Origin of the sequence: Mesorhizobium sp. Root157 (assembly GCF_001427385.1) — a bacterium.
Lineage (GTDB): Bacteria > Pseudomonadota > Alphaproteobacteria > Rhizobiales > Rhizobiaceae > Mesorhizobium.
In genome coordinates this window covers 118,273-173,258 of sequence record NZ_LMGJ01000035.1, presented here as the reverse complement: position 1 = coordinate 173,258, position 54,986 = coordinate 118,273, and the positions used below count along the sequence as shown (strand labels likewise).

Here is a 54,986-nt window from a genome sequence, read left to right as displayed (position 1 = left end):
GGTTTCGGGCAGGATCAGGACAATGTCGTGCTGATGCCGCTCACGGCATTCCAGCGCCGCATCGCCGGCAATCGCGACATCGACAACATCTACGTCGCTGCCGATGACGCAACACCCACGACTGAGTTGCTGCCGCGCGTCGAAAATATCCTGCGCGACGTGCGCCGCATCCAGCCCGACCGCGAGGACGACTTCGCCATCCGCGACATGACCCAGATCGCGGAAACCATGACCAGCGCCACGGCCACCATGACCGGCATGCTGGGTGCTGTCGCCGGCGTCAGTCTTCTGGTCGGCGGCATCGGCATCATGAACATCATGCTGGTGTCGGTGACCGAGCGAACGCGCGAGATCGGCATCAGGCTCGCCATCGGCGCGCAGGAAAAGCACATCCTCATCCAGTTCCTGGTCGAGGCGACCGTGCTGTCGCTGCTCGGCGGAATTATTGGTATCTTGCTTGGCCTTTCCTTGGCCGGCCTGGCTTCGGCAACGCTTGCCATCCCCTTTGTCCCAAGTCCCGCCGTAATCATGCTCGCTGTCGGTTTTTCCGCCCTGATCGGCATGGTGTTCGGCTTCTTCCCGGCCTTGCGCGGCGCCCGGCTTGATCCGATCGACGCACTTCGGCACGAATAACGTCAGGCTTGCGGGTCGGAAACGGGATTGGCAAAGTGCCATTGCACCAGCGGCAGCATATGCGGCATCAGCCCCTCGGGAAGGTCGCTTGCACTGCGGATGATCACCGGCCCCGCGATCTCCGGCTCGGCCTCGGTCGCGACATGGGCTTCGATGAGCCCGGCAATCTCTGCAGCGGTCTCCGCCATCCGGTAACGGCGAAAGATCACCGTTCCGCTGTTCATCGCCAGCACATGGTAGCTGCGGTCGCGCTCGGCTTTGCCGAGGTCGAGGCCGGTTTCCTCACGGACCTCGCGGATCATGTTGTAGTCGACATCGACAAGGCCGTCGAAAAAATCGGTCGGCTCGAACGAGCCGGCGGCGAAGTAGACCCGGCCCGCATTGACTGTGTGCGCTCCCATGCGGATCGCCACCAGCGCGCCGTCGCCTGCCACCAGCATCGCATGGGCGAACGCATGCGCTGCACCCGATGCCGCACGGTTGTTACGCCAATGCAGGAACGTCGAATAGCGCACAGGATGGCAAACTCCTGAAAGCCGTCCCTCGCGAAAGCTGAGTTCCGACAGCAGCACCACCGTGCCGTCGAACAGCGCCGGGTTGCGGGCGAACTCGCGCTGCCAGTTTGCCGTGATCTCCCGCGCATGGTCGCGTTCGAAGGGATGCGGCTTGGAATCGAGCCGCACGTCGATCCGCTCGACTGGCAAGATGACATCGCGAGGCAGGTCGAAACTCACCGCAGACACTCAAATAATGTCGAACGTCACCGCCACCGGGCAGTGATCGGAGGCCTTCGGCCTGTCCCACCCCGCACGCGGGAAACGGTCGACTTCCTGCCCCGGCGGGAAAGGCGTGCGGAACGGTTGCCCGCTGCGGATAATGTCCGGGACCGACGACGCATTCTGTGCCGCCAGCCCTTTGGACAGCAGTATATAGTCGAGTTGGCACAGATGCCGCTCCTGCGGTCCGCGCGTGTGATAGAGCGTCCACCGGTCCAACTCCGGCCTGCGCTCGACGACGTTTTCGCAAAATCCCCCGGCGAGCAGCACGTTGAGACAGGATTGGCTCTCGTCCACCACGTCGAAGCGATAGCCCGTGTGCGCATCTCCATCGATGAGCGTTCGCTGCCGGTAGTCGTTCATGTCGCCGCAGATCGCCCAGTGCTTGTCGGCGGCATGATCCTTGCCGAAGCGCTCCTCGATGATGCGCCGCACCGCTTGCGCCTCGGCAATGCGAACCGGCATCGTCGCCGCCCGGCCGTCGAGGCCATTGCGTGGCGAACCCATCGACTTGAAATGAACGAGGTAGAGCGTCAGCGGCGCACCGCCGATCTTGAGATCGATCTCCAGGCAGTCGCGCCGGAAGATCCGCTCATGCGGCTCCTGGCCAAGTGCGGCCAGTTCCGGCGTGTGCAGGCCGAATTGCTCGAAGGTGACGTGCGCGTGGCTGGTCATGCGCACGAATTCGATCGGCTGGCCGTGCGCCGTCTCGTCTCGCATCATCAGTGCCACGTCGATGCCGCGCGAATCATTGCCCGCCGTGGTGTATTTCTGCCGGTAGCCCTGCCCCACCATCTTGAACAGATAGCCGTATTCGAAGGCTTTCAACGCCTCGACATTGTCGACCTCCTGCATGCAGATGATGTCGGCCCGCGTCGCCGCGATGGCAAGCGCCGTCAACTGGCGGGTGTCGTCGGAATGGGCGATGGCCCGCGCCTGCTCCAGTACCCGATACTCGGCTTCCGTCTTGATATCGAACAGGGCGAGCGTCCTGTCCTGATTGAGCTGGTTGCGGAAACCGGAGAAATCGAACCTGTTCATCAGGTTTTCGACATTGAAGGTGGCAAGGCGCAATGACATGGGTGCGAGAATTGCCTGCTGACGGCGCCAAACACAAGCCCGGCGGAACCTTTGCCGTTCATTTCCCGTTCAGGAGCAAAGCGCCATTGTGCCGCCATGCGATCCTTGTGACGGGCGTGGGGCCTTGTTCATTTGGAGTGTCCGATGAAACCGCTTCTCTCCTCCCCTATGAAAGTCGGGCTGGCCGCCTTGTGCCTTGTCGCCGGCCTCTCCGTTCCGGCAATGGCCGGCCCAGCGCCTGTATCCTCGCCCGCCCTGCCGGCAGCCGGCCAGAGCGGTATCGTGCTTGTGCGCGACGGCGACTGGCGCGAGCAGTATCAGGACCGGCGCTGGTGGCGCATGCGCCAAGGCGACTGGCGGCGCCATTATCGCGAAGACCGACGCTGGCGCAGGCCTCATTACCGCAGTTCGGGTCTGTATTTCAGTTTCGGCCTTGGAGCGCCGGCATACCGCTACTATGCCGAACCGCGGCGGTACTATCAGCCGCAGCGTATCGGCAACGCCCATGTGATCTGGTGCTATTCCCGCTATCGCTCGTACCGGGCCTACGACAACACGTTCCAGCCGTATAACGGCCCACGCCGGCAATGCTGGTCGCCATACCGATAGAGATCGCTTGGCGCCGCATCCCTTGCGGCGCCGCCATTTTGGTCAGTTGGCGATGAATTCGACACCGACACGCGCCGTGTCGCGCCACCTCACCCGGGCGGCACGCGTCATTGATCCCTTTACCACGAGATCGAACCTGCTCGGCACTGCCGACGTCTCGCCGAAATGCAACAGCGCGCCTTGCTCGGATTCGTTGCGCACCACTCCTTCCAGCGCACCATAGCCATTGTTGAAGGATAGCGTCGCACCCTTCAGCACCCGCCGGCGCACAGTGGCGCGGCGATCGGCAAAGACCTCGCCGTCCAGTTCGATCGACTTTTCCTTGATTGTATCCATCGTCCCTTTCCAGTGGCCCATCCATTGGCAAGCCAGAAACGTGCCAGCCCGCCTGTTCTGGAATGGAACATAAGAAAAGGGCCGGCAGCCTGAGACCACCAGCCCTTCGAGCTTGAAAATCCGATGGCGGCCCGGTGCGCGCTGTCAGCTGGTGATGGGCTTCGAGGAGCCGGAGCGAAGCGTACATAAAAGTACGCAAGCACCGGAAGCCGAGAAGACCGCGCCAGATGGCCAGCGCAATGGGCCGAGGCGGATTTTTTTTAGTTCTTGGCCTTGTCCACCAACTGATTCTTGGCAATCCACGGCATCATGGCGCGCAGCTTGCCACCGACCTCCTCGATCTGGTGTTCGTCGTTGTTGCGGCGGATACCCTTGAAGCGCGACATGCCGGCACGGTACTCCTGCATCCACTCCGAGGTGAACTTGCCGGTCTGGATGTCCTTCAGCACGCGCTTCATCTCGGCCTTGGTGTCGGCGGTGATGATGCGCGGGCCCGACACGTATTCGCCCCACTCGGCGGTGTTTGAGATCGAGTAGTTCATGTTGGCGATGCCGCCCTCATAGATCAGGTCGACGATCAGCTTCACTTCGTGCAGGCACTCGAAATAGGCCATTTCCGGCGCATAGCCGGCTTCCACCAGCGTCTCGAACCCGGCGCGGATCAGTTCCACCAGGCCGCCGCACAGCACCACCTGCTCGCCGAACAGGTCGGTCTCGCACTCCTCGCGGAAGTTGGTCTCGATGATTCCCGATCGTCCGCCGCCGACGCCGCAGGCATAGGACAGAGCGAGATCGAGCGCATTGCCCGAGGCATCGTGGTTGACGGCGACCAGGCATGGCACGCCGCCGCCCTTCTGGTATTCGCCGCGCACCGTATGGCCGGGGCCCTTCGGCGCGATCATGACGACGTCGACCGTGTCCTTCGGCTCGATCAGGCCGAAATGCACGTTGAGGCCGTGCGCGAAGGCGATTGCCGCGCCGTCACGGATGTTCGGCGCGATTTCGTCCTTGTAGATGTCGGCCTGCAGTTCGTCGGGCGTCGCCATCATCATCAGGTCGGCCCACTTGGCGACCTCGGCCACGCTCATCACCTTGAGGCCGTCGGCTTCAACCTTCTTGGCCGTCGCCGAACCCGCCTTCAGGCCGATGGCGATGTCCTTGACGCCCGATTCCTTCAGGTTGAGCGCATGCGCCCTGCCCTGCGAGCCGTAGCCGATGATGGCAACCTTCTTGCCCTTGATGAGATTGAGATCGGCGTCGCGATCGTAATAGACACGCATTGTAGAAGTCCTTCCCGTTTTGAATCCGAATAGCTCTATTGGTCTTTCCTTGCCCCGTAGAGAGCGAGAAACTGTTTTGTGGCGCGCGCCGCGTCTTCGGCGATCGCCGCTTCCGTCAGGCCCGGCCAGTCGCCCAGCAAAAGACGAATCTGCACGTCACGCGCGACCAGCCCGAAAAACGTCCGGAACGCCGTCTCGGCATCCTCGAAAGCCAGGTAGCCGCCGCGCTTGCCCGCATCGAGAACCGGCTTCAACCGCGTGGCCAGCGCAAAGCGCCCGTTCTCCAGCACAATGGCGCCCAGATTGTCCCTGCCCGATCCGGCATGGCTGATGGCAACGCGATTGAGCGCAATCGACGTGTCGCTGGAAATAACCTTGAGCCAATCGCGCGCATAGCCTTCCAGGCTCTCGGTGAGTGAAACGAGATCGATGTTGCCCTGGTCGACGGGCACCACCCGCACCTTGGAAGCTTGCCAGCGCACAGTCGCGTTGAGAAGTCCGTCGCGGTCGCCGAACCACTTGTACAGGCTTTCCTTGGAGCATCTTGCCCTGCGCGCCACCGCCGCCATGGTCAGGTTGTCCCCGTCCTCCACAAGCAGGCGCAAAGCAGTGTCCAGCACGTCCTTTTGACGTTCCGTCAGCCTTTCGCCATCCAGTGTTCCGCCTGTCTGCAACACACTCTTCCTGCCAGAGCCAGCTCAATTGCATTGCCGTACCGTACGTTACGGTTCTGGCTATGCCCCATTCTGATCCTGCACGCAAGAGGGCATTGCGGGGCAGTCGCGGAAAGACTTCAGGTGGCAGCCGGCGGCGACATACCCGACGCCGCCAGGCCGGCTTTGCGGGCGTTCAGATCGCCACTTGCGTGCCGATCTCGACCACCCTGCCGGTCGGGATCTGGAAATATTCCGTCGCGTCGGCGGCGGAACGCGCCAGGCCGATGAACAGCCGGTCCTGCCAGCGTGGCATGCCGGAATTCGGCGAAGCTTTCAGCGAACGGCGCGACAGGAAGAACGACGTGGTCATGATGTCGAATTTCCAGCCTTGCTTGCGGCAGGAGGCCAGCGCCCGCGGAATATTGGGCTGTTCCATATAACCGAAGGTCAGCGTCACGCGCATGAACAGGTCGTTGATGGTTTCCATCTTCACCCGCTCGCTGTCGGGCACCCTTGGCCGCGGAGCGGTCACCACCGAAAGGATCACGTTCTGCTCGTGCAGCACCTTGTAGTGCTTGAGACTGTGCATCAGCGCGGTCGGCGCGCTGAGCGGATCGCTGGTCAGGAACACAGCCGTTCCCGAAACGAGTTGCGGCTTTTTCTTGATCAGGTTGCCCGCGAGGAAATCGAGCGGAATTTCGTTCTTGCGCGTCTTGTCGAACAGGAAGCGGCTGCCCCTGATCCAGGTCACCATGATCAGTCCCATGACGCAGGCAACGCTGATGGACACCCAGCCGCCGTCCGCCACCTTGAACGCATTGGACAGGAAGAAACCGGCATCGATGATGCCGAACAACAGCGCAAGCGCCAGTGCGGCGCCAAACCGCCATTTCCACATCGAGCGCATCACGACAAACAGAAGGAAGGTCGTCATCAGCATTTCACCGGTGACCGAAATACCGTAGGCGGACGCCAGCGAACTGGAATCGCCGAAACCGACGACGAGCAGCATGACCGAAATGGCGATGACGAAATTGACGCGCGGCATGTAGATCTGGCCGAGTTGCATTTCAGAGGTGTGCTGCACCTCGATGCGCGGCAACAGGTTGAGTTGCACCGCCTGCCGGGTCAGTGAAAAAGCCCCGGAAATGACCGCCTGGCTGGCGATGACGGTTGCTGCGGTGGCCAAGGCAACCATTGGCGCAAGCCCCCATTCCGGTAACATCTCGAAGAACGGCTTGTCAGGCACGGTCCCGCGCGCCAGCACGTAGGCGCCCTGCCCGAAATAGTTGAGCAGCAGGCACGGGAACACGATCGAAAACCAGGTCAGCACGATTGGCCGGCGACCGAAGTGACCGAGATCGACATAGAGCGCTTCGGCGCCGGTCACCGCCAGGAAAACCGCGCCGACGGTGATGAAGGCCACATCCGGTTCCGCAAACAGATAAAGCAGCGCATGATAGGGGTTGATCGCAAACAGCACGCTGGGATCGTCCCATATGTGCAGCAGTCCGGCGACGCCCAGGGCCAGGAACCAGAAAGCCATGATGGGGCCGAAAACCACGGCAACGCGTCCGCTGCCGAAGCGCTGAACCGAAAAAAGCAGCGCCAGGATAACCAGCGTGATGGGCACGACGTAAGGATCGAAGGCCGGCGTCACCACCTCTAGGCCTTCCACCGCCGAAAGCACCGAGATGGCCGGCGTGATGACCGAATCGCCGAAAAACAGCGCTGCGCCGCACAGCCCGACGCCGAGAATCCATTTTGACCCCGCCGGATAGGCGCTACGGGCAAGGGCCATCAGGGAGAGCGTGCCGCCCTCGCCGTTGTTGTCGGCACGCAGCACGAATGCGACGTATTTGATCGTTACGATAATGGTCAGCGCCCATACGATGAGCGAAAGCACGCCCAGCACATCCTCGCGGATGAAGGTCGGACCCGAGGCGTGCAGCGCCTCGCGAAAGGCATAGATCGGGCTGGTGCCTATGTCGCCATAGACCACGCCGAGCGCGCCCACCATCAAAACCCCGGTGCTTTGCTTTTCAGGCTCGGGTTGAGTGGATTGTTCGACGGGTTCTGCCTCCCTACCAGTGTTGGTAAAGGCCATGGACGACACTCCGATCAGCGCGCGGTGCTCTACCCTTGCTGCAACGCAATATCAAGTACCTGGCCTGCCCGTGGTGCGGAGCGATCATCTACCAGCCGCAGGCTTTCAGGAAGCGCCGAGTCGTTCCGGCCATGCCATACTCCAGTGCATCGGCCGTCAAGCCATGGCCGATGGACACTTCCGAAAGCTGCGGAATGCGCTTGATGAGGGCGGGCAGATTGGCCACCACAAGGTCATGTCCTGCATTGACGGCAAGCCCGTATTCGAATGCGGCCTCAGCCGTTTTGCCTAATCTTTCCAGTTCTTTCGCCACCTTTGCGGAATCTGCATACGAACTTGCGTAGGGGCCTGTGTACAGTTCGATGCGGTCGGTGCCCGTATCGTGCGCCGCCCCCACCCCGGCGGGGTCGGCATCGGAGAACAGCGAGACACGAAATCCCCCCTTTTTAAGGCGCATTACAATCGGTTTCAGAAACGCTGCCTGTTCGACAAAGTTCCAGCCATGATCGGAAGTAGCTTGCGAAGGATCGTCCGGCACCAGCGTGACCTGTTCGGGTTGGTGCTTTTCGACGAGTTGGAGGAAATCCTCGGTCGGATAGCCCTCGATGTTGAACTCCGCTTCAGGGAATTCGTCATCGATAAGGGCACGGATCTCGGGCAGATCCGAATCGCGCGTGTGCCTTTGGTCGGGTCGCGGATGCACCGTCAATCCATGCGCGCCTGCGGCAAGCGCGATACGGCCAAGTCCAACGACGCTCGGCCACGGCAGGTCACGCCGGTTGCGAAGCATGGCGATGGCGTTCAGGTTGACCGACAATTTTGCAGGCATTCCCGTCTCCGGCTTGTTTGCGCAGCGCATCTATACTGCCTTTGGCGGGAACAGACAGCCATTTCATGTGTTCCAGTAAACGGGCACGGCCTCATCAAAGGGGCGGGGTCAAACAAGGATCGATCATGAGTTTCCTCGAGAGCGTTCCGGCAATTCGCCGCATCGAGACGACACGAAGCGACCTGCTTGCCGTCGATATCGTTGGTATGCTCACCCCTGCCGATGCCGAGAACCTGTTCGGCCTTCTTGAGGCTGCCTATGCGCTACACCCCAGGATTGACGTCTTTGTTCGGCTGGCGGACTACGAAGGCGTCGAGTGGACGCATATCGCTTCCGAAACCGTCGAAAAGGGCAAGGCCGAGGCGACCGAGCATGTCGGGCGCTGCGCAAGTGTCGGTGAACCGAACTGGATAGCCGATGTGCAGGGCCTCTTTACCCCCTCCCTACCCGTCGAATTGAAGCACTTTGCCGCTGCGGACGAGGCAGCCGCGTGGAAATGGCTGGGTGCGCAGCCGCTGGCGTAACGAGTGGTCCGTACTCCTTTCGGTCTATTGGCTGCCCCGGGATAATCCATATTCGGTAGGCTACCCTGGACCGAAACACTGTCGGATGGCGCACTGCAGGCATAAACTTCGCCTGCCGGTCGGTGTGGCCCAATGTCCCGCAGGCCGGATATCAAGCACGTAGCTCGGGAGGACAGCCATGAAACGGCTTTTGATGACTGTCGCCATATTGGCGGCAGGCAGCCTGTCTGCGTTGACTGGAGCAAGCGCGGATGATGCTGCCATGATTAAGAGCGCCGAGGCCGCTGCACCAGCCGCGGTCGGCGCAGGCGCCTCCATCTATGCGATGGAGGCAGACGGTACGATGCGCACGTTACGAGAGGGCAAGAACGGCTTCTGGTGCATGCCCGACAATGCCACGACACCAGGTCCCGACCCGATGTGCGGTGACGCCAACTCGATGGAATGGGCAATGGCATGGATCGGCAAGAAGGATCCGCCGAAGGGCAAGGTCGGCTTCATGTATATGCTGTCGGGTGGAACTGACGGCAGCAACACCGACCCTTATGCGATGAAGCCTGATGAGGGCAACAACTGGATCGAGACCGGCCCGCATGTCATGATCGTCAATGCCATGGATCTCATGCAGGGCTATCCGACTGAGCCCAAGCCGGACACGAAACAACCCTATGTCATGTGGCACGGCACGCCCTATGCGCACTTGATGATCCCGGTCGAATAGCCGGCGGGATTCTTTTCTGCCAGCGCCGGTCGAGCCGGCGCTGGACTATCGCACGATGGTCAGCCGCTCCGCCGCGCGCGTGATCGCCGTATAGAGCCAGCGCTGGCGCGTGTCCTTGAAGGCCCAGCTTTCGTCGAACAAGACGACATCGTTCCACTGCGAACCCTGCGCCTTGTGCACCGTCAGGGCATAGCCATAGTCGAAATCGTCGAAGCGCTTCTTCTGCTGCCACGGAATTTCGGCTTCCGTTTCCTCGAACGCGGCCTTCAGCAGCTTGATCTTGGCGACGCCCCGGTCTGGATCGTCTTCTTCGGGCGACACAAGCAGGTTGATGCCTGGCTTCACCGTTTCGCGTGACGAGGTCATCACCTTCCACAGCGAGCCATTGAGCAGGCCCTTGGCCGGATCGTTGCGCAGGCATACCAGTTTGTCGCCGGCTTGCGGATAGTCCGCCGTGAACCCTTTGAGTTCGCGCAGGCGATGGTTGTAGCGCCGCCGCGTGCGGTTGGTGCCGACCAAAACCTGGTCTGCCTTCAAGACCAGTTCCTGGGTCACGCCTTCCTTTCCGATCACCTTTGCGGTGCCGTAGTCGCCATGCATGAACTCGCGGCCCTCCCGCACGTCGAGCGCCAGCCGGATGATCGGGTTGTCGCGCGCCTGCCGGTGGATCTCGGTGAGCAGGAAGTCAGGCTCGTGGTCGGTGAAGAACCCTCCCCCGGAAATCGGCGGCAACTGTCCCGGATCGCCAAGCACCAGGATCGGCGTGCCGAAGCTCATCAGGTCGCGGCCCAGTTGCTCGTCCACCATCGAACATTCGTCGATGATGACCAGTGCCGCCTTCGAGATCGGGCTTTGCCGGTTGAGTGAAAACGTCGGCGACATCGAGGTCTTGCCGGTCGTCTCGTCCTCGACGGCCTCTTCGCCGCGTGGCCTGTAAATCAGCGAATGAATGGTACGGGCATTCAGCGCGCCCTTCGAGCGCAGCACCTGCGCAGCCTTGCCGGTGAAGGCCGCGAACTGCACCTGTCCATCGACATGCTCGGCAAAATAGCGCGCCAGCGTCGTCTTGCCGGTGCCGGCATAGCCGAACAGGCGGAAAAGCTGCGGCTTCCCGGCCTTCAGCCACTTGGCGACGGCCTTCAGCGCGTCATCCTGTTGAGGAGAGAATTCCATGCAATGGTGAGACAGGATTCGGGGCCGAAAGGCAAGTTACGTCGCGCTTAGCGTTCGGTCCGCGGCCATGCCCCTGGTTTGTGGATCGTTCTCCAGCAGGATCGGCTTGCCGTGCGGCGTCGCGTGCGCGGCGCGCTCCCAGGCTGCGGCAAAGGCGTCGACATCCTGCCTCGCCGCCAGTCCCTTGCCGGCGAGCAGCTTTTCCAGCGCCGCCAGCCAATGCTCATAATAGTCATGGCCGTCAGCGGCAGCACCCGGCTTCTTGACCTCGGACGACAGGGCCTCGGCCCATTCGCCCCAGGAAAACAGGCCACGCTCGTGCACCGCAACGGTCATGGCAAAAGCCTGCGCCTGCCAAGGCTCGCCGAAGACCTTTGCCTCAGGGGCAACGCCGCTGTCGCCGCCATCCTCACGCCGGTTCAAGATAGCTCTCCCAGGCATCGATCGAGACGGTCAGAGTCGGATCTGCCCCCTCTCCCCAGATTTCCGCACCGTCGAAAACGACGGTATAAAGCCACTGCGGATTCTCGCCCTTGTGGTGGGCGTTGCTGTCCGGAAACACATAGCCTTCTCGCACCGCCTCTATCACCCCCTGCTTTGCCCGCGCATAACGCGGCAGCCTTGTGTGCCCTGTGGGGTTGAAGTTCTTGGTGCGCACACGGTCGCCTGCCTTGAAGCGCGCCGGCGTTTCCATCGGCCGGTCGCATGGCCCGCCTCTGGCCAGCGCCGCCGCCACATCCGCTGCCATCAAAACGCGCTTCGGCTTGGCCGCCGGATCGACCGCCTTGCCCGCGGCAAGATCGGCTGAACTGACGAAGCCGTGCCGCTGCAAAAGCGTCTCCAGGCCCTTGATCCAGATCTGGTAGTAGCTCGACGTGTAGTATTCGGCAGGCGTAAGCGTCTCCCGCGCATGCCGGCTCTCGTCGATGTTCCACGCGCCGAATGCGCCGGTGGCAAGCGTGACGCCAAGCGCCCGCTTTTCCCAATCGGCATGGAAAATCGGCTCATCCTTCTCGGGCGCGACCGGCCCGAAACCCATCTGCCCGCCCAGGTCCTGCGGTCCGTTCATGCGGGTTGCCTTGCCAGCCCGGTGCCGATCATCGAATCGCGCGTGACAAGTTCGGCAAGCTGGTCCTCGCCGAGACCATCCGCACCTTCGGGCCGCATCGGCACGACGAGATAGCGCAGTTCCGCCGTGGAATCCCACACCCTTACCTTCATGTCGGCAGATAGAGTCACGCCGAATTCCGCCAGCACGCCGCGCGGATCGATGACGGCGCGGCTGCGGTAGGGTGGCGCCTTGTACCAGACAGGCGGCAGCCCAAGCACCGGCCACGGATAGCAGGAACACAATGTGCACACGACCATGTTGTGGGTGTCGGGCGTATTGAACACCGCCTGCATGTGCTCGCCTTGACGCCCGATGAAACCGAGCGAGGCGATTGCCGCCGTGGCGTCGCGCTTCAGCCAGTCGGCGTAAGCGGGATCGCTCCACGCCTTGGCCACCACCTTGGCACCGTTGCGGGGCCCGACCTTCGTTTCGTAGGTATCGACGATGGCGTCGATCGCCGCCGGATCGATCAGCCCCTTCTGCGTCAGGATCGTTTCCAGCGCCCGCACTCGCGCGGCAAAAGGATCGAGTTCATTGTCGTGATGATGGTGGTCGTGATCGTGATTATGAGACATGGGCGGAGCCTATGCCTGCGCACAGCAATCGGCAAGCGTGCCAACAGCTACCTGATCATCGGCCACAGCGTCGCCGCCAGCAGGACACCCATCGCGATATTGAACCATTTCAGGCGCCCGGGATCGGCAAGGAACCCGCGCAATGCCATGCCGAATCCCGCCCAGGTCGAAACACTGGGCAGATTGACGATGCCAAACACCAGGCTGATCACCACCATGGACCAGAGCGGCGCGGCCGGATCGGTGTAGACAGCCATCGCCGTGACCGCCATCACCCAGGCTTTCGGGTTCACCCACTGGAAGGCCGCAGCCTCCAGGAATGTCATCGGCCTCGATTTCGCCTCGCCCTTGCCCTCGATCGAACGCGACATGGCGATCTTCCAGGCGAGATGGAGCAGATAGGCGCAACCGGCGACCTTCAAAATGGTGTGCAGTGCCGGAAACGCCAACAGCACCGCACCCAGGCCCAGCCCCACCGCCAACAACAACACGACGAAGCCGATGCCTATGCCCAGCATATGCGGAACGGTGCGGGTAAACCCGAAATTCACCCCCGACGTCAAAAGCATGAGGTTGTTCGGACCTGGCGTGATCGAGGTCACGAACGCGTAGGCAAGCAGGGCAAGCAGCGTGTCGAAGGGCATGAGCGCGCCTCAATTCAGGTCAGCAATACTGTCTATTTCTTGGGGTTGCGGAGCAGCCACTTGCCGCCATTGACAGATCAAGCAAGTGAAATATCCGAGAAAATCGGAAAGCTTGGCTACTACATGCCCTGCTGGCCGCGGTTCATCGCGGCCACGCCGGTCCGGCAGATTTCGACCAGGCCGAGCGGTCGCATGATCGAGATGAACTGGTCGATCTTGGACCCCTTGCCAGTGATCTGGAAGATGAAATGCTCGGTGTTGGCATCGACCACATGGGCGTGGAAAGCGTCGGCAAGGCGCAGTGCCTCGACGCGCTCCGTGCCCGTTCCCGCAACCTTGATCAGGGCCAGTTCCCGCTCCAGCGGCCGCTCCTGGCCGAGTTCCTGCGCCCGCACGGTGAGATCGACCACGCGGTGAACCGGCACGATGCGCTCGAGTTGATGCTTGATCTGCTCCAGCACGTGCGGGGTGCCGGTCGTCACGATGGTGATGCGCGACAGCTTCTGCTCATGCTCGGTTTCCGAAACCGTCAGGCTCTCGATGTTGTAGCCGCGCCCGGAAAACAGCCCGATGACGCGGGCCAGCACGCCCGGCTCGTTGTCGACCAGCACCGAAAGCGTGTGGTTCTCCGGCTTTTCGGTTTCCTTGGCGATGAAGTAGGCCGATCCGGTCGGCTGAAGCTGCGCGTTCATATTTGAATCTCTATCTGGAGTTCTTGAGCTAAATCACTGTTTCCGCACAGCTTCCGCCGGCCACGCTTCGATGACGTTTAGACGAGTTCGCGGCCCTTTGCGTCAATAGCATTGGCCACGGCCTCGTCGGTCGCCTCGTCGGGAAGAAGCATTTCGTTGTGCGCCTTGCCGGATGGGATCATCGGGAAGCAGTTGGCCAACGTGGCCACACGGCAGTCGAAGATCACCGGCTTGTTCACCGAGATCATTTCCTTGATCGCATCGTCCAGTTCGTCCGGCTTGTCGCAGCGAATACCGTGACCGCCATAGGCTTCCGCCAGTTTGACGAAGTCGGGCATCGCCTCGGTATAGGAATGCGACAGCCGGTTGCCATGCAAAAGCTGCTGCCACTGGCGCACCATGCCCATGTACTGGTTGTTCAAGATGAATATCTTGATCGGCGCCTGGTACTGTACCGCAGCCGACATCTCCTGGATCGTCATCTGCACCGAGGCGTCGCCGGCAATGTCGATGACCAGCGCATCGCGATGCGCGATCTGGACGCCGAGTGCTGCCGGCAGGCCGTAGCCCATCGTGCCCAGGCCGCCCGAAGTCATCCAGCGGTTCGGCTTGTCGAAGTGGAAGTGCTGCGCCGCCCACATCTGGTGCTGGCCGACCTCAGTGGTGATGTAGGTGTCCATGTTCTTGGTCAGTTCATAGAGCCGCTCGATGGCGTATTGCGGCATGATCACGTCAGGATTGGGCTTGTAGGCCAGCGAATCCCGTGCCCGCCAGCGCGCGATCTGCTCCCACCACGGATAAAGCGCCTTCTTGTCGGCCTTGGCGGTCGCCCGCCACAGCCTGACCATGTCTTCCAGCACGCGTCCGCAATCGCCAAGGATGCCGATATCGACGCGCACGTTCTTGTTGATCGACGAAGGATCGACATCGATGTGAATCTTCCTGGAATTGGGCGAGAACGCGTTCAGCCGGCCGGTGATACGGTCGTCGAAACGCGCGCCGATGCACACCATCACGTCGCAGTCGTGCATGGCCATGTTGGCCTCGTAGGTGCCGTGCATGCCGAGCATGCCGAGCCAGTTCTTGCCGGAGGCCGGATAAGACCCCAGCCCCATCAGCGTCGAAGTGATGGGGAACCCGGTGAGATCGACAAGTTCGCGCAGCAGGTGGCTTGCCTCAGGCCCGGAATTGATGATGCCGCCGCCGGTATAGAGGATCGGCTTCTTCGCCCCGGCCATCAGTTCCACCGCGGCCTTGATCTTGTCGAGATCGCCCTGGAGCTTGGGTTTGTAACTGGTGCGCGGCGCCGTCTGCGGCGACACATAGATGCCCTTGGCGAACTGCACGTCCTTCGGGATATCGACAACCACCGGACCCGGACGGCCGGTCGTCGCAACATGAAAGGCCTCGTGGATCGTCCTGGCAAGGTCGTTGACGTCCTTCACCAGCCAGTTGTGCTTGGTGCAGGGCCGCGTGATGCCGACCGTATCGCACTCCTGGAAACCATCGGAGCCGATCAGCGAGGTCGGCACCTGGCCGGTGAGGCACACCAGCGGAATGGAATCCATCAGCGCGTCCTGCAGCGGCGTCACCGCGTTGGTGGCGCCGGGACCGGACGTCACCAGCATCACGCCCGCCTTGCCCGTCGAGCGTGCATAGCCTTCGGCGGCGTGCCCTGCCCCCTGTTCATGGCGCACGAGAATATGCTCGACATCGTCCTGCTGGAACAACTCGTCATAGATCGGAAGCACGGCGCCGCCCGGATAGCCGAAAATGTGCTTGACGCCATTGTCCTTCAGCGCCTGCACCACCATCTCGGCGCCTGTCATTTCGCGCCGTTCGTTCTGTCCGTTGCTCATCGGTTCCGTCCCGTCCTGTTTCGCTTCCGCGAGGCGATTTCTGGTCGTTTAGTCCTGTTTCGGATAATAAAAAAGGCCCCCGAGGGAGCCTGTGTCTTGCGCATGGGGGGATTCGCCCGGCGGTTACACCGCCTTGCCCACGCGCCTTCCTACTACGAGAATGAGTGCCGTCTTCATGGGCGCGGACATTAAGTGCGAAGTTCCCGTGCTGTCAACGTTAAATCTGCGCCTCCCCTCCAAGTCGCCCAACCCCACATTCCCGCGCATTCGATCGATTGCGTTAGGTTTGCTGCAACCATGCCGTCACACCGCGCCTTAACCGGACCCATTTAAGGTTGCGAAGCCGGAAACCGGGGGCTCCGTAAATGTTTGTCGAACGCCACAGTGCTGTTGGGGAAGCCACGTCGCAGGAGCGCCGGGAGGCGTACCAGTCGGAACTGCGCATCCTTGGCCATGTCGTTCAATGCGACGGCTCGCGTGCCGTCATCAGCGCCTTTGCGGAAGAAAGCCAGGACAACGCCCAGGAGCGCTGGACCGTCGGCAAGATGATTTCGATCAATCTCGGCACCACCCGGACCGTCGGCCTGGTCTATGCCGTCGGCAAGTCGGACCGCGCCTGGCACCCCGACGTTCTGAACCCCATCGAGGTTGAAGTCGAGCTTGTCGGCGAGGTACGCGACAGCACCGAACCGGACGTCAAGCCGATATTCGACCGGGGCATTGCCAATTATCCCTATGTCGGGGCTGCCGCGCACCGCATCCGCACGCGCGACCTGCAGGCGGTCTATGACCTGGCCGGACGTCGCTCGATCACCATCGGCTCGCTTTCGCAAGACGAGGAAATCGACGCCAACATCGCCATCGACGACACGCTGGCCCGGCATTTCGCCGTTGTCGGCACGACCGGCGTCGGCAAGTCGACGGCTGTATCCTTGCTGATGCGCAAGGCCATCGAGGCGCGCCCGGACCTGCGCATCCTCATCATGGATCCGCACAACGAGTTCGCCGCTTCATTGCCCGATCACTGCGTCACGGTCGATACCTCGACCCTCGACCTGCCTTTCTGGATGTTCACGCTGGAGGAATTCGCCGAAGTCCTGTTTCGCGGACGTAGCGCCGTTCCCGAAGAGGTCGACATGCTGCGCGACCTTATCCCGCTGGCGAAGAACCTCTACCGCAACCCGGGCTCCGGCGCTTACATCCGGCGCGGCTCGGATGCCATGACCGCCGACACGCCGGTACCGTATCGCATCGCCGACCTCATCAAGCAGATCGACGAACGCATCGGCCTCCTCGAAAGCAAGATCGACCGCCCGATCCTGAAATCGCTGAAGACCCGCATCGAATCGGCCGCCGCCGATCCGCGCTATCGCTTCATGTTCAATTCCAGGCTCATCGAGGACACCATCCACGAAACGATCGGCAACATCTTCCGCGTTCCGCATGGCGGACGCCCGGTGACCTGTTTCGAAATGGCCGGTCTGCCCTCCGAAGTCGTCAACTCGGTCTGCTCGGTGCTGGCGCGCCTTGCCTTCGACCTCGCCCTTTGGAGCGAGGGGCGGCTGAAGCTCCTGCTGATGTGCGAGGAAGCGCACCGCTACATGCCGTCGGACCCAAATCTCGGTTTTGCGCCGACCCGCCACGCTTTGTCGCGCATCGCCAAGGAAGGCCGCAAATACGGCTGTTTCCTCGGCATCGTCACCCAACGTCCGGGCGAGCTTGATCCGACCATCCTGTCGCAGTGCTCGACCGTGTTCGCCATGCGTCTGGCCAACGAGCAGGATCAGGCCATCATCCGCTCGGCCATTGCCGATTCTTCCGCCTCGACCCTGTCGTTCCTGTCGTCCATGGGCCAGCGCGAGGCGATTGCCTTCGGCGAAGGCGTGGCGACGACCATGCGGCTGAAATTCGAGAAGCTCGACCCCAAGCTTATTCCAGGCGCGGCCAAGGCCAGCGATACCGAGGCCGGTAAAGCCGATCAGGATGTCGATCTTGCCACCATCGTCGACCGGCTGCGCAATGTCGGCAAGCCGCAACAATCGATTGGATTTGCCGAGGTGGTCGATAGCGCCAGGCAGGCCGGCGATCCCGATTACCGCAAGCCGGCAACCCAGCGCGTCGAGAACAACGACGATTTCGACCTTCGCTATGGGCTGAAGCCGGCAACCTTCGGCATTCGCCCGCAAAACGATTGAGAAGTCGCGGGCGTTCTCCTACATCGAGGCGGCAGACCAAGGGCAAATCCCGCAAGGAATTCGTTAGGCCAGACGGATGGCGTGGTGTTCAAGGATCGAAGCGCAGCGGACATCTGGTCCGTGAGCACCGGAAGCCGAGAAGACCGCGTCAGTCGGCCGTCATCACGAATTCTTCTGCGGGGTTTCACGCACAGACGCGATTGCGCCCCAACCTCTTTGCCTCATAAAGTTGGCGGTCGGCCCGGCGATAGAATTCCTCTGCCGTTTCCTTCCCGTCCCATATGGCAAGGCCCACGCTGGTCGTAACCTTCAGCCGGACGTTGCCGGCCGTGATCGGCATCATCGCTACGGCGTTCAGAATGCGCTGGCCAAACTTTTCCAGCCGTGGAGCGTCCATATTGGGCGTGACGACCGCGAATTCCTCACCGCCGAGGCGCGCCACGATGTCGTGGTAGCGCGTCATGTCTTTCAGACAGTGGCCGACGGCCTTCAGCACCTCGTCGCCAACGTCGTGGCCGTGCGTATCGTTGACCTGCTTGAAGTGGTCCAGATCGAGGATCATCAGCCCGATCGGCTTTCCGATGCGACGAAATTCCTCAATATATGCGCCAAGCGCGGTATCGAAATAGCGCCGGTTGTGCGTGCCGGTCAGGCTGTCGGTGAGCGCCGCCACTTCCAGCGTCTCGGAGCGCGCGCTGAGCGAGGCCGTCATGGCGCGCAGCTTGCCTTCTTCCCGCGCCTGCCCGCGAATGAGTGGATAGATGAAGAAGGTGCCGAAAACCAACGCTATCGCCAGAAGCACGCTGGTAATGAACAGCAAATGGTTCAGGTATGTGACCTTGGCGAGCCTGTCCGGGTCGCGGACTTCCAGCGCGAATGACTGCAAAAGCCCATAGGCTTGCAGCATGACCAGGCCCGCGGCCAGGATCACGAAAATAAAGACGAAAAATGCCCACTCCGCCTTGTGGAAGCGCATGAATACCCGCCTGGAAACGCCCGCCTGATTCATGCCACAAGCAGCCTTAACAAAAGTTAACAACCACAACCATTGAGAGATTTTTCTTCCCGGTTCTGCGTCTTATGATTGTGGAGAAAAGTGGATTTCTACAACGTCAGGTCGAGATTGTCCGTAGGCTGGACCCGCCGCCATTGATCGTCGAGTTGATTTCGAAACCATGTCGCCTGGCGCTTGGCATATTGGCGCGTGGCGATCTTCGCGCGTTGAATTGCTTCGTCAAAAGTCATTTCCCCGGCCATGGCCGCCTTCAGTTCCGGCACCCCGATCGCCTTCATCGCCGGCAACGACGGGTCGAGCCCAAGGGCAGCCAGTTCATGGACCTCGTCCAGCGCGCCACGCTCGATCATGGTATCGAAGCGTGCTTCGATACGTGCAACCAAGGCCGCGCGCTCCGGTTCGATCACGAAAAAGTGCGCGCTGTCGCGGTCGATGAGAGGCAGTCCACGCTCCGCCTGCCAGGCCAGGATCGAGCGGCCGGAGGCTTCAAGCACTTCCAGCGCCCGCACGATGCGCTGTCCGTCGCCGGCCTTGAGTTTCATCGCCGCCGCCGCGTCCTCCCGCATGAGGATGCGGTGCAGCTTCGGCGCGCCCTGTTCATTCAACTCGTAGCGCCAGCGTTCCCGCACCTCTGTTGGAACGTCGGGCATCTTGGAAATGCCTTCGCTCAGCGCCCGGAAATAGAGCCCGGTGCCGCCAACGAAAATCGGGCGCGGCCCGGAAAGGGTTCCCTCGTCGATCAGTTCGCCAACGTTACGCAACCAAGCGCCAGTCGAATAGGCGGTCGAGGGGTGGACATGCCCGTAAAGATGATGCGGCACCCGCTTCGTCTCCTCCGCAGCGGGGCGGGCCGTAAGGATATCGAGGATCGAATAGCCTTGCATGGAATCGGTGTTGACGATGTCGCCGCCATGCTTCTCGGCGAGACGGAGCGCCAACGCCGACTTGCCGCTTGCGGTCGGCCCGGCTATCAGGATCGCGTTCTTCACGCGGCCCTTGCCCGCCGCCTCACCGGAATTTCCAATGCCGCTCATTGCCACGCTCGTTTCCCATCCCGCCAGCCGATCGCTCACGTCGGCGCTTGCGAATATGGCGTCGAGTGCGGTGGGCGCAAGCGCCGTCACGTGGCTGGCCGACGGCATTGCCTGCGATTTCGCCTTGCCAGCCGATGCCGAAGCCGGGCGGACCACTGGCCTGCTTCGCACGGCCCTTGTTTCCGCGCCGGTCGACATCATCGTCCAGCAGGCACAAGGCCGCCGCAAGAAGATCCTGCTTGCCGACATGGATTCGACCATGATCGATCAGGAATGCATCGACGAACTCGCCGACGAAGTCGGCCTGAAGGAACACGTCGCGGCCATCACTGCCCGCTCCATGAACGGCGAGATCGCTTTCGAGCCGGCCCTGCGCGAGCGCGTGGCGCTGCTCAAGGGCCTCGACATCGCCGTCGTCGACCGCATCATTTCCAAGCGCCTGACGCTGGCCTCGGGCGGCCGCACACTGGTCGCCACAATGCGCGCCAATGGCGCCTGGACCGCCCTTGTGTCGGGTGGCTTCGACGTTTTCACCAGCCGCATCGCGGCTCAATTAGGCTTTGACGAAAACCGCGCCAATCATCTCATCGAACGCGACGGCCGCCTGACCGGCGAGGTCAGCGAACCCATTCTGGGGCGCCCCGCCAAGGCCGAGGCGCTGACCGCTATCACGTCTCGCCTTGGCCTCACCCCCGCTGATGCCATCGCGGTCGGCGACGGCGCCAACGATCTCGACATGATCCGCCTCGCCGGCACTGGCGTCGCCCTCCATGCCAAGCCGGCAGTGGCCGCCGAGGCCAAGGTGCGCATCGACCACGGCGACCTCACCGCCCTGCTCTATCTGCAAGGTTACACCAGCCGGGAATTTGTCGATTGACCCCGATCCGCACCGAACGCCTTGTCCTGCGCAATTGGGAAGAGCGCGACCGCGATCTGTTTCATCGCATCAATTCCGATGAGCGGGTCATGGAATTCTTCCCGTTCCGGCGCAACCGCACCGAGGCCGATGCCAAGATGGATGAGTTCCGCGCCACGCTGGACCGGCAAGGCTTCGGCTGGGCGGCGGCCGAAATCGCCGCGACCGGCGACTGCATCGGCTTCGTCGGCCTCAGCCGCACCGAAGACACGCCCTTCATGCCCACCGGCACCATCGAGATCGGCTGGCGTCTCGCTCCGGAATTCTGGGGCCACGGCTATGTCGCCGAAGCCGCCAGGGCCTGGCTTGGATACGGCTTCGAGACGATGGAACTGGAGGAGATCGTTTCCTTCGCCGTGGCCGCCAACCGCCGCTCGACGGCGGTCATGGAGCGCATCGGCATGCGCGCCGACCCCACCCGCGACTTCGATCATCCCCGCGTGCCGGACAGCCACCCGCACCTGAAACGCCACAGCTTCTACTATATGACGGCCAACGATTGGGTCGGACAGAAAAAGGCGGCTGGGTAGCCGCCTTTTTGTTGTCCTGTCAGTGCTTTGTCCGCGTTTGCGGACTCAGTCCATGCGGATCGTGACGAACCGCAACTCCCCGCTCTTGGAAGCCAGCATCAACAGCGCGTTCTTGCGGCCTTGTTCCTTCAGCGCGCCGATCCGGTCCATCACGTCCTTCGGCGTCGCCACCGATTCCTGGGCGATCTCGGTGATGACTTCGCCGGCCTGCACACCGCGTTCCGCCGCAGCCGAATCCTTGGCCACCTCGGTGATGACGACGCCGCTCACATCTGCCGCTATGCCGAACTTGCCGCGCATCTCGTCGTTCATTTCGCCAATGGTCATGCCGAGCACCGAGGCCGTTGCCACGGCCTTGTCCTGCTCGCCGTCATTGCCAGTTTCCTCGCTGCCGCCTTCCGCGCCACCGCCTACCTCGCCGCTTGCCAGTTTCTCGCCGTCCTCGAGCCGCCCCAGCGTCACCTTCACCGTCTGCTCGACGCCCTTGCGCACGATGACGACGTCAACGGCCTTGCCGACCGGGCTTTCGGCAACGATGCGCGGCAGGTCGCGCATGTCGTCGATTTCCTTTCCGTCGAACTTGGTAACGACGTCGCCCGCCTGGATCGAACCGTTGTCGACCGGCCCGCCCTTGATGATGCCGGCGATCAGCGCGCCCTTGGCATTCTTCATGCCGAGGCTTTCCGCGATGTCGTCGGTTACCGGCTGGATGCGGACACCCAGCCACCCCCGGCGCGTCTCGCCGAACTCACGCAACTGGTCGACCACACTCACCGCAAGCTGGGAAGGAATGGAAAAGCCGATGCCGATCGATCCGCCCGACGGAGAGATGATGGCCGTATTGATGCCGATGACCTCGCCGTTCATGTTGAACAGCGGCCCACCGGAATTGCCGCGGTTGATGGCAGCGTCGGTCTGGATAAAATCGTCGTAGGGGCCGGAATTGATGTCGCGATTGCGCGCCGAGATAATGCCCACGGTCACCGTTCCGCCCAGCCCGAACGGATTGCCGATGGCCATAACCCAGTCGCCGATGCGCATCCTGTTGGAATCGCCGAACTTCACCGCCGTCAGCTTGTGTCCGGCCGGATCGACCTTGAGCACGGCGATATCCGTCTTGGTGTCGGTGCCGACCAGTTCGGCCTTCAGCGTCACGCCATCCGAAAAATTGACCTCGATGTCGTCGGCGTCGGCAATGACGTGATTGTTGGTGACGACAAAACCCTGCGCGGCGTCGATGACGAAGCCCGATCCCAGCGACTGCACCTTTTGCGATCCGCCGCCACCCCGTTCACCGCCGCGATCCTTGAAGAAGTCGTCGAAGAAATCCTGGAAAGGCGATCCTTCCGGCAGTTGCGGCATCGGCACCGCGCCCGGACCTTCCGTGCCCTTCACGGTTTGCGACGTCGAAATGTTGACGACCGCGCCCAACAGCCCTTCGGCAAGGTCCGCGACGGAGGCCGGGCCGTTCGGCGCCGGGCTTTGAGCCATCGCGGGGAGCGCCATGCCACCGGCAAGCGCCAGGGCCGTCGCGGCAAACAGGGATCTCCGCGCTGCTCGCAGAAGGGCTTCGGTGGTCATCGAGGGGCTCCCGGGATTTGTAACGGTTCACGTTGCTGCCGCGTTTCGCATGCTATGATGGCATTAAATAAGGCGCGGTTGCGACCTTTGTGACCGGCTCGGGATAAATCCTGCGTTATCCCGGGCCGATACGTTCCACCCGCCATATGTGCGTCCGAGAAGATGCCTGGCGACCCTGGCCGTGGCCCGATCAGCCGCGCACCAGCCAGACGATCCCGACTCCGACGGCGATTGCCGCAAGCCCCGCTGCCCGGAGCGCGCCTTCGGGCATCGCCAGCACTTCGCCGGCGAGCCGTTTGGCCAGTTTCGGAAAACCGCCATAGATCAGGCCTTCCACGACGAAGACCAGGCCTATGGCTGCCAGGAAATCCTGCAACGGCTTACTGGCCGCTGCCGGATTGTGGAACCGCGGGTGCCGCAGGTGCCGAAGCGTTGTCGTCCGGATCTCGGAAGAAGCGGAAGAACTCCGAGCTCGGCGACAGCACCATCGTCGTGCCGCTGTTCTCGAGAGCCGTGCCATAGGCACTCATCGAGCGGTAGAATTCGAAGAAACCGCTATCGCGCATATAGGCGTCGGCATAAATGGCACTGCGTTCCGCATCGCCCTCGCCGCGCAGGATTTCCGATTCCTTCTGCGCTTCCGCCACGATCTCGACAACTTCGCGGTCGGCGCGGGCGCGAATGCGCTGCGCCGCCTCGTTGCCTCGGGCGCGCAGCCGCTCCGCTTCAGCCAGCCGTTCGGCCTTCATGCGGTCGAACGTCTGCTGCGAGACTTCCTGCGTCAAGTCGGTCCGGCGGATACGCACGTCCACGATCTGAAGACCGAGCGAGGTCGCGTCGGGACGCAACTGGTCAGCCACCTCACGCATCATCACGCCGCGTTCTTCCGAGAGCGCCGCCTCGAAGTCGCGCAGACCGTAGGCACGGCGCAAGGCCGCATCGAGACGCGTCCTGAGCCGCTGCTCGGCAAATTCGATGCTGCCCGAAACCGCGGAGCGGAACACCCGCGGATCCGAGATTCTGTAGGCGATGAAGGCATCGACCTCGTAGAACTTGCCGCCCGACACCTGCACGCGGATATCGTCCAGATCAAAACGCAGAACGCGGTTCTCGATCATCTGCACGTTGTCGGCGTCGAAGAAGGAGAACGGCGCCTTGAAGTAGATGCCAGGCTCGGTCTTGACGTCGACGATCTCGCCAAAGCGCAGGATGATCGCTTGCTGACGGGCATTCACAACGAAGATCGAGGAGAAGCCAAGGAACACAAGAACGGCCAGAATGCCGAAAACGAAGGGAAGACGATTAGACATTATTGTGCCCCTCCGGTCGCCGGCTGTGCCTGCGAGCGCTTCTGGATTTCCGGCAGCGGCAGGTAGGGAACGACGCCCGGCCCGTTGCCCTGCTCCACGACCACCTTGCTCGAATCCTTCAGCACCCGCTCCATCGTCTCCAGATAGAGGCGCTTGCGAGTCACTTCAGGAGCCTTGGCATATTCGTCGTAGACGGAGATGAAGCGCTGCGCCTCGCCTTGCGCTTCCTGCACGACACGGTTCTTGTAGGCGGCCGCCTCTTCCCGAACCTGCGCCGCCTGGCCTCGTGCCTGGCCAAGTTTCTGGTTGGAGTACTGGTTCGCCTGCTCGACGAACTTGTCTTCGTCCTGTTCGGCGCGCTGCACTTCGTCAAAGGCATCGGCCACCTCGCGCGGCGGCGCGGCATCCTCGATCGAAATGGCATTCACGTTAAGGCCGGCCTTGTAGCCGTCCAGCGTCTGCTGGATGATCTGGCGCACACCCTCGGCGATGCCTTGGCGGTCGTCGCGGAAGATGTCCTGTGCCGGACGACGCCCAACCACTTCACGCATCGCGCTTTCAGCGACCTGCCTCAGCATTCCGTCCGGATCGGACACGTCGAACAGATAGGAACGTGGATCGGATACCTGGTAAGCGACCGAAAACTGCACATTGACGATGTTCTGGTCGCCCGAAAGCATCAGGCCGGAGGAATCTCCGGCACGGGCCCCGCCACCGATATTGACCAGTTGCTCGGAAATCTTGGCCGTCTCGACCGTCTCGATCGGCCACCAATGGAAATGCAGGCCCGGCTCGGACAGTTCCTGCTTCGGCTCGCCGAAGCGCAACTCGACCGCAATCTCGTCAGGCTGAACCGTATAGACCGCCTTGAACACCCACAGGGCCAGAAGAACGAGCGCAATCAGGCCGAACATGGCCGGGCTCACCCCGCCGCCGCCGGGCAACGCGCGGCGAAGCTTGTCCTGTCCGCGCCGGATGATATCCTCGAGGTCGGGCGGCGAACCTGGAGGTCCGCTCGGCCCCTTTGGTCCCTGCCCCCACGGGCCTCCATTGTTACCGCCGCCGCCCCATGGGCCGCCGCCGCCGCTTTTGTCGTTCCAGGGCATGAATGTCCTCTCGTCCGCATTCCCTCATGCGCCGTCGGCGGCGCAGCATCCTTACCACCTCTATAGGGAGGCGAAGGCTCGCTTTCAACGTGATCGCAGGTCGAAGACGTTGTTTAAGTAAAGATAGGTCATGGCGCGGCCGCTTGTCGTCGGTTTCGACGCCAAGTTCCCGCCAATTGGACGGGTCTCAGGATCTACCGACGTCTTTCATAGACGGTGTAGCGCGTTGCGTGGCTGTCCTTCTCGCCCGCCGGCGTGTCTGTCGTGTGCACCACCTGCCATTCGGCGGGATCAATCGGCGGAAACCGTGCGTCGCCTTCCACGGATGCCAGCACATGCGTCACATGCAGCCGGTCGGTCAACGGCAGCGCCTGCTCATAGATCTGGCCGCCGCCGATGATGCACACGTCCTCCACGCCACCGTCGCAGCGGGAGCGCGCTGCTGCCAGCTTGATGGCGTCTTCCAGCGAATTCGCCACTTCTCCGCCTTCGACGCGATAGGCCTTGTCGCGCGTCACGATGATGTTGAGCCGTCCCGGCAACAGCCGGCCGATGCTCTCATAGGTCTTGCGTCCCATGATGACGGGCTTGCCCATCGTGTCGGCCTTGAAGCGCTTCAGGTCGGTCGAAAGCCGCCACGGCAGCCCGCCCTCGCGCCCGATGACGCCGTTTTCGGCAATCGCCACATAGATCGCCACATTCATTGCGGGCCGCCCTCATCGCTCCAGGTGTCGAGAAACAGGATCTCGATATCCCGCTCCGGGTAAAAGTCCTTGGCTTCCATCTGGAACGTCGTCGGTCCCACCTTCTTCACGCCGGTTCCGCAGAACGAGACGATACTCTTGGCATCGCCCTTGTCGATGGTCAGGCGAAATGTGCCGATGCTGCCCAGCGCCCAGTTGCCGCCGGTGGTAAGAACATAGTCGATCCGGCTTTCCGAATATGGCGGAAAGCCGTCGCCGTTGGCCTTGGCTCCCCGACGCACCGCATTCTCGAAGCCGCTATCCAGGCAGTAGCGGCTCTTGTAGTCGTCATAATCGCCCTGAAATTTGCCGTCATAGAAGAAAGACAGGCCGGCCGTGCCGCCGACGCTCGGCTTGTATGTGTGCGAAACATGCACATCCTTGCCGGCCGGGAACGTCGCGCGCCACCAATAGGTCGAGCGCAGTTCCCACAAGGGCGTCCGCTCCTTCTTCCAACCCGTTCCGTCATCATATTCGTTCAAGGTGATGAAGCCGCGGTCGCGCCAATCGTCCGCGATGGCGTCGGGCAGTTTCTCAAGCTCGCCATAGACCTCTTGCGCGAACGGATTGAGCGAAATGCCGTGCGCCTTGAGTTGTTCGGTGATGTCGAGCCCGACCGCAAACACCTTCTGCTCCAGTTGCGGCTCGATCGCCTGCCCGTCGCTGACCACGCTGAAACCGAGGAAATTGTCGGACGCATCGCCCGGCAAGGCGACGTTCAGGTCAGGTCCGCCAGCGATCTTCGGCATGGGAAAGGCGACGATGGTGGTGATGTCGGCATCCGACCCGTTGCGGAACACATAATCCACCTTCACTTGCTCGCGCGAAATGAACAGGTCCTCGCTTTGCATGGCGATCACGTCGTTGCGCGACAGGATCAGCCCGCCGGTGCCAAGTTCGGCGGTGGAATCGTTGGCGAGCGCCGGCCAGGTGGCGAGCGCAAGCGAGGCGGTCAAGGCGGTTCGGAACATCATGGTGATTCCCCCGTCGAATAGGCCCGATCCTAGAGCGTTTCATGGTTGGATAGAAGCGTCCTGCGATCTGGTGACCGCTGGACATGCCAGCCTCGATCAGGCAGGAAATCCGCTCATGCGAACCCTTCTCGTCATTGGCATCGGCGCCGGAAACCCCGAACACCTGACCGTCCAGGCCATCGCCGGCCTGAACCGGGCCGACGTTTTGTTCATCCCAGACAAGGGCGCGAAGAAAAGCGACCTGGCCGGCCTGCGCCGCGAAATCTGCGACCGCTTCGTCACAAACCCGAATTCCCGCCGCGTCGCGTTCGACGTGCCGGTGCGCGCCGAACCGGCCCCCTCCTACCGCACCACCGTGGACGACTGGCACGACGACATCGCCGGCATCTACGAGGCGTTGATCCGCGACGAACTCGCCGCCGATGGCTGCGGCGCCTTCCTCATCTGGGGCGATCCATCGCTCTACGACAGCGCGTTGCGCATCCTCGAACGCGTCAAAATGCGCGGCAATGTCGACCTCGCCGTCGAGGTCATTCCAGGCATTACCGCCGTGCAGGCACTGGCCGCCAGCCACAAAATTGCGCTGAACAGCATCGGCGACCCGATCCTCATCACCACCGGCCGCCGGCTGTCGGAGGAAGGCATGCCGGCCAATGCCGGCTCCGTCATCGTCATGCTCGACGGCAAATGCGCCTTCCGCACCCTTGCCGACAAGGATATCGTCATCCACTGGGGTGCCTATCTGGGCACGCCGGACGAAATCATCCTTTCAGGCCGCCTCGGCGACATCGAAGACCGCATCGTCGAAGTCCGCACCGAGGCCCGCGCCCGCAAGGGCTGGATCATGGACACGTATTTGTTGCGCAAGCCCGGCCCTGATGATTCGCTCCGGTCTTGGTTTCGGGTCAGGGCGTGCCGGAATCCGAGATAGGCGCGCAGTACGTGAGCACCGGAAGCGCGGAAAGATGCCATTTGCAGGCCGCCATGGCGCGAAATCTCATCCCGCGTCGATTTCCGCCTGCAAGGCCTCCATATGCGCCGCAGCAGCGGATTCCGCGGCCCTCTCGATGGCGCGGTAGCGGCTCACCACCGCAAGCCCGACCGAAGTCAGTTGCGCCCCGCCGCCCCGCTTGCCGCCTGTCTGCGCGCTGACCAGCGGCTTGCCGAACACCCGGTTCATGTCCTCGACCAGATCCCAGGCGTGCTTGTAGGACATCTCCATGGCCCGCGCGGCAGCCGAGATCGACCCGAACGAGGCGATATGTTCGAGCAACTCGATCTTGCCCGGTCCGATGCGCCCGTCCGGGTCGAGATTGATGCGCAAGCTCAGCGAAGGCATGTCTTCCTTCCGTCTATGTTTCGGACAGGATTAAAGCGATTTGGCCGTAACCGCTATTCTAAAATAGAATAACGGTGCCACGCTTGCCTTACACATCCGCCTCGCCGCGTAAACCGGCAGCCGTATTGGCCTGGTCGAAGCTCACCGTCTTGACCACGGCAAATACCGGCAGGCCGGGCTCCAGTTTCAGCCCCTGCCGCGACTGTTCGGTAATGCGTGCCACAACCGCCGCGCCATTGCAGTCGATGCGCACTTCGGCCGTCGCACCGGCGCCCTTGTCGATCGCCGCCACCTTGCCCTGCAGAATGTTCAACGCGCTCAATCCCTTGGGCCGCTCTGTGGCAATCATCACGTCGCGTGCGCGAATGCGCACACGAACCAGCGCACCGACCGCGACATCGATCCGCGGCACGCGGATCTCCCCGGCAGCTGATCCAAGCACTGTCATGCCGAAGGCTTCGTCATGGTGCGCCACCGTGGTCTCCAGCACCGCGCCGCCCTCGCCACGCTCGTCTGCGGGAAGCAGGTCGAGTCGCTGCATGATCTCGACCGTCGGCCCGCACGCGGCAACCCTGCCGTTGTGGAGCACGACGATATCGCTGGCCAGCCGCGCCACTTCGCCGATCGAATGGCTGACATAGACGATCGGGATCCTCATCTCGTCGCGCAGCCGTTCGATATAGGGCAGGATTTCCGCCTTGCGCGCCTCGTCCAGCGACGCCAGCGGCTCGTCCATCAAAAGCAGCCTGGGACTGGCCAGAAGCGCGCGGCCTATGGCGACCCGCTGCTTTTCGCCGCCTGAAAGCTTGCCGGGCCGGCGTTCGAGCAGCGCGCCGATCCCCAACAACTCGACCACCGCGTCCAGTTCCACATAGCGCTCGCCGGCCGGCGTGAACCAGCGCCCGAAATGCAGGTTGTTCTTCACGCTCATATGCGGAAACAGCCGCGCATCCTGGAACACCATGCCGATGCGGCGCTTGTGCCGCGGCACGAACACCCCCTTGCCGGTATCCGCCAGCACCCGCCCGTCGATCTCGATGCGTCCTTGGCTGGGGCGGATCAGGCCGGCGATCAGATTGATCAGCGAGCTTTTGCCGGAGCCGGACGGCCCGAACAGCGCGGTGAGCCTGCCCTCGCTGGCAAAACCGGCATCCAGCGTGAAATCGCCCAGCCTGTGGCGAATGTCGACCGCGATCGTCATTCGATGTCCATCCGCTTGCCGACCTTTCGCGCCAGCACTTCGGAGGCGACCAGCGCCAGCATCGAAATCGCGATGCTGATCAGGGTCAGCCGCAGCGCCCCTTCATCGCCGCCCGGAACCTGCGTGAAGGTGTAGATCGCCGACGGCAGCGTCTGCGTCTCGCCGGGAATGTTGGAAACGAAGGTGATGGTCGCGCCGAACTCGCCCATGGCCTTGGCAAAGGACAGGATCGCGCCGGCAATGATTCCGGGCAGGATCAGCGGCACCGTCACGATCGTGAACACCCACAAAGGGTTGGCCCCCAGCGTGCCGGCGGCAGCCTCCAGCTTGCGATCGACCGATTCGATGGACAGCCGGATTGCCCGCACCATCAGCGGAAAGCCCATGATACCGCAGGCAAGTGCGGCACCCGTCCAGCGAAAGGAAAAGACGATACCGAAATGCTCGGCCAGGAACGCGCCCGCTGGGCCACGCCGGCCGAATGCCAGCAAAAGCAGGTAGCCCGTCACAACCGGCGGCAACACCAGCGGCAGATGAACGATCCCGTTCACCACCGTCTTGCCCCAGAAGCGCCAGCGCGCCAGCGCATAGGCGATGAAAATGGCCGGCGGGACGCTGGCCAGCATCGCCACCGTCGCCACCTTGATCGACAACCGGACCGCATTCCATTCGTCGGGAGTGAGGTCCAGCAGCCAATCCATGCCAATTCCAGGGTCTTTGATCAGGTGTCAGCGTGAGGCCGCAGATCCTCGCACGCCTCAGCCGAATTTCGGCATAGCTTAATTGGTCACCGGTGCAAGAACCGTGAACCCCTGCTGTTCGAACAGCGCCCTGGCCTTGTCGGTCTGCAGGCACTTCAGGAAAGCCGGCGTATCGTCGTCTTTCGACTCTGCCGTCTGCGCCACCGGATAGATGATCGGCGCGTGCGAATCTTCCGGGAACGTGCCGATCACCTTGACGCCGGGTTCCGCCACCGCATCCGTCGCATAGACGATGCCCGCCGCGGCCTCTCCCGTCGCCACCAGCTTCAGCGCCGCGCGCACGTTCTCGGCCTGGGCTAGCTTGCCCTCCACAGAACCCCACATTTCGAGCGATTCCAGCGCTGCCTTGCCGTATTTGCCGGCAGGCACCGCCTTGACGTCGCCCATCGCCAGCCTGCCGTCACCGATCAGGCCGGCAAGGTCGAAGCCCTTCTCAAGCTTGGCCTCGGCCGTGGAATCCTTCGGCGCGACCAGCACGATACGGTTGCCGAGCAGCCGAACCTCGGTGTCCGGCTTGGTGAACTTCTTCTCGGAGAGATATTTCATCCAGTCCAGATCGGCGGAAATGAACACGTCCGCGGGCGCGCCTTCCTCGATCTGCTTGGCCAGCGCCGAGCTGGCCGCATAGGAAATCTTCGCCGCTTCCCCGACTTCCGGCTCGCAGGCCGTGTTCACCGCGTCGAGGGCATTCTTCAGGCTCGCAGCCGCGAACACGATCACTTCGTCGTCGGCCTGCGCCGCCGGCACCACCGCCATCATCATCGCCGCCACACCACCGGCGGCCACGACTGCTTTCAAACCAAAGCCCTTGCTAATCATGTCTCTCTCCCTGAAACTTACAGCTCGGTCGCCGATCCGCTCGGCCGATACTATCCGATCGATATATCCATATGAATATAACAATAAAAGCCTTTCATGGAGAAATTATCGTATTAACCTGCAAGCGCTCTGGTTGTCTGGATGGAGCGATCACGTATTTCAATATCGAAACAGGGAGACAGGCCTATGAAGATCAGCGCACGAAACCAGCTCAAGGGCACCATTGTCGAGATCGCCAAGGGCGCCACCACAGCGCATCTGCGCATCGACATCGCCGGAGCGATCGTCACCGCCTCGATCACCAACGAAGCGGTTGACGAACTGAAGCTCAAGGTCGGCAAGGAGGCTTACGCCGTCATCAAGGCGTCCGACGTCATGGTAGCGGTCGACTGAGCATCTAATGCATGTCGCCCGAAAGTGGGAACCGGTTTCGGGATAACGACATGCATAGAAACAGGTACGTGGAGCGCGCCAGTGAATCTGAAAGATCGCGACGCGGTCTAAGCACCGCCTTCAGACCGCGATCGGCGCCCTGATCGAGGCATCCGCCACATAGTTTTCCAGTCGGAAATCCTCGAAGTGGAACGCAAACAAATCGTCCACCGCCGGATTGATCCACATGGTGGGCAGCGCTTTCGGCGTGCGGGCAAGCTGCTCGCGCGCCTGCTCGAAATGGTTGTGGTAGATGTGCGCGTCGCCCAGCGTATGGACGAAATCGCCGGGCTTCAGCCCGGTCACCTGGGCCACCATCATCGTCAGCAGCGCATAGGAGGCGATGTTGAACGGCACGCCGAGGAAAATGTCGGCCGAGCGCTGGTAAAGCTGGCACGATAGCCGCCCTTCGGAAACGTAGAACTGGAACAGGCAGTGGCACGGCGGCAGCGCCATCTCATCCACCTCGGCCGGATTCCAGGCCGACACGATCAGCCGGCGCGATTGAGGATTGCGCCGCAACTCTACGAGAAGTTTAGCGATCTGGTCGATCTCGCCGCCATTGCCATCGGGCCCAAGCGTCGGCCACGAGCGCCATTGCTTACCATAGACCGGGCCGAGGTCGCCGTTCTCATCCGCCCATTCGTCCCAGATGGAGACGCCATGGTCGTGCAGATATTTGATATTGGTGTCGCCGGCCAGGAACCACAAAAGCTCATGGATGATCGACTTCAAATGCAGCTTCTTGGTCGTGGTGACCGGAAACCCTTGCGAAAGGTCGAACCGCATCTGATGGCCGAACACCGAGCGCGTGCCCGTGCCGGTGCGGTCGCCGCGGTCGACGCCATTGTCCAGCACATGCTGCAAGAGATCGAGATACTGCCGCATCAGTCCTATCCGATTCGATGATGCCGCCAGTGTAACTGCACAATCGGCCACCGAACACAGCAAACCGCCCGGCTGCCGCCCGCGCCCACAGCTTCAAACGCGGCCCGCCGTTGAAACCGCGGCGGTCGCGGCTCGACGTTTCGGCCGTATTGCCCAGTGATTTCGAGCGCTGACGATTCGCGTCAGGGTGAGCCGAAAATGGCGACGTTCGAGAACCGGAGCGGAATGTACTTAAGCGTACATGAGCACCGGAAGCGCAGAAAATCGCCATTTGCAGGCCACCATGGCGTGATTCGATTTTAGAGGGATTTGAGTTTGCCCAGTTCCTTGGCCACCAGATAGTAGAACGTCACGCGGCCCTTGGAATTGTCACCGGCCATCGCCTTGGCAACCTTGGCAACGGCGGCTTCGGCCTTGGCGGCGTCGACGCCAAGCTTCTTCACGCCCCAATTGTCGCGAACGCGGTCGAGTTCCTTCTGGTCGCTTGCCGAGACAAGCGAGGAATCGCGGTTGCGAAGCGCAATGCCCAGATGCTTCACGATCTTGTCGACGATGGCAGCGTCCGCGCCGGCATCGTACTTCTTCACGTCTGCAAGGTAATCAGCCATAGAAATTCCCCTCATCGGAGCCAAATTTCACGTTCTGCGCCGGGGAAAATAGCCTGCTGCAACCTGCACGCTAGGTGAGTCCCCCCGCACCACCGGCGAACCTTCAAGAAACTGGCCTGACGAGTCAAGACTCCGCATTGCATTCCCCGCGGTCCACAACCGCAAGCCGGTTGCTCTTCCATTTGCCGCCGCGGCCCCCTATATTCGACCTGTCGGCTTGACCGACTATGGCGATAAATGGGCGATGTAATAAGCCGTTCGGACCCGGGGGCGGTACCCGGCGCCTCCACCAAAAACCGCTTCGCTTGGCAGAGCGGCTTTTGATGGGGGCGAAATAGGATCGACGAAGGTGTAAAGATCGTACTTTTGCCCGGCATTGTACCACCGTTATCGGGCTAAACTTGTAGTTGCAAACGACAACTATGCGGAAGCACGTCTCGCAGCGTAAGCTGTGCGATCGCTTCAAATTAAGTCCTAGTGGTTCGCACTTCTAGGCGGGGTTCGGAGGTACCTGGCAACAGAAACCTCCACTTCTCCCCTCCTTGATCTACCGAATTTGCCACACGCTCCTTGTCCGCGCGTGATCCTCCGCATTTCACGCGCCGCCCCGGCAAAGCCCCGCTCTTCTCGGAGACAACGGAATGAAAAATTCCAGCCGTTTCATCGTCGTCACCGGCGGTCCCGGCTCCGGCAAGACGACCCTGATCGAAGCCCTGCGCGCCAGCGGCTTCGCCACATCGCCTGAAGCCGGCCGCGGCATTATCCAGGATCAGCAGGCCATCGATGGCCCCGCTTTGCCTTGGCGCAACCCTGGCCTGTTCGCCGAACTGATGCTGTCTTGGGAATTGCGCTCCTATTCAGCCGCCAAAGCCAAGTCCGGCCCGGTATTCTTCGACCGAGGCATCCCCGATACGGTCGGTTACCTCAGGCTGAGCGGTCTTGCGGTGCCGGCTCACATGCTGGAAGCCGCCCGGCAGCACCGCTACCGGCCCCAAATCTTCATCACGCCGCCATGGCCGGACATCTTCAAGCAGGATGCCGAGCGGCGGCAGACCTGGGAAGAAGCGGAACGAACCCATGCAGTGATGGTCGAGACCTACTCCGGCTTCGGCTATGAACTGGTGACGCTGCCCCGCGCGCCGGTCGGGGGCCGCGTCCGCTTCATTCTGGCGCAGATCGGTGTGTCCGCACCGCAAACCTGCCCCTGACTCGACCGCAATTGCCCCGTCTCGGTCATCCGTATGTGCCATTTCCCGCCCGCCAAGGACTAAAATGCAGGGCTGCATCTGGCCACTCCAACGAAGCCTTCTATATGCGCATTGCGTATATGCGGTTTACGACGCCTCCAAGCTTGATTACAGCTAATCGGGCGATTCAACGGAACTACCCATGGCCGACGACCACATCCGCTACGACATTCTAGCCCAGGAGGCCCTGCGCGGCGTCATGCGCAAGGTGCTGGCCGAAGTCGCGCGCGCCGGCCTGCCCGGCAACCACCATTTCTTCATCACCTTCCTCACCGGCGCGCCCGGCGTGCGCATCTCCAGCCGCCTGCGCGAGCGCTATCCAGAACAGATGACCATCGTCGTCCAGTTCCAGTATTGGGACCTCAAGGTCACGGACGCCGGCTTCGAAATAGGCCTTTCCTTCTCCGACGTCCCCGAGAAGCTGGAAATTCCGTTCTCGGCCGTGCGCGGCTTTTATGATCCTTCCGTCAATTTCGAGCTTGAGTTCGACGTCAAGACGGAACTGTCGGAAGAGGCTGCCCAGCCGACAGCGGCGGAGCCGACTCCGATCGCCATTGTCACCGAAACCAAACCGACCTCGGCATCGAAGAAGAAATCCGCCGAGGCGGAAAAGAAGGGGCCTGCCGCCGACGCTGCCGCAGGCAAGGGTGCCGATGTCGTTTCGCTCGACGCCTTCCGCAAGAAGTAGAAGGCCGCAAGCGGGCATCCCGATGGCCGAAATCGTCAATCTGCGTCAGGCCCGCAAACAGAAGGCGCGCACCGACAAGGAGCGAATCGCCGCCGAAAACCGCGCTATCCATGGCCGCAGCAAGGCGGAACGCCAACTCGAAAACCTGCGGGACCGGAAAGCCTCGGCCTTTCTCGATGGCCACCGCCGTTTGCCTGATGACGAGTCGGACGGCCAATGATTGGCCGGGCAGCGACCCCTCGCTCGTCCCTGCACTGAGCCGCCATGGCGATCGTCGAAAAGCACTCCGTTACCATTCGCGGCCATCGCACCAGCTATTCTCTGGAAAAACCGTTCCACGATGACCTCGTCGCCATCGCAGCCAGCCGCGAGATGGCGCTTGCCGCCCTGATCGCCGAAATCGACGAGAACCGGCCTCGCGACGCCAATTTGTCGTCTGCTCTCCGGCTTTATGTGCTGGACTGGGCCAAGCGGCGATAAAGCAGCGGGATAATGACATGCATAAAAACATATACTTAGAGCGCGCCGGCGAATCTGAAAGATCGCGACCCGCTCTAGCACGTATGGAAGCCCAGTCGTGCAGCAGCCTCAGCCGCCACCCAGCGACTTGAGCAGATTCTGGATCGAGAACGGCTCGAGCTTCGGCGCCGAAGGCTCCTGTGCCGCCGCATTGTCGTTGGCCGGAGGCAGCGGTTTTCTCTCGACACCCGGCAATTGAGACGGACTGTTGCGCTCGGCTTCCAGCCGTGCCCGCTCCTGCTCGGCGGCCTGCAACGCCTGCTCGGCCTTCTGCCGCTCCAGTTCTTCGCGTGCCTTTTGTTCGACCGCTGCCTGTGCCTGTGATTCTGCTTCGGCCTGCGCCTTGGCTTGCGCCTCGGCCTCGGCAGTTGCCCGCACCTCTGCTTCAGCCTTGGCAGCGGCTTCCGCTTCCGCAGCCGCTTTTGCCTCCGCCTCGGCCTGCAGCCGCGCTTCCTCCTGCTGGCGGCGCAGTTCTTCCGCCGCCCTTTCGCGTTCCGTCTGCAAGGCCGCGTAGTAGCGTGTCTCTCGCCGCAGCCTCTGCTTTTCGAGCAGCACCGCTTGCATCGCCTCGACCCGCTGCTGTTCCTTCTCCAGCGCCCGCTGCGTCAGGAATTGCGCCAGCGGCGTGCTGTCGAAACTGCGCGCCGTCGCACCCGGCGCACCCTCGATGGCGAAGTTCAGCGCCGGTTCCGAACCGACCAGCGCTTCATCGCCCGGCACATAGGTCACCGTCCCATGCGCCGCCACCGTGCCTGCCGCCAGGTCGGCGCTGAGATCGGCGCTCAGTTGCGAGGCGGCATTGGCAAAGGTCACCGGCGGTGCGCGCAGCACGCCGTTGGCGATGGTGAAGGCGATATCGGCATCCTGCGCCGGAAAATTGCCCTGCGCCGCGATTTCCGGCGCGAACGCGGCTGTGTGCGCCGCATCGATATCGCGCCCGATCGCGTCCGCCTTGGCCAGGAAAGCCGGCAAGGCATCGGCGTTGAGATTGTCGATCCGCACCCCCTTCAGCGATGCCGTGCCCGACCCGGAAAGTGCCGCGATCATGCCGTCCACCGATTTGCCGCTGGTCGAGACCGAAGTGGTGAAATTGCCACTGCCCGAAATGCCGGCATCGGGTAGCGCTACACCCAGATCCGCCCCCGAAACCGTCATCTGCCCGTTCAACAGCCCGGTCCCGCCGGTGTTCTTCAGGTCGAACAGGCCGGAAAGCACGCCGCCGAACAGCTTGGCTTGCAATTCCGAGACGCGAAGCCCGCCGTCATCCAGTTTCATCGAAAGCGTCGCGTCATAGGCGCTGGCGAAGCGGCCGGCAGCCAATGTCGCCGTGCTGATGTCGAGTTCGGCGCTGAACGGAACCGCCGGCTTCTGCGCAAACGGCGCGGTTGGCCAACCCTTCGCCGCCGGTGCCAGCGAGGCGTCCCCGAACAGCATCACCGCCGCCGGGTCGAGGTCGATTTCGTCCACTATTATCGCGCCGGTCAGCTGCGGCTTGCCGCCCTTGATGGCGGCATTGATGTCGCCCGAAACCGCGATCTCGTTGACGGCGCCGGTCAGGCCTGTCAGCACCAGTAGCCCGTTGGCGTAGTCGGCTTCGGCGCTGAAACCCGCCGATGTACCCGTACCCATGCCGGGCAGCGCGACACCCGTCGTCATCAGCCACGGCTCGATGTCGGCCGCCTCCAGGCTCACCTTGCCCTTGATGGCGGGGCCTTGGGCAGAAGCAGCAACGGTGCCGTCGAAATCCGCCTTGAAGTCGTTGCCGTTCAAACTGGCGGTCGTCGCCATGCCGTCGCCCAGCGTGCCCTTGGCGGCAATATCGGTCGTGCCCGCGCCAGTCATGCCGAGCGGCAGCGTCGGCAGCCCATAGAGCGCCAGCAGAGCCGTCGCATCGTCGTTGCGGGCGTCGAACGTCAGCGCCACCGGCGCATTGGCCAGGTCCGCCACCTTGCCTTGAGCCGACAGCGTGGCCGAGAAGGCGGAACCTCCCGCCGCGCCTTGCGCGGAAATCGCCAGCCCGTTGCTGCCGTCGCCGTTTTCCGCCGCACTTGCCACCACGTCGATGCGCGCATCCTCAAACAGGCCGCCATAGGCCTTGGCGCGCTCCGCCAGCCCTTTCAGCAAGGCATTGCCGGGATAGCGCTCCGCCGCCGCATCGATCAGCGGCGCAAGGTCGACCGCCACCACCGTAGCGTCGAGACTTCCGGTCGGGCTCGCCGGAAAATCCTTGATACGGCCTGTCGCGCTGATCGAAGCGCCGGCCAGGCTGGTCACCGCCAACCGGTCGATCTCCAGCGCGCCCTCGCGCAGCCTCAGCGCCGTATCGAGCTTGTCCGCCGTCATGCCGCCGGCATCCACCGGCCCGGCAACGATCTGGAAATCGAGATCGTGATCGGCGAAGCGATTGGCCCCCTTGTCGCTGACGAAGATCGAGGCGAAAGCCGCCAGCCCCTCCACGTCCAGTTCGCCGCCGTGCAGTTCCATCGCCACCGATGGCCGCGCATCGCCGGGCTCCTTGGCCTCGATGCGGCCATTGAACTTCGCCTTGCCGAGAACGAGTTCGAGATCGCTGAACGTCTGGCTCCGCTCGCTCATCTCCACCTCGGCCTTGAAGCCGGCTGCGGGCAGGCGCCGGATCGCTTCGTCCACGTCCTTGGCCAGCCATGCCGCAAAACCTGACGGCTGCGCCACGGCCAGCAGCAGCGATCCCTTGAAGCCGAATGCATCGCCGGTGCTGAGCTTGCCCTGCGCTTCCAGCGTCGTGCGGCCCGGCAAGACAGCGCCCAGCGAATGCACGATCCAGCCGCCCTCGGCCGGTTCGGCCGAGACATGCACGTCGCGGATCGTGGTATCGCCCGTCACCACCGCCGGCAGCTTGACCTCGACCGAGCCCGGAATGGTCGGCCTCGGCATCTGCTGCAGCGCTTTTTCCAGGCCGGCGACCCGCTCGGCCAGCGTCAGGCCGGAGCCGGCATCGCCCGTCACAGCCTCGTCGAACTGCACCTGTGCGCCCGACGCCTCGATGCGGAAGCGCGGCTCATCGCCATAGTCGATCGAGGCGGTGCCGTCGGCGGTGTAGGGATTGTCGAGCGGGCCTGTCTCGAAGCGGAATTCGTCGATGCCGAGTTGTTTGTGATCGAGATGGAATTTGCCGTTCAGGCGGTAGCCGGGGTCCGCCTTGGCGGCGTTCACCTGCACCATCTCGCCGCTGCCGTCGCGCAGCGTCACCTGCCCCCTGTCGTCTTCGAGCATCTTGAACTGGCCGGCATAGAGCACCGCGCCCTTTTCCACGCGCGCATTGCCGTCAGTCTCGATGGTCAGCGGATAGCCGTCCGGATCGAGCCGCAACCTGAGCCGCATCTGTCCGTCCTCGGCAACCCGTCCGGTCGAGGCCGTCAGCGCGGTGCGAAGGCCGTCGAACAGCAAAGAGCCGTCCAGCCGCCAGGGTCCGACCAGCGACTTGGCCGAAACGGTCGAATTGATCTTGGACAGCTTATGGCTGCGCCCGCCCGCCCCGTGGTGAACCTCGACCTCGCCGTCGGTGATGGTCAGCTTCTCGATGACGATCTGGCTGGCGTCGAAGGGCGATGAGGGTCGCACCGTCCAGTCGATAGCGCCGTCGGCGCCGACATCGATCGTGCCTTTCGGCCGCACCAGCCGCATGTCGAAGATCAGCACTTCGCCGCGCAGGAACGGCGCCAGTTCCGCATCCATCGAGAACGTCTCGACGGTCATTGCAGGTTGGCCATCCGGTCCACCCGCCACCGCGACGTCGGAGAAGGTGACCGATGGAAACGGCAGCAATCGTGCCGTGGCGTCGCCCCGTACCGTCACCGTGCGGCCCAATATGGCGCTCGCCTCGCGCTCGAAATCGGCGCGGTAGCCTGTCCAGTCGACGAACGGCGGCACTGCCAGCGCGGCAATCAGCACCAGCACAACAAGGCCGCCAACGATCACGAACAGGCGAGCGAACATGTCCTCACTGCAAATCGGCGAAAAGTTCCGCGCACTCTAGAGCCTCCAGCCGGAAAGTGGAAACCGGTTTCGGCGCAATCCGACGCTCAAACAATGAGATAGACCGTTCGCGTGTCGATAAAGAGGCACCCGCCTTCGCAGGGCTGCCCGTGGATCCGGTCACGCCGGCAATATCTTCCCCGGATTGAGGATATTCAGCGGATCGAGCGCCTGTTTGATCGTGCGCATCACGTCCACACCGTGACCGAGTTCATGCTGCAGGAAACCGGCCTTGCCCTGCCCGATGCCGTGCTCGCCGGTGCAAGTGCCGTCCATGGCAATGGCGCGCATGTTCAGCCGCGCCACGAACGCCTCCACCTTGGCGATTTCGGCCGGATTGTCCGGGTCCATCAGCACCAGCGTGTGGAAATTGCCGTCGCCGGCATGGCCGACGATCGGGGCAATCAGCCCCATCTCGGCGATATCCTCCTCGGTTTCGGCCACGCATTGCGCCAACCGCGAAATCGGCACGCAGACATCCGTGGAAAGCCCCTTGGCGCCCGGCCTCAGCGTCAGCGATGCCCAATAGGCGTTGTGGCGCGCGTCCCACAGCTTGGCGCGTTCCTCGGCCACGCTCGTCCAAAGAAACGGCCCGCCGCCTTGCTCTTCGGCGATCATGCCGAAACTTTCCGCCTGCTCGGCCACGCTGGCTTCGCTGCCGTGGAATTCGAGGAACAGGCACGGGCTTTCCGAGTAATCGAGCTTTGAATAATTCTTCATCGCCCGCATCTGCAAACCGTTGACCAGTTCGATGCGCGCCACCGGAATGCCCATCTGGATGGTCGCAATCACCGCCTGGCAGGCTGCTTCAAGCGTCGGAAACGGGCACACGCCACCCGAAATCGCCTGCGGGATGCCTTGCAGCCGCAAGGTGAGCGCGGTGATGATGCCGAGCGTGCCTTCCGAGCCGACCAGCAATCGGGTGAGATCGTAGCCGGCCGCACTCTTCTTCGCCCGCTTGCCCGTCGTCACCGTCTCGCCATCGGCCATTACCGCCGTCAGCGAAAGGACGCTTTCGCGCATGGTGCCGTAACGCACGGCGTTGGTGCCCGACGCCCGCGTCGCCGCCATGCCGCCCAGCGAGGCGTTGGCGCCGGGGTCGATCGGAAAGAACAGGCCGGTATCGCGCAAATGCCGGTTGAGGTCTTCGCGCGTGACGCCGGGCTCCACCGTGCAATCGAGGTCCTCGGCGTTGACGGCAAGGATGCGGTTCATGCGCGATGTGTCGAGCGAAATGCCGCCGCCCGGCGCATTGACATGCCCTTCCAGCGAAGAACCGACGCCGAAGGCGATCACCGGCACGCGGTGGTCGCCACAGGCGCGCACGATCTCCTGCACTTCCGCCGTCGTCTCGGGAAACACCACCCCATCCGGCACCTGGTTGGGGATGTAGGTCGTGGTGTGGCCATGCTGCTCGCGGATGGACTGGCCGGTCTGGAAGCGCTCGCCGAACCTTTGCTTGAGAATGCCGGCAACGGCGGCGATGCCGTCCTCGTTGCGTTGAACCGCCATCAGGTCGCTCAGAGCCATGTTTCCTCCGCGAATGGACCCTTGCCACACATGTAACGATCCGTACTGTGCCGTTCGCACCTTTTTGTCCAGCACATCGAACGTCGAATGGAGAATAGCCCAGCATGACCACCGCCCCCTTCGTCTCCCGCGTCATGGACATCGAGAAGGACTGGATCGACTATAACGGCCACCTCAACATGGCCTATTACAACGTCCTGTTCGATCGCGGTTCCGACGAGGCCTTCGAAGCGCTGGGGCTTGGTCCGGCCTATGCGAAAGAGCGGCGGCTCACCATCTACACGGCGGAAGTCCACGTCTGCTACGTGCAGGAACTCCACCTCGACCACAAAGTCGCCGTCAGCTTCCATCTTCTCGATTGCGACGCCAAGCGCCTGCATGTCTTTCAGGAAATCCGCCACGTCGACGGCTGGCTGGCCGCCACCTCCGAATCCATGTCGCTGCATGTCGACATGACCGGCCCCAAGGTCGCGTCTTTCCCCTCCGACATCATGGCCAATATCGAGGCGATGCGCGCCGCCCACGCATCGCTTGCCGTGCCCGAACGCGCCGGCCGCTCGATCGGCATTCGACGCAAGAAAGCCTGACCGTCATATATCGTTACCGCGACAGGCCGACAAAGATGGGGATGGCGGCCTATTCGGTTTGCATCGAATCACCAGCGCCGCCACTCCAGTGTCATGGACACGCAAGACAATCTGCCGGCTCCGCAACGGCGGCACGTCGCGGCAAACAGCGTCACGCTGGAAGCCGAGCGGCTGGCTGCCGATCCGCGCCTGTCCGACTACGATTTCTGGCGTTCGCTGAAGAACCTGGAAAACCGCATCTTCGAGATCGTCGCCAATCGCGACCCCATCCCCTTCGACATGGTCCGCTGGCGCGCCATCCTCAAGCAGGCGCGTTCAAGGCGCAACTTCTCATCGCGAAACTGAATCAGGCACTTCTCTAGAAGGCGAAGGAAACCGTCGAGGCCAGCGCCATCAATGCCGCGATGCCGATCAGCGCGGCATAGATGCGCGGCAGGTCGAACAGCACCACATGCCCGGCGATCCATGCAGTGAAGGCTGCGCCCAGCGCAAACAAAAAGCCGTTACGGTCGCCGATGGCGAGATTGGCCGCCATCAGGCCGCCAAGGATAAGTGCGCCGAACACGATAATGACCGCGATACCGGCCTTGTCGAAATTGTCGTCCATTCCTCGTCCCTTGCCGCCGGCCTGCCTCGACACAACCGAGGCCATTGATACGCGCGCCGACCCGGACAGACTTAAACGACCACGCAGAAGGGGCAAGGCCAAACTCGCCGTTTACGCCCAGATGCTTCGCCGGTGTGGATTTCAGGAAACGCTTTTCCAGGTATCGGCGCACCGCCGTCACCTGAATCCCGGCCCCGTCTCCAGGCGAACAAAACACCAACACGCTGGCCTTTCGTCGCCGAATCACTACATTCGGGTGCGATGTCCGGTTTTCCAGACGACATGCCCTTCTTCGACGAATCGGATGCGCGGCGCCCTGCCCCGTCCGAAGGCTCGTCCGCGCCTTCCGGCATCGCCGCGCGCGCCATGGCTGCGCGCCACGGTCAGGGCGGCCAACCCGATTACCTGAAAGGGCTGAACCCCGAACAGCGGCTGGCGGTGGAGACCACCGAAGGCCCGGTCCTCGTTCTGGCCGGCGCCGGCACCGGCAAGACGCGCGTGCTCACCACCCGCATCGCCCATATTCTCAGCCAGGGCAAAGCGTGGCCCAGCCAGATCCTCGCCGTCACCTTCACCAACAAGGCGGCGCGCGAGATGAAGAACCGCATCGGCTTGCTGGTCGGCGAGGCCATCGAGGGCATGCCGTGGCTGGGAACCTTCCACTCCATCGGCGTCAAGCTCCTGCGCCGTCATGCCGAACTCGCCGGCCTGCGCTCCGACTTCACCATCCTCGACACCGACGACGTCATCCGCCTCATCAAGCAGTTGATCCAGGCCGAAGGGCTTGACGACAAGCGCTGGGCGCCGCGCACCTTCGCCCAGATGATCGACGGCTGGAAGAACAAGGGCCTTGGCCCCGCCGATATCCCGGAAGGCGACGCCCGCGCCTTCGGAAATGGCCGCGGCCGCGAACTCTACCGCGCCTATCAGGATCGGCTGACTACGCTGAACGCCTGCGACTTCGGCGATCTTCTGTGCCACCCGATCCGCATCTTCCGTGCCCATCACGACGTGCTGGCCGAATACCACCGCCGCTTCAAATACATCCTCGTCGACGAGTATCAGGACACCAACACCGCGCAATATATGTGGCTGCGCTTGCTGGCCCAAAGGCCAAAGCAATCTGCTAATCTTCCGGCCGAAAGCCGAGCAGCCGACCGGCTGCCGGGCGACGTTTCGCCCGCCCCCGCGGAGGGCCAGCCGCCAGAGGCGGCGATGCGGCCCGTGAGCGAGAGAAACCCCGCGAGCGAAAACAAACCAACACAGCAAATTAACATCTGCTGCGTCGGCGATGACGATCAGTCGATCTATGGCTGGCGCGGCGCGGAGGTGGACAACATCCTGCGCTTCGACAAGGATTTTCCGGGCGCCACTGTCATCCGCCTCGAGCGCAACTACCGCTCCACCGCGCATATCCTGGGCGCGGCCTCGCATCTCATCTCCCACAATGAGGGCCGGCTCGGCAAAACCCTGTTCACCGACCGGCCCGACCCCGAAGACGCCAAGGTCAACGTCCACGCCGCCTGGGATTCCGACGAGGAAGCCCGCGCCATCGGCGAAACCATCGAGGCCTATCAGCGCGGCAAGCACCCGCTGAACGACATGGCCATCCTGGTGCGCGCTTCCTTCCAGATGCGCTCCTTCGAGGACCGCTTCATCGAAATCGGCCTGAACTATCGCGTCATCGGCGGCCCGCGCTTCTACGAGCGCCAGGAAATCCGCGACGCGCTGGCTTATCTGCGCGTCGTCGCCAACCCCACCGACGACCTCGCCTTCGAGCGCATCGTCAACTTGCCCAAGCGCGGCCTTGGCGAATCCGCCATCCGCCAGATCCACGACACGGCGCGCGCGCTCCGCGCTCCGATGCTGGAGGCCGCCGGCAAACTGGCCGAAAGCGACGAGCTGAAGCCGAAGCCGCGCGCGGCCCTTCGCGAGGTCGCCGCCAATTTCGCCCGCTGGCAGGGCCAACTGGAATCGACGCCGCACACTGAACTCGCCGAGACCATTCTCGAAGAGAGCGGCTACACCGATATGTGGAAGAACGACCGCTCCGCCGACGCGCCGGGGCGGCTGGAAAACCTGAAAGAGCTGATCCGCTCGATGGAGGAGTACGAATCGCTGCGCTCCTTCCTCGAACATGTCGCCCTGGTCATGGACGCCGAGCAGAACGAAGACCTCGATGCCGTCTCCATCATGACGCTGCATTCAGCCAAGGGGCTGGAATTCGAGACCGTATTCCTCCCCGGCTGGGAAGAGGGATTGTTTCCGCACCAGCGCGCGCTCGACGAAGGCGGCCGCTCCGGGCTGGAGGAGGAACGCCGCCTCGCCTATGTCGGCCTCACCCGCGCCAAGAAGAACCTGCACATCTGGTTCGTCTCCAACCGCCGCATCCACGGCCTGTGGCAATCGACCATCCCGTCCCGCTTCCTCGAGGAACTGCCGGAAGCCCATGTCGAGGTGGCCGAGGCCGGCAACTCCTATGGCGGCTACGGTAATCCTTACGGCGGCTCGTCCTTCGCCTCAGGGCGCGGCGGCCGCCAGAACCCTTATGGCGCTTCGCGCTTCGACAGCCTCGGCTCGTCGTCAGGCGACCAGAAGTCGGACAATCAGCGCGGCGGCTCCTTCTCCAACACCTATGCCACGCCGGGCTGGCAGCGCGCCCAGCAAAACCGCACCGAAGCGACGAGCCGCAACTGGGGCACCCGTTCCGGCCACGCCGTCGAGCGCATCGGCTATGGCGAAACCGATTCCGGCTACGGCGCCGGGCGCGGCTCGGTCAAGGGCCGCATGATCGAGGGCGAACTGGTGGCGAAATCGGTGGCCGACGCTCCCTCGCCCTTCAGCGTCGGCGACCGCGTCTTCCACCAGAAATTCGGCAACGGCAACATCTCGGCCATCGAAGGCAACAAGCTCACCATCGACTTCGACCGCGCCGGCCAGAAGAAGGTGCTGGACGGGTTTGTCAGCGCGGTGTGAGCGGCGGGTTTGCCCCATTGATAAACCTGGACTTGATTTAATGCATGTCGCCCGAAAATGGGAACGGTTTCGGGATAACGACATGCATAGAAACAGGTACTTAGAGCGCAGCCAGCGAATCTGAAAGATCGCTCCACATCTAGGACCAATCGACCGCGCCCAGTTCCGCTACCCCCGCATCGCCTTGAGTTTTTCGGCGGCGGAGGCGGCAAGGTCGCAATAGCGTTCCTCCAGCTTCTCGGCTGCCTCGATCACCGGAAAATCGTGGCCGAACTTCTCCAGCGCCATGCGCAGTTTCTCCACGAACTCAGCCTGCTTCTCCAGCTCCGAAAACAGCGCCTGCACCTGCGCTTCGCTGACGTCGGGATTGTCAAGGATGGCCGGCACCTCGCGCGCCGTCTGCTCGCCGGTCGCACTCTGTTCGCGCAGGATCTCGACCCAATCGGCCACCGTCCGTCTCCTCGCCTTGGCAATCATCCCGTTGCCGCGACCATGCCCGGTTCGCAACAGACCGGTCAACCTCACGCTGCCGTCTTGCGCGCGCCGTTCTTGGGCGAAACGAGCTTGCGCGCGGCCTTCGTCTTGGCCTGCCTGGCAATCTCCTTGTCGTGGCGCGCTGCCGCCTCCTCGCATTTGCGGCGGATTTCCTCCACTTCCGATTCGGTCAGGTGCTCGATCCCGATGAAATGGTTGTGCCCGCTCCCCACCCGTATCAACTCGTCGAGCTTGGCCTGGATCGCCGCGCCGTCGCGGTTCTGAGTGTTCTGGATCAGGAACACCATGAGAAAGGTGACGATCGTGGTGCCGGTGTTGATAATCAGCTGCCACGTGTCGGAAAAACCGAACAACGGCCCGCTCACCGCCCACCCCGCAACCACCGCAACGCAAATGGCAAAAGTCAGCGGCAAGCCGGTCAGGTAGGCAACCGCGTTGGCCACCTTGGTGAAGTGTTTCTCCAGCATGCGCGCCAGTCCTCGCTGTCTGCCCGAAAGAACCGCCTCGCCGGTCACAAGGTTCCGAACAACCTCGAATTTCATTGCAACCGGATGCAACCTTAAAGTTGCGCACTACATAAACTTCACCTTATAGGAGAAATGAGACAGTGCGGTTGCAGGCAAGAGAGCCTGTTCCTTCCGCTTCAGGGCGGTAACCTCCGGCCCCTTCCGCCGCGCCACCCCCGCATGGCGGAAGGGGTCCGAACGCCGGATAGCAAGACATGAACCCAGCTTCACGGCGCAAGAGACAGCGATCGGCGAAGCTGCATCCTTGCCGGGCCATGTTGTTCGCATTTGCCCTCACCGCGCCGGCACAGGCCGAACCGGCAGCCCCGGCCACAACCGCCAGCATCGAACGGCACTGGACCAGCAACGCGCTGGACAGCGATCGCGCCGTTGCCGATTGGGTGACGCTGCTGCGCGGCTCATCGCAGCGCCAATGGGGCGACGCCGACGCCAATGCCGGCATGGGCGCTGCTTTCGAAGCGACACGCCACGACCGCATCACCTTTGAGGACGACCGTGCGCTGGCCTTGTCTGCACATGCCTTCCGCCGACTTTCCGCCGCAGCCGAATTGCGCGGTTCCCTCAACTACCGCGTCTCCAGCACCGGAGACGACCTCGACCTTGGCGCTGTGGTGATCGGCACCCGCGCCCTGAAGCAGGAGGTGAGCGGTCAAGCGCAATTGGGCATCGATCTCGGCAATGCAACGACGCTGATCATGGAAGCTTCGGAAAGTTTCGAGACCACCGGCAGGACCCGTTTCGAAAACGCGATCCTTGCACCCGCGCGGCTCGACCCTGACGTGAACCGCTTCCAGCTTCTGGCACGCGTCACCCGCACGGTCGGCGCCCTGGCCTTCGGTGGCTCGGCCTCGACCCTTGTCGCGTCGGTCGAGCGGCTCGGCTTCCCGCCGGTCGCGCTCTCCTTCGTTCTCACGGCGATACGCGCCGAATGGGCAGTTCGGGAAAAAAGCGGCCTGAGCCTCGGCCTTGCTCTGGGGGTCGAGTGGCTGCGCGGCACGCAAGACATCTACAGCGGGATCAGGCCGACATGGCAGTTGCGGCTTGCACAACCCTTGCCGCACGGCTTTGAACTGCGCACCGCCTGGTTTGGCCGCTACGAAACCGTCGAAAGCGACGACCCGCTTGCCTCATGGCTGCAACGGGCCGAACTGGAATTGGGCTGGAAGGTCAGCGAACGGTTCGCACTCGCCTCCGGCGTCTTCTGTGAAGCCAGGCAAAATCTCCTGTTCGAGAACGAGGAACGCAGCCGCGGCGTCTACGCCGAAGCCACCTATGCATTGCGCAAACCGCTCAGCCTCGTGGTGCGGATCGACGCCTCCAGCACTTTCAAGACCATCATCGAGCAACGCGAAAAAACGCTCGACGCCTTTGTCGGCCTGCGTACCGACATCTGATCCGGTCGTCCCGCAAAGTGGCAGGAGAGTGTGCAAGGCTCTCCTGCCCGCATGAACGCCATGCTGCAGTCTCCAAGCTGTGTCAGGCTTGGGCGGTTACATGCCAGGCATCCATGCGACCCACCTCAGTGGTGCCGGCTACCCATCTTGTAGCTGTTGCCGCCGAACAGGTTCACCCCGATCCCGCTCAGCACACCATTGATGCCGCTGCCGATATTGGTCTTGTTGCCGTTCAGGATGCCGGACACGACATTGCCGCTCAAAATGGCGTTGCCGTTTCCGATCCCGTTCAGAACGCTGACATTGCCAAGCCCTACCGAGGGCGAGACGTTGATCAGCCCGCTCGACAGGCCGTAGTTGCCGCCGGTAGTACCCCAGCCACCACCGGCCTGGGCGCCAACGGTCCAGAAGGAAACGGCTGCGGCAGCAAGTACAACAGTGATCTTGTTCATGACTTTCTCCTTTGTTGCTGACGGTGTTTCCTTCAACTTCCGACGATTACCTCCGAGATCAGGATATGGTTTCATGCAAATAATGCAATTACAGATTGTAGTATTTCATATACACAACCCGTTTTCCAATTTTTAACGCTAATCTTTTACCTTAAGTGACGTGGTTACCGTCAGGCTTCGCCGTCTTCCCAACGGTCGAGAAATGCCTCGATCGGCAAGGCCTGCATGTCGGGAACGGCGCGGCCGAGCTTTTCCGCCGGCCAATCCCACCAGGACAGGCGTTCGATCCGTGCCGCAGTCTCGGCCGGAAAGCGCAAGCGCAGCACCCGCCCCGGAGAACCGGCAACGATGCGGTAGGGTGCGACGTCGCGCGTCACGACTGCATTGGCGCCGATCACGGCACCGTTGCCGATGGTCACGCCGGGCATCACCACCGCGCCGTGTCCGATCCACACATCATGACCGATGGTCACCGCCTTCGCCTGCCGGCGCTCGCGAAAAGCAGCGTCAACGCCGAGATAGCGGAAATACTCGTTCGGGCGATAGCTGACCTTGTGCTGGGTCAGCCGCTCGATCGGGTGCTCAAGGGCGTTGATACGGGTATTGGCTGCAATGGAGCAGAATTTGCCGATGGTCGAATAGATCGCTTCGGCATGGCGTTCGAAATAGGTGAAAGCCCCAACGCTCACCTCGCGCAGCACCACCCGCTCGCCGATCGACACGAAGGGCGCCAGCCGGCACCCCTTCAACTCGGCGGTCGGATGAATGCGCGGCTCGGAATCCCTCGGCATCGGCTGCTCGCTCATGCATCGGCTGTACGACGCCGCCCGACGCGCCGCAAGCCGTCCCATGGTGCTGGGGAATTCAGACCAGGGTGAGCCGAAGTTGCCGCTTGCAGGTCACCATCATCTGAATCCTATTGCGGCTTGCCCTTGCTCCACTCAACTGCCTGGCCATAGAGCGGCACCGACGTGATCGACATCTTGGCCGAACCGTCCTGCACCTGGCGCGAATGGGAAAGGTAGATAAGCGTGTCGTTCGCCTTGTCGTAGATTCGGTTGACCACCTGCTTCTTCCAGATCAGGCTGATGCCCTGCTTGAAGACCTCTTCGCCATCCTCGCCCAGATTGATGTCGCCGATCCTGATCGGTCCGGTCTGGCGGCAGGAAATCGAGGAATCGGAGGGATCCTCGAACCAGTTGCCTTTCTGCAGGCGGTCGATCACGCCACGATCGAAATAGGACACATGGCAGGTCACGCCCTCCACCTTGGGGTCCTTGACCGCTTCGATGACAATATCGTTGCCCAGCCAATCGACGCCGACCTTGCCGACTTCCTGGGCGAAAGCCGTGCCTGAAAGGATTGCAATGCCTGCAGCCGCGAGGCCGCCGATCAGATGTCGCCCGATAAGGTTGTGCAAGGAACGCTCCCTGGTTGCATTCGCAGGAATTGCAAGTGGTGCGCCGGAGCCGGAAATGCAAGCACATCTTCCGGTGCCTTGCGGCATCAGGGCGCCTATGCTGCCTTTGCAGGAAGCGCTAACAGTGCGGACTGAAATCCTGCGCACCATTTTGTTATTCGTCGCGGCAGGGATTTGCGGACATGTTTGGCGCGGGCAGCCTGTTGCCCGTGAATTAATGCGGAATTCGTCTCATGATGCGCTCGATCCTCATCGGAATCCTCGTCCTGATGGCCGCCGGCATCGGCTGGCTCACTTTCGATTGGTACAGCACCCGCTACAGCGGCGAACCTTTCGGCGCGCCCTTCGCCCTCATCGACCAGACGGGCCAGCCGATCACCGAGGCTGCGCTGCGCGGTCATCCGAGCGTGGTTTTCTTCGGCTTCACCCACTGCCCCGAAGTGTGCCCCACCACATTACTCGAAATGGCCGGTTGGCTGAACACGCTGGGCGACGAGGGCAAGGGCATCAACGCCTACTTCGTGTCCATCGACCCCGAACGCGATACGCCCGAGATCATGAACACCTACATCTCCAACTTCTCCGACCGCATCGTCGGCATCACCGGCCAGCCGGACAAGGTACAGGCCATGGCCAAATCCTTCGGCATCTATTCGAAGAAAGTGCCGACCGAGGACGGCGACTACACCATGGACCACACCGCCTCCGTGCTTCTGCTGAACGCCAAGGGTGACTTTGCCGGAACCATCGCTTATGGCGAAAGCGCCAGCAACGCCCTCGCCAAGCTGAAGCGGCTTGCGGCCGAAGGCTGACCAACACGGGACATCTGCCCCTTATGACCCAGACGCGCCTCTACCTGACCACGTCGAAGGCCGAGGCCGAGCGCATCTTCGCCGCCATGGAATCAGCTTTCGAGGACGACGGCTGGCCGTTCTCGGTGCTCGAGGTGGACGAGGACCGCGACATTCATGAGATTTCCCTCTACGCCGATGGCGACATCGACGCCGTCGAGGCGCAAGTTCTCGCTCTGCTCACCGCCCTTGCTGTCGACAAACCGCTGGAGCGCGAAACCGTTCCCGACATCGACTGGGTCGCCCGCTCGCTGGAAGGGCTGAAGCCGGTCCGCGCCGGGCGCTTCTTCGTCCACGGCGCACACGACCGCGACCAGATCAAGCCAGACGACATCGCCATCGAGATCGAGGCCGGCCTTGCCTTCGGCACCGGCCATCACGGCACCACCGCCGGCTGCCTCGAAATGCTGGAGAGCGTGGTCGCAAGCGAGCATCCGCGCAACGCGCTGGACCTCGGCACCGGCAGCGCGGTGCTTGCCATCGCCCTGGCCAGGCTCGCCGCCATCCCGGTGCTGGCGACCGACATCGACCCAGTCGCCATCGAAGTGGCCACCGCGAACGTCCAACTGAACGGCGTCCCGGACCTGGTCGAGACGGCCACCGCCACCGGCTTCGACCACCCCGTCTTTGAGCGAAGTGGCCCCTTCGCCCTCATCGTCGCCAACATCCTCGCCGGCCCGTTGATAGAGATCGCGCCCGAAATGGTCGTGCATCTCGAACCAGGCGGATCGCTGGTGCTTTCGGGCATCCTGGACCGCCAGCATGATGCGGTCGTGGCCGCCTACATTGCGCAAGGCTTCCGCCATATCCGCACCCTGCACCTTGAAGGCTGGGTCACCATTCACCTGAAGCGCTGATCTGGACCACTCCCCGGCAATTGTCAGCCCGTTGCGCTACCGCTACCGTCGATCCACATAAAACCGAACCACTCAGAAAGCGGGGCATCCGATGTTCCAGAAATTCGATTCTGCCGGCGATCCGTCGGTCGGCAAGCCCCATGTCGCAAAGCTGCGCCAATGGCTTGCCGCCAACAAGCTGGACGGTTTCCTCGTTCCGCGCGCCGACGAGCATCAGGGCGAGTACGTTCCGGCCCGCGCCGCGCGCCTGCGCTGGCTGACAGGTTTTTCCGGCTCCGCAGGCGTCGCGCTGATCCTTGCCAACCGGGCCTTCGTCTTTGTCGATGGCCGCTACACCCTCCAGGTGCGCAGCGAAGTCGACCTCGAGGTCTTTTCCATCGAAAGCCTCGTCGACAACCCGCCCCCGGCCTGGATCAGGGACAATCTCGCCAAGGGAACGCGGCTCGGCTTCGACCCGTGGCTGCATACGATCAGCGAGGTCAAGGCGCTGCAGGCATCCGCCGATAGAGCCGGCGCCGAACTCGTTCCGGTCGAACGCAATCCCATCGACAGCGTCTGGGACGACCAGCCTGAACCGCCGCTGTCCCTGGCCGAGATCCATCCCATCGCCTTCGCCGGCGAACTGGCCAGGGACAAGCTGGCCCGCCTGGCCACCGCTATTGCCAAGGACGGCGCCACCCACGCCATCCTGACCGACCCGTCCTCCATAGCCTGGGCCTTCAACATTCGCGGCAACGACGTGCCACACACGCCGCTGGCGCTGGGCTTCGCCATTCTTGGCGCTGACGGCCGCCATCACCTGTTCATGGACAGCCGCAAATTCTCGCGCGAGGTGGCCGCCTACCTGACCCAGCTTGCCGCGTTGCACGAACCCGGCGAATTCGAGCCGTCCGTCAGCACGCTCGCAAAAAGCGGAGCCGCCATCGCCCTCGACCCGGTCCTGGTGGCCGACAGGTTGCGAACGCTGGTCGAGGACAATGGCGGCAGCGTCGTCGCAGCCACGGATCCGGCCCGCATCCCCCGCGCCACCAAGAACCGCGCCGAGATCGACGGCAGCCGCGCCGCCCACCGGCGCGACGGTGCCGCCGTCGCCAGGTTGCTCTGCTGGCTCGAGCGCCAGCAGCCCGGCAGCCTCGACGAGATCGCAGTCGTGACGAAGCTGGAGGACTCCCGCCGCCTCACTGGCGAGGAAACGCAGATGCCGTTGCGCGACGTCTCCTTCGCCACCATTTCCGGCGCAGGTCCAAACGGCGCCATCATGCACTACCGCGTGTCGCGCGCCACCAGCCGCAAGCTCGCGGATGGCGAACTGTTCCTGCTCGATTCCGGGGCGCAGTACCAGGACGGCACCACCGACATCACCCGCACCGTTCCCGTTGGCCAGCCGACCGAGGAGATGCGCGAGCGTTATACGCTGGTGCTGAAAGGGCTGATCGCGATTTCCACGCTGCGCTTTCCCGCCGGCACGCGCGGTTCGGAAATCGACGCCATCGCCCGCATGGCGCTATGGCAGCATGGCCTCGACTACGCCCACGGCACCGGCCACGGCGTCGGCTCCTACCTCGCCGTTCACGAAGGCCCGCAGCGCATTGCCCGAACCGGCACGGAAAAGCTGCTCGAAGGCATGATGCTGTCCAACGAGCCCGGCTACTACAAGGAAGGCCACTACGGCATCCGGCTGGAGAACCTGATCCTGGTCACCCCTGCCGAGAGCCTGCCCGGCGGCGACATCGCCATGCACGGCTTTGAAACGCTGACCCTTGCGCCGTTCGACAAGAGGCTGCTTCGCGCGGACCTGCTGACCCGCGACGAGTTGCACTGGCTCGACACCTATCACGCCCGCGTGCTGGCCGAGATCGGACCGATGCTCGACGGCGAAACACTGGCATGGCTGGAGAAGGCGACCGCCCCGCTCCCGCACGACGCCAAGAGCTGAGCGCATCACCGGCACGACTGAGATTCAGGTCAGGGCGAGCCGAGAATGGCGGCTTTCGAGAATCGGAGCGGAATGTACATTTGGGTACACGAGCACCGGAAGCGCAGGAAGACGCCTTTCGCAGGCCGCCATCACCTCGCTCGAAGATTCAGGTCAGGGCGTGCCGAGAATGGTGGCTTTCGAGAACCGGAGCGGAATGTACATTTGGGTACATGAGCACCGGAAGCGCAGGAAGACGCCTTTCGCAGGCCGCCATCACCCGAATCTGTCTATCCCACGAACTGGCGCGCGAGAACAAGCACCACCGCGCCCGCCAGGAACATGGACATCAAGCCGCCGCGCAGCGAAACCAGGCCGGCGACGATCAGTGCCGCCCATTCGGCTGGTCCCGCCCCCAGTGCCGCAGGCGCGACCAGCGTCGTCAAAACTGCAGCCGGCACGGCATTGAGGCCGGCCTCCACGCGCGGGTGAATGGTGTCGAACCGCGACAGAACCAGATGCCCGCCCACGCGCGTCAGATACGTCGCGATGGCACCGGCAATGATGATCCAGAAGGTCGTGCTCATGGCAAATGCTCCGGATCGACGCCGATGCCGCTATGGCTCGGCGGCAGGATGACCGCAAGCGCAACGCCGGCGACGGCGCCCAGCGAGACGTGCCAGGGCGAGCCGACCACCTTGTAAGCGACGATCGAGGCAATGGCGCTGACAACCACGATGGGCAGCCACAGCGGCCGCTTGCGGAAGTCCATGACGAGGCCAAGGAAGTAGATTGGCAGCAGGAAGTCGATGCCGAGGGCGCTGGTATCGGGAATGAGTTGGCCCGCGATCGCGCCGGCCAGCGTCAACGCGTTCCAGGATACGTAAACGGTCAGGGCCGCGCCCATATACCAGACGAAGCCGACCTTGCGGCCGGACTGCGCCTCACTCTCGGCAAATGCATATTGCGGGTCGGTGAGCAGGAAATAGGCGATCGCCTGCTTCGGCCCCGACCAGTGGGCGAGGCTTCTGCCGATCGAGGCGGAATAAAGGACATGCCGGAAGTTGACGGCGAAGATCGACAGCACGATCAGCCAGGGCGCTACGTGGTGGCCGAACAGTTCGATGCCGACCATCTGGCTGGCGCCGCCGAACACGGCCGCGCTCATCAGGAAGGCCTCGAAGACCGAAAAACCGTTGTCGACGGCAATGGCCCCGAACAGCATGGCAAATGGGCCTGACGCGACAACGACAGGAATGCTGAGGCGTGCACCTTGCCAGAACGCGCTCTGAGTCGATTGCACTGATATCGTTTGCGAAGACATGAACCGGCCCTTCGAGAGGCACCGTATGTATGCAGTGCACAGTGCCCTGTCACACGAATTCGGTTGAGCCAATCGATCAGTGGAAATGATCGATACATCGACAACACAGCGCCATCCCTGAAGGAGCGAAGTGGAGATTTTGAAGCCGCGTCATCCCTGAAGCGAGCCGCTGCGGCAAAATAGAACTTCGTCATGCCGGCAAAGGGAGCGATGGCCGCGAGCCGGAAACCTTCTCGTGACATGTCGGCAGTAGGCCAGCGGTCCAGACCTGGGAACAGTTCGACACCGCGCCAACGTTGGAAGCTGATCGCGGCGGTCAATCGTGGATCAAACCAACCCCCTTCACCTCGCCAACCGGTTGATCTCGCTCGCTTCGAGCAGAAACCGCCGGCATTCTTGTCCACACCCTCGCCACTCCATGCATACTCCCCGCCATCGCTCTTGCGGGAACCGGCTGCGCACCGGGCAACGGTTAGAGCGGCGGTGACCTCCCCCCATTGGTTCGGCGCCAGTGGACCCGAGGGCA

Annotated in this window: 58 protein-coding genes and 1 other RNA gene (1 of these 59 running past the window's edge); 21 read left to right on the top strand and 38 right to left on the bottom strand. The window is 62.7% G+C overall.

What is annotated here, in order from left to right:
- A protein-coding gene (locus ASD64_RS17530) for an ABC transporter permease (RefSeq protein ID WP_056107578.1) crosses the window boundary here: on the top strand, positions 1–633 show its 3' portion. 576 nt of this gene lie to the left of the window's left edge; only the last 633 of its 1,209 coding nucleotides appear in the window; its start codon lies off the left edge, out of view; it ends in the stop codon at positions 631–633.
- A gap of 2 nt (positions 634–635) precedes the next feature.
- On the opposite strand, the gene ASD64_RS17525 is transcribed toward ASD64_RS17530, so the two are convergent.
- Positions 636–1,367, bottom strand: a complete 732-nt coding sequence (locus ASD64_RS17525) for a hypothetical protein (protein ID WP_056107667.1) — start codon at positions 1,365–1,367, stop codon at positions 636–638.
- Between the two features lie 9 nt (positions 1,368–1,376).
- On the bottom strand, positions 1,377–2,489 hold the full coding sequence (locus tag ASD64_RS17520) for an endonuclease/exonuclease/phosphatase family protein (protein WP_056107574.1): 1,113 nt from the start codon (positions 2,487–2,489) through the stop codon (positions 1,377–1,379).
- A gap of 144 nt (positions 2,490–2,633) precedes the next feature.
- Between ASD64_RS17520 and ASD64_RS17515 the strand changes: the two genes are divergently transcribed.
- Positions 2,634–3,098, top strand: a complete 465-nt coding sequence (locus ASD64_RS17515; protein WP_156460203.1) for a BA14K family protein — start codon at positions 2,634–2,636, stop codon at positions 3,096–3,098.
- A 42-nt stretch (positions 3,099–3,140) separates the two neighbouring features.
- Here ASD64_RS17515 and ASD64_RS17510 read toward each other — a convergent pair whose 3' ends face one another.
- The 5 genes from ASD64_RS17510 to ASD64_RS17490 form a co-directional block, all read right to left on the bottom strand.
- Entirely contained in the window at positions 3,141–3,434 is a 294-nt protein-coding gene (locus ASD64_RS17510) for a PilZ domain-containing protein (protein WP_056107568.1), read from the bottom strand.
- 260 nt (positions 3,435–3,694) lie between these two features.
- Positions 3,695–4,714: a ketol-acid reductoisomerase gene (ilvC, locus tag ASD64_RS17505; protein WP_056107565.1), complete on the bottom strand. Its 1,020-nt coding sequence runs from the start codon at positions 4,712–4,714 to the stop codon at positions 3,695–3,697.
- A 35-nt stretch (positions 4,715–4,749) separates the two neighbouring features.
- A complete protein-coding gene (locus tag ASD64_RS17500) occupies positions 4,750–5,391 on the bottom strand; it encodes a TetR/AcrR family transcriptional regulator (RefSeq protein ID WP_056107562.1) in 642 nt (213 codons plus the stop codon).
- A 172-nt stretch (positions 5,392–5,563) separates the two neighbouring features.
- Positions 5,564–7,477: a potassium transporter Kup gene (locus ASD64_RS17495; protein ID WP_056107665.1), complete on the bottom strand. Its 1,914-nt coding sequence runs from the start codon at positions 7,475–7,477 to the stop codon at positions 5,564–5,566.
- Positions 7,478–7,565: 88 nt separating this feature from the next.
- A complete protein-coding gene (locus ASD64_RS17490; protein ID WP_056107660.1) occupies positions 7,566–8,306 on the bottom strand; it encodes a pyridoxine 5'-phosphate synthase in 741 nt (246 codons plus the stop codon).
- A gap of 125 nt (positions 8,307–8,431) precedes the next feature.
- On the opposite strand from ASD64_RS17490, the gene ASD64_RS17485 reads away from it, so the two are divergent.
- Complete coding sequence (locus ASD64_RS17485; protein WP_056107559.1) at positions 8,432–8,830, top strand: STAS/SEC14 domain-containing protein; 399 nt, start codon at positions 8,432–8,434, stop codon at positions 8,828–8,830.
- Between the two features lie 178 nt (positions 8,831–9,008).
- A complete protein-coding gene (locus tag ASD64_RS17480) occupies positions 9,009–9,551 on the top strand; it encodes a hypothetical protein (protein WP_056107555.1) in 543 nt (180 codons plus the stop codon).
- Positions 9,552–9,596: 45 nt separating this feature from the next.
- Here the strand turns inward: ASD64_RS17480 and ASD64_RS17475 are convergent, their stop codons facing one another.
- From ASD64_RS17475 to ASD64_RS17445, 7 genes are all read right to left on the bottom strand, one after another.
- Entirely contained in the window at positions 9,597–10,724 is a 1,128-nt protein-coding gene (locus ASD64_RS17475; RefSeq protein WP_056107552.1) for an ATP-dependent DNA helicase, read from the bottom strand.
- 36 nt (positions 10,725–10,760) lie between these two features.
- Positions 10,761–11,147, bottom strand: coding sequence for a nitrile hydratase accessory protein (locus ASD64_RS17470; RefSeq protein ID WP_056107549.1), 387 nt, complete (start codon positions 11,145–11,147; stop codon positions 10,761–10,763).
- The gene (nthB, locus tag ASD64_RS17465; protein WP_056107544.1) at positions 11,134–11,793 is read right to left on the bottom strand and encodes a nitrile hydratase subunit beta; all 660 of its coding nucleotides are present in this window, start codon (positions 11,791–11,793) and stop codon (positions 11,134–11,136) included. The genes ASD64_RS17470 and nthB overlap by 14 nt, the downstream gene beginning before the upstream one ends.
- Complete coding sequence (gene nthA / locus ASD64_RS17460) at positions 11,790–12,410, bottom strand: nitrile hydratase subunit alpha (protein ID WP_056107541.1); 621 nt, start codon at positions 12,408–12,410, stop codon at positions 11,790–11,792. Before nthA ends, nthB begins: the two co-directional genes overlap by 4 nt.
- A gap of 47 nt (positions 12,411–12,457) precedes the next feature.
- Positions 12,458–13,054: a LysE family translocator gene (locus ASD64_RS17455; protein WP_056107538.1), complete on the bottom strand. Its 597-nt coding sequence runs from the start codon at positions 13,052–13,054 to the stop codon at positions 12,458–12,460.
- A gap of 119 nt (positions 13,055–13,173) precedes the next feature.
- Positions 13,174–13,746 (bottom strand): acetolactate synthase small subunit, encoded by a 573-nt coding sequence (gene ilvN / locus ASD64_RS17450; protein WP_056107534.1) that lies wholly within the window; start codon positions 13,744–13,746, stop codon positions 13,174–13,176.
- Between the two features lie 77 nt (positions 13,747–13,823).
- Entirely contained in the window at positions 13,824–15,605 is a 1,782-nt protein-coding gene (locus tag ASD64_RS17445; protein ID WP_082550033.1) for an acetolactate synthase 3 large subunit, read from the bottom strand.
- Between the two features lie 365 nt (positions 15,606–15,970).
- Here ASD64_RS17445 and ASD64_RS17440 point away from each other — a divergent pair, with 365 nt between their 5' ends.
- Positions 15,971–17,800 (top strand): ATP-binding protein, encoded by a 1,830-nt coding sequence (locus tag ASD64_RS17440; protein WP_056107532.1) that lies wholly within the window; start codon positions 15,971–15,973, stop codon positions 17,798–17,800.
- Positions 17,801–17,984: 184 nt separating this feature from the next.
- Here ASD64_RS17440 and ASD64_RS17435 read toward each other — a convergent pair whose 3' ends face one another.
- Positions 17,985–18,776, bottom strand: coding sequence for a GGDEF domain-containing protein (locus ASD64_RS17435; protein WP_056107654.1), 792 nt, complete (start codon positions 18,774–18,776; stop codon positions 17,985–17,987).
- 128 nt (positions 18,777–18,904) lie between these two features.
- A complete protein-coding gene (gene miaA / locus ASD64_RS17430; RefSeq protein WP_056107529.1) occupies positions 18,905–19,849 on the bottom strand; it encodes a tRNA (adenosine(37)-N6)-dimethylallyltransferase MiaA in 945 nt (314 codons plus the stop codon).
- Between miaA and serB the strand changes: the two genes are divergently transcribed.
- Positions 19,839–20,726 (top strand): phosphoserine phosphatase SerB, encoded by an 888-nt coding sequence (gene serB / locus ASD64_RS17425; RefSeq protein ID WP_156460202.1) that lies wholly within the window; start codon positions 19,839–19,841, stop codon positions 20,724–20,726. The two genes, miaA and serB, sit on opposite strands and share 11 nt — an antisense overlap.
- On the top strand, positions 20,723–21,295 hold the full coding sequence (locus ASD64_RS17420) for a GNAT family N-acetyltransferase (protein ID WP_056107524.1): 573 nt from the start codon (positions 20,723–20,725) through the stop codon (positions 21,293–21,295). The genes serB and ASD64_RS17420 overlap by 4 nt, the downstream gene beginning before the upstream one ends.
- 45 nt (positions 21,296–21,340) lie before the next feature.
- On the opposite strand, the gene ASD64_RS17415 is transcribed toward ASD64_RS17420, so the two are convergent.
- The 6 genes from ASD64_RS17415 to ASD64_RS17390 form a co-directional block, all read right to left on the bottom strand.
- Positions 21,341–22,876 carry a DegQ family serine endoprotease gene (locus tag ASD64_RS17415; protein WP_056107511.1) on the bottom strand — a complete coding sequence of 512 codons (1,536 nt, stop codon included), beginning with the start codon at positions 22,874–22,876 and terminating at the stop codon, positions 21,341–21,343.
- 190 nt (positions 22,877–23,066) lie between these two features.
- Positions 23,067–23,252, bottom strand: coding sequence for a DUF2065 domain-containing protein (locus tag ASD64_RS17410; RefSeq protein ID WP_056107508.1), 186 nt, complete (start codon positions 23,250–23,252; stop codon positions 23,067–23,069).
- 4 nt (positions 23,253–23,256) lie between these two features.
- Positions 23,257–24,186, bottom strand: a complete 930-nt coding sequence (gene hflC / locus ASD64_RS17405; protein ID WP_056107505.1) for a protease modulator HflC — start codon at positions 24,184–24,186, stop codon at positions 23,257–23,259.
- A complete protein-coding gene (gene hflK / locus ASD64_RS17400) occupies positions 24,186–25,292 on the bottom strand; it encodes an FtsH protease activity modulator HflK (protein WP_056107502.1) in 1,107 nt (368 codons plus the stop codon). Before hflK ends, hflC begins: the two co-directional genes overlap by 1 nt.
- 194 nt (positions 25,293–25,486) lie before the next feature.
- Entirely contained in the window at positions 25,487–25,996 is a 510-nt protein-coding gene (locus tag ASD64_RS17395) for a dihydrofolate reductase (RefSeq protein WP_056107500.1), read from the bottom strand.
- Positions 25,993–27,006, bottom strand: a complete 1,014-nt coding sequence (locus tag ASD64_RS17390; RefSeq protein ID WP_056107650.1) for a DUF4424 domain-containing protein — start codon at positions 27,004–27,006, stop codon at positions 25,993–25,995. Before ASD64_RS17390 ends, ASD64_RS17395 begins: the two co-directional genes overlap by 4 nt.
- A 118-nt stretch (positions 27,007–27,124) precedes the next feature.
- Here ASD64_RS17390 and cobF point away from each other — a divergent pair, with 118 nt between their 5' ends.
- The gene (gene cobF / locus ASD64_RS17385) at positions 27,125–27,940 is read left to right on the top strand and encodes a precorrin-6A synthase (deacetylating) (RefSeq protein ID WP_056107497.1); all 816 of its coding nucleotides are present in this window, start codon (positions 27,125–27,127) and stop codon (positions 27,938–27,940) included.
- 66 nt (positions 27,941–28,006) lie between these two features.
- Here cobF and ASD64_RS17380 read toward each other — a convergent pair whose 3' ends face one another.
- From ASD64_RS17380 to modA, 4 genes are all read right to left on the bottom strand, one after another.
- On the bottom strand, positions 28,007–28,348 hold the full coding sequence (locus tag ASD64_RS17380) for a winged helix-turn-helix domain-containing protein (RefSeq protein WP_056107494.1): 342 nt from the start codon (positions 28,346–28,348) through the stop codon (positions 28,007–28,009).
- Positions 28,349–28,436: 88 nt separating this feature from the next.
- On the bottom strand, positions 28,437–29,549 hold the full coding sequence (modC, locus tag ASD64_RS17375; RefSeq protein WP_056107491.1) for a molybdenum ABC transporter ATP-binding protein: 1,113 nt from the start codon (positions 29,547–29,549) through the stop codon (positions 28,437–28,439).
- Positions 29,546–30,250, bottom strand: a complete 705-nt coding sequence (modB, locus tag ASD64_RS17370; protein ID WP_056107489.1) for a molybdate ABC transporter permease subunit — start codon at positions 30,248–30,250, stop codon at positions 29,546–29,548. Before modB ends, modC begins: the two co-directional genes overlap by 4 nt.
- A gap of 78 nt (positions 30,251–30,328) precedes the next feature.
- Positions 30,329–31,129: a molybdate ABC transporter substrate-binding protein gene (modA, locus tag ASD64_RS17365; protein WP_056107486.1), complete on the bottom strand. Its 801-nt coding sequence runs from the start codon at positions 31,127–31,129 to the stop codon at positions 30,329–30,331.
- Positions 31,130–31,315: 186 nt separating this feature from the next.
- Between modA and ASD64_RS17360 the strand changes: the two genes are divergently transcribed.
- Positions 31,316–31,522, top strand: coding sequence for a TOBE domain-containing protein (locus tag ASD64_RS17360; RefSeq protein WP_056107483.1), 207 nt, complete (start codon positions 31,316–31,318; stop codon positions 31,520–31,522).
- A gap of 120 nt (positions 31,523–31,642) precedes the next feature.
- Here the strand turns inward: ASD64_RS17360 and ASD64_RS17355 are convergent, their stop codons facing one another.
- Positions 31,643–32,449, bottom strand: a complete 807-nt coding sequence (locus ASD64_RS17355) for a thymidylate synthase (protein ID WP_056107480.1) — start codon at positions 32,447–32,449, stop codon at positions 31,643–31,645.
- 299 nt (positions 32,450–32,748) lie between these two features.
- Complete coding sequence (locus tag ASD64_RS17350; RefSeq protein WP_056107477.1) at positions 32,749–33,057, bottom strand: DUF2853 family protein; 309 nt, start codon at positions 33,055–33,057, stop codon at positions 32,749–32,751.
- Between the two features lie 172 nt (positions 33,058–33,229).
- Here ASD64_RS17350 and ssrA point away from each other — a divergent pair.
- The 5 genes from ssrA (at position 33,230) to ASD64_RS17330 (ending at position 35,472) form a co-directional block, all read left to right on the top strand.
- Positions 33,230–33,589, top strand: a transfer-messenger RNA (tmRNA) gene (ssrA, locus tag ASD64_RS20760).
- Between the two features lie 109 nt (positions 33,590–33,698).
- On the top strand, positions 33,699–34,265 hold the full coding sequence (locus ASD64_RS17345) for an AAA family ATPase (RefSeq protein WP_056107474.1): 567 nt from the start codon (positions 33,699–33,701) through the stop codon (positions 34,263–34,265).
- Between the two features lie 181 nt (positions 34,266–34,446).
- Positions 34,447–34,992 carry an SspB family protein gene (locus ASD64_RS17340; protein ID WP_056107472.1) on the top strand — a complete coding sequence of 182 codons (546 nt, stop codon included), beginning with the start codon at positions 34,447–34,449 and terminating at the stop codon, positions 34,990–34,992.
- 22 nt (positions 34,993–35,014) lie between these two features.
- Complete coding sequence (locus tag ASD64_RS17335) at positions 35,015–35,212, top strand: DUF4169 family protein (RefSeq protein ID WP_056107470.1); 198 nt, start codon at positions 35,015–35,017, stop codon at positions 35,210–35,212.
- Positions 35,213–35,256: 44 nt separating this feature from the next.
- Complete coding sequence (locus tag ASD64_RS17330) at positions 35,257–35,472, top strand: ribbon-helix-helix domain-containing protein (protein WP_056107467.1); 216 nt, start codon at positions 35,257–35,259, stop codon at positions 35,470–35,472.
- A gap of 108 nt (positions 35,473–35,580) precedes the next feature.
- Here the strand turns inward: ASD64_RS17330 and ASD64_RS17325 are convergent, their stop codons facing one another.
- Both ASD64_RS17325 and ASD64_RS17320 read right to left on the bottom strand, forming a co-directional pair.
- On the bottom strand, positions 35,581–39,486 hold the full coding sequence (locus tag ASD64_RS17325) for an AsmA-like C-terminal region-containing protein (protein ID WP_056107464.1): 3,906 nt from the start codon (positions 39,484–39,486) through the stop codon (positions 35,581–35,583).
- Between the two features lie 159 nt (positions 39,487–39,645).
- Positions 39,646–41,055, bottom strand: coding sequence for an FAD-binding oxidoreductase (locus ASD64_RS17320; protein WP_056107461.1), 1,410 nt, complete (start codon positions 41,053–41,055; stop codon positions 39,646–39,648).
- A 104-nt stretch (positions 41,056–41,159) separates the two neighbouring features.
- Here ASD64_RS17320 and ASD64_RS17315 point away from each other — a divergent pair, with 104 nt between their 5' ends.
- Both ASD64_RS17315 and ASD64_RS17310 read left to right on the top strand, forming a co-directional pair.
- Positions 41,160–41,642, top strand: coding sequence for a thioesterase family protein (locus ASD64_RS17315; RefSeq protein ID WP_056107459.1), 483 nt, complete (start codon positions 41,160–41,162; stop codon positions 41,640–41,642).
- A gap of 93 nt (positions 41,643–41,735) precedes the next feature.
- A complete protein-coding gene (locus ASD64_RS17310) occupies positions 41,736–41,987 on the top strand; it encodes a hypothetical protein (RefSeq protein WP_056107456.1) in 252 nt (83 codons plus the stop codon).
- A 13-nt stretch (positions 41,988–42,000) separates the two neighbouring features.
- Here the strand turns inward: ASD64_RS17310 and ASD64_RS17305 are convergent, their stop codons facing one another.
- Positions 42,001–42,249 (bottom strand): hypothetical protein, encoded by a 249-nt coding sequence (locus ASD64_RS17305; RefSeq protein ID WP_056107648.1) that lies wholly within the window; start codon positions 42,247–42,249, stop codon positions 42,001–42,003.
- 261 nt (positions 42,250–42,510) lie between these two features.
- Between ASD64_RS17305 and ASD64_RS17300 the strand changes: the two genes are divergently transcribed.
- The gene (locus ASD64_RS17300; RefSeq protein ID WP_056107453.1) at positions 42,511–45,225 is read left to right on the top strand and encodes an ATP-dependent helicase; all 2,715 of its coding nucleotides are present in this window, start codon (positions 42,511–42,513) and stop codon (positions 45,223–45,225) included.
- Between the two features lie 168 nt (positions 45,226–45,393).
- On the opposite strand, the gene ASD64_RS17295 is transcribed toward ASD64_RS17300, so the two are convergent.
- Complete coding sequence (locus tag ASD64_RS17295) at positions 45,394–45,675, bottom strand: hypothetical protein (protein WP_056107645.1); 282 nt, start codon at positions 45,673–45,675, stop codon at positions 45,394–45,396.
- A 71-nt stretch (positions 45,676–45,746) separates the two neighbouring features.
- Positions 45,747–46,187 carry a low affinity iron permease family protein gene (locus ASD64_RS17290; RefSeq protein ID WP_056107642.1) on the bottom strand — a complete coding sequence of 147 codons (441 nt, stop codon included), beginning with the start codon at positions 46,185–46,187 and terminating at the stop codon, positions 45,747–45,749.
- Between the two features lie 254 nt (positions 46,188–46,441).
- Here ASD64_RS17290 and ASD64_RS17285 point away from each other — a divergent pair, with 254 nt between their 5' ends.
- Entirely contained in the window at positions 46,442–47,641 is a 1,200-nt protein-coding gene (locus ASD64_RS17285) for a hypothetical protein (RefSeq protein WP_056107450.1), read from the top strand.
- Positions 47,642–47,766: 125 nt separating this feature from the next.
- Here the strand turns inward: ASD64_RS17285 and ASD64_RS17280 are convergent, their stop codons facing one another.
- From ASD64_RS17280 to ASD64_RS17270, 3 genes are all read right to left on the bottom strand, one after another.
- The gene (locus ASD64_RS17280) at positions 47,767–48,093 is read right to left on the bottom strand and encodes a hypothetical protein (protein WP_056107448.1); all 327 of its coding nucleotides are present in this window, start codon (positions 48,091–48,093) and stop codon (positions 47,767–47,769) included.
- Positions 48,094–48,263: 170 nt separating this feature from the next.
- Positions 48,264–48,884 (bottom strand): DapH/DapD/GlmU-related protein, encoded by a 621-nt coding sequence (locus ASD64_RS17275; RefSeq protein WP_274533367.1) that lies wholly within the window; start codon positions 48,882–48,884, stop codon positions 48,264–48,266.
- 125 nt (positions 48,885–49,009) lie between these two features.
- The gene (locus ASD64_RS17270) at positions 49,010–49,513 is read right to left on the bottom strand and encodes a CreA family protein (RefSeq protein ID WP_244480833.1); all 504 of its coding nucleotides are present in this window, start codon (positions 49,511–49,513) and stop codon (positions 49,010–49,012) included.
- A 233-nt stretch (positions 49,514–49,746) separates the two neighbouring features.
- On the opposite strand from ASD64_RS17270, the gene ASD64_RS17265 reads away from it, so the two are divergent.
- The 3 genes from ASD64_RS17265 to ASD64_RS17255 all read left to right on the top strand — a co-directional run bounded on the left by ASD64_RS17265 (position 49,747) and on the right by ASD64_RS17255 (position 53,157).
- Positions 49,747–50,325, top strand: coding sequence for an SCO family protein (locus tag ASD64_RS17265; protein WP_056107444.1), 579 nt, complete (start codon positions 49,747–49,749; stop codon positions 50,323–50,325).
- A gap of 23 nt (positions 50,326–50,348) precedes the next feature.
- A complete protein-coding gene (locus ASD64_RS17260) occupies positions 50,349–51,221 on the top strand; it encodes a 50S ribosomal protein L11 methyltransferase (RefSeq protein ID WP_056107441.1) in 873 nt (290 codons plus the stop codon).
- Between the two features lie 91 nt (positions 51,222–51,312).
- The gene (locus ASD64_RS17255; RefSeq protein ID WP_056107438.1) at positions 51,313–53,157 is read left to right on the top strand and encodes an aminopeptidase P family protein; all 1,845 of its coding nucleotides are present in this window, start codon (positions 51,313–51,315) and stop codon (positions 53,155–53,157) included.
- 269 nt (positions 53,158–53,426) lie between these two features.
- Here the strand turns inward: ASD64_RS17255 and ASD64_RS17250 are convergent, their stop codons facing one another.
- Both ASD64_RS17250 and ASD64_RS17245 read right to left on the bottom strand, forming a co-directional pair.
- Entirely contained in the window at positions 53,427–53,723 is a 297-nt protein-coding gene (locus ASD64_RS17250; RefSeq protein WP_056107433.1) for an AzlD family protein, read from the bottom strand.
- A complete protein-coding gene (locus ASD64_RS17245; protein WP_056107431.1) occupies positions 53,720–54,460 on the bottom strand; it encodes an AzlC family ABC transporter permease in 741 nt (246 codons plus the stop codon). The genes ASD64_RS17250 and ASD64_RS17245 overlap by 4 nt, the downstream gene beginning before the upstream one ends.
- Positions 54,461–54,986: the final 526 nt, after the last annotated feature.

What these genes read in the sequence shown, in the direction of transcription:
- ASD64_RS17520 (WP_056107574.1), bottom strand. Translation starts at nt 2,489, where the DNA reads ATGTCATTGCGCCTTGCCACCTTCAATGTCGAAAACCTGATGAACAGG.
- ASD64_RS17515 (WP_156460203.1), top strand. Translation starts at nt 2,634, where the DNA reads ATGAAACCGCTTCTCTCCTCCCCTATGAAAGTCGGGCTGGCCGCCTTG.
- ASD64_RS17510 (WP_056107568.1), bottom strand. Translation starts at nt 3,434, where the DNA reads ATGGATACAATCAAGGAAAAGTCGATCGAACTGGACGGCGAGGTCTTT.
- ilvC (WP_056107565.1), bottom strand. Translation starts at nt 4,714, where the DNA reads ATGCGTGTCTATTACGATCGCGACGCCGATCTCAATCTCATCAAGGGC.
- ASD64_RS17495 (WP_056107665.1), bottom strand. Translation starts at nt 7,477, where the DNA reads ATGGCCTTTACCAACACTGGTAGGGAGGCAGAACCCGTCGAACAATCC.
- ASD64_RS17490 (WP_056107660.1), bottom strand. Translation starts at nt 8,306, where the DNA reads ATGCCTGCAAAATTGTCGGTCAACCTGAACGCCATCGCCATGCTTCGC.
- ASD64_RS17485 (WP_056107559.1), top strand. Translation starts at nt 8,432, where the DNA reads ATGAGTTTCCTCGAGAGCGTTCCGGCAATTCGCCGCATCGAGACGACA.
- ASD64_RS17480 (WP_056107555.1), top strand. Translation starts at nt 9,009, where the DNA reads ATGAAACGGCTTTTGATGACTGTCGCCATATTGGCGGCAGGCAGCCTG.
- ASD64_RS17475 (WP_056107552.1), bottom strand. Translation starts at nt 10,724, where the DNA reads ATGGAATTCTCTCCTCAACAGGATGACGCGCTGAAGGCCGTCGCCAAG.
- nthB (WP_056107544.1), bottom strand. Translation starts at nt 11,793, where the DNA reads ATGAACGGACCGCAGGACCTGGGCGGGCAGATGGGTTTCGGGCCGGTC.
- nthA (WP_056107541.1), bottom strand. Translation starts at nt 12,410, where the DNA reads ATGTCTCATAATCACGATCACGACCACCATCATCACGACAATGAACTC.
- ASD64_RS17455 (WP_056107538.1), bottom strand. Translation starts at nt 13,054, where the DNA reads ATGCCCTTCGACACGCTGCTTGCCCTGCTTGCCTACGCGTTCGTGACC.
- ilvN (WP_056107534.1), bottom strand. Translation starts at nt 13,746, where the DNA reads ATGAACGCGCAGCTTCAGCCGACCGGATCGGCCTACTTCATCGCCAAG.
- ASD64_RS17445 (WP_082550033.1), bottom strand. Translation starts at nt 15,605, where the DNA reads ATGAGCAACGGACAGAACGAACGGCGCGAAATGACAGGCGCCGAGATG.
- ASD64_RS17440 (WP_056107532.1), top strand. Translation starts at nt 15,971, where the DNA reads ATGTTTGTCGAACGCCACAGTGCTGTTGGGGAAGCCACGTCGCAGGAG.
- ASD64_RS17435 (WP_056107654.1), bottom strand. Translation starts at nt 18,776, where the DNA reads ATGCGCTTCCACAAGGCGGAGTGGGCATTTTTCGTCTTTATTTTCGTG.
- serB (WP_156460202.1), top strand. Translation starts at nt 19,839, where the DNA reads ATGCCGCTCATTGCCACGCTCGTTTCCCATCCCGCCAGCCGATCGCTC.
- miaA (WP_056107529.1), bottom strand. Translation starts at nt 19,849, where the DNA reads ATGAGCGGCATTGGAAATTCCGGTGAGGCGGCGGGCAAGGGCCGCGTG.
- ASD64_RS17415 (WP_056107511.1), bottom strand. Translation starts at nt 22,876, where the DNA reads ATGACCACCGAAGCCCTTCTGCGAGCAGCGCGGAGATCCCTGTTTGCC.
- hflC (WP_056107505.1), bottom strand. Translation starts at nt 24,186, where the DNA reads ATGTCTAATCGTCTTCCCTTCGTTTTCGGCATTCTGGCCGTTCTTGTG.
- hflK (WP_056107502.1), bottom strand. Translation starts at nt 25,292, where the DNA reads ATGCCCTGGAACGACAAAAGCGGCGGCGGCGGCCCATGGGGCGGCGGC.
- ASD64_RS17395 (WP_056107500.1), bottom strand. Translation starts at nt 25,996, where the DNA reads ATGAATGTGGCGATCTATGTGGCGATTGCCGAAAACGGCGTCATCGGG.
- ASD64_RS17390 (WP_056107650.1), bottom strand. Translation starts at nt 27,006, where the DNA reads ATGTTCCGAACCGCCTTGACCGCCTCGCTTGCGCTCGCCACCTGGCCG.
- cobF (WP_056107497.1), top strand. Translation starts at nt 27,125, where the DNA reads ATGCGAACCCTTCTCGTCATTGGCATCGGCGCCGGAAACCCCGAACAC.
- ASD64_RS17380 (WP_056107494.1), bottom strand. Translation starts at nt 28,348, where the DNA reads ATGCCTTCGCTGAGCTTGCGCATCAATCTCGACCCGGACGGGCGCATC.
- modC (WP_056107491.1), bottom strand. Translation starts at nt 29,549, where the DNA reads ATGACGATCGCGGTCGACATTCGCCACAGGCTGGGCGATTTCACGCTG.
- modB (WP_056107489.1), bottom strand. Translation starts at nt 30,250, where the DNA reads ATGGATTGGCTGCTGGACCTCACTCCCGACGAATGGAATGCGGTCCGG.
- modA (WP_056107486.1), bottom strand. Translation starts at nt 31,129, where the DNA reads ATGATTAGCAAGGGCTTTGGTTTGAAAGCAGTCGTGGCCGCCGGTGGT.
- ASD64_RS17360 (WP_056107483.1), top strand. Translation starts at nt 31,316, where the DNA reads ATGAAGATCAGCGCACGAAACCAGCTCAAGGGCACCATTGTCGAGATC.
- ASD64_RS17355 (WP_056107480.1), bottom strand. Translation starts at nt 32,449, where the DNA reads ATGCGGCAGTATCTCGATCTCTTGCAGCATGTGCTGGACAATGGCGTC.
- ASD64_RS17350 (WP_056107477.1), bottom strand. Translation starts at nt 33,057, where the DNA reads ATGGCTGATTACCTTGCAGACGTGAAGAAGTACGATGCCGGCGCGGAC.
- ASD64_RS17345 (WP_056107474.1), top strand. Translation starts at nt 33,699, where the DNA reads ATGAAAAATTCCAGCCGTTTCATCGTCGTCACCGGCGGTCCCGGCTCC.
- ASD64_RS17340 (WP_056107472.1), top strand. Translation starts at nt 34,447, where the DNA reads ATGGCCGACGACCACATCCGCTACGACATTCTAGCCCAGGAGGCCCTG.
- ASD64_RS17335 (WP_056107470.1), top strand. Translation starts at nt 35,015, where the DNA reads ATGGCCGAAATCGTCAATCTGCGTCAGGCCCGCAAACAGAAGGCGCGC.
- ASD64_RS17330 (WP_056107467.1), top strand. Translation starts at nt 35,257, where the DNA reads ATGGCGATCGTCGAAAAGCACTCCGTTACCATTCGCGGCCATCGCACC.
- ASD64_RS17325 (WP_056107464.1), bottom strand. Translation starts at nt 39,486, where the DNA reads ATGTTCGCTCGCCTGTTCGTGATCGTTGGCGGCCTTGTTGTGCTGGTG.
- ASD64_RS17320 (WP_056107461.1), bottom strand. Translation starts at nt 41,055, where the DNA reads ATGGCTCTGAGCGACCTGATGGCGGTTCAACGCAACGAGGACGGCATC.
- ASD64_RS17315 (WP_056107459.1), top strand. Translation starts at nt 41,160, where the DNA reads ATGACCACCGCCCCCTTCGTCTCCCGCGTCATGGACATCGAGAAGGAC.
- ASD64_RS17310 (WP_056107456.1), top strand. Translation starts at nt 41,736, where the DNA reads ATGGACACGCAAGACAATCTGCCGGCTCCGCAACGGCGGCACGTCGCG.
- ASD64_RS17305 (WP_056107648.1), bottom strand. Translation starts at nt 42,249, where the DNA reads ATGGACGACAATTTCGACAAGGCCGGTATCGCGGTCATTATCGTGTTC.
- ASD64_RS17300 (WP_056107453.1), top strand. Translation starts at nt 42,511, where the DNA reads ATGTCCGGTTTTCCAGACGACATGCCCTTCTTCGACGAATCGGATGCG.
- ASD64_RS17290 (WP_056107642.1), bottom strand. Translation starts at nt 46,187, where the DNA reads ATGCTGGAGAAACACTTCACCAAGGTGGCCAACGCGGTTGCCTACCTG.
- ASD64_RS17285 (WP_056107450.1), top strand. Translation starts at nt 46,442, where the DNA reads ATGAACCCAGCTTCACGGCGCAAGAGACAGCGATCGGCGAAGCTGCAT.
- ASD64_RS17280 (WP_056107448.1), bottom strand. Translation starts at nt 48,093, where the DNA reads ATGAACAAGATCACTGTTGTACTTGCTGCCGCAGCCGTTTCCTTCTGG.
- ASD64_RS17275 (WP_274533367.1), bottom strand. Translation starts at nt 48,884, where the DNA reads ATGCCGAGGGATTCCGAGCCGCGCATTCATCCGACCGCCGAGTTGAAG.
- ASD64_RS17265 (WP_056107444.1), top strand. Translation starts at nt 49,747, where the DNA reads ATGATGCGCTCGATCCTCATCGGAATCCTCGTCCTGATGGCCGCCGGC.
- ASD64_RS17260 (WP_056107441.1), top strand. Translation starts at nt 50,349, where the DNA reads ATGACCCAGACGCGCCTCTACCTGACCACGTCGAAGGCCGAGGCCGAG.
- ASD64_RS17255 (WP_056107438.1), top strand. Translation starts at nt 51,313, where the DNA reads ATGTTCCAGAAATTCGATTCTGCCGGCGATCCGTCGGTCGGCAAGCCC.
- ASD64_RS17250 (WP_056107433.1), bottom strand. Translation starts at nt 53,723, where the DNA reads ATGAGCACGACCTTCTGGATCATCATTGCCGGTGCCATCGCGACGTAT.
- ASD64_RS17245 (WP_056107431.1), bottom strand. Translation starts at nt 54,460, where the DNA reads ATGTCTTCGCAAACGATATCAGTGCAATCGACTCAGAGCGCGTTCTGG.